Origin of the sequence: Congzhengia sp., from assembly GCF_037235575.1 — a bacterium.
In the GTDB taxonomy this organism is placed as follows: Bacteria; Bacillota; Clostridia; order UBA1381; family UBA9506; genus Congzhengia; species Congzhengia minquanensis.
On record NZ_JAXUNN010000009.1, the window covers coordinates 1 to 49,642 of the forward strand.

47 protein-coding genes and 1 pseudogene are annotated in these 49,642 nt (G+C 43.1%); 25 read left to right on the plus strand and 23 right to left on the minus strand.

The window, feature by feature from the left end; genetic code table 11:
* The 6 genes from WIG73_RS01155 to WIG73_RS01180 all read left to right on the plus strand — a co-directional run.
* Positions 1-1,090, plus strand: a 1,090-nt coding sequence (locus WIG73_RS01155) for an ACT domain-containing protein (RefSeq protein ID WP_337398948.1), incomplete at its 5' end; no start/stop codon positions are given.
* Between the two features lie 19 nt (positions 1,091-1,109).
* The gene (locus WIG73_RS01160) at positions 1,110-1,730 is read left to right on the plus strand and encodes an MBL fold metallo-hydrolase (RefSeq protein WP_337398950.1); all 621 of its coding nucleotides are present in this window, start codon (positions 1,110-1,112) and stop codon (positions 1,728-1,730) included.
* A 15-nt stretch (positions 1,731-1,745) separates the two neighbouring features.
* A complete protein-coding gene (hemZ, locus tag WIG73_RS01165) occupies positions 1,746-2,933 on the plus strand; it encodes a coproporphyrinogen dehydrogenase HemZ (protein ID WP_337398952.1) in 1,188 nt (395 codons plus the stop codon).
* A 2-nt stretch (positions 2,934-2,935) separates the two neighbouring features.
* Positions 2,936-3,388, plus strand: coding sequence for a transcriptional regulator NrdR (nrdR, locus tag WIG73_RS01170; RefSeq protein WP_249311533.1), 453 nt, complete (start codon positions 2,936-2,938; stop codon positions 3,386-3,388).
* A 3-nt stretch (positions 3,389-3,391) separates the two neighbouring features.
* Positions 3,392-4,063: a uracil-DNA glycosylase gene (gene ung / locus WIG73_RS01175; RefSeq protein WP_337398954.1), complete on the plus strand. Its 672-nt coding sequence runs from the start codon at positions 3,392-3,394 to the stop codon at positions 4,061-4,063.
* A 28-nt stretch (positions 4,064-4,091) separates the two neighbouring features.
* Positions 4,092-4,952: a 3'-5' exonuclease gene (locus WIG73_RS01180; RefSeq protein WP_337398955.1), complete on the plus strand. Its 861-nt coding sequence runs from the start codon at positions 4,092-4,094 to the stop codon at positions 4,950-4,952.
* 63 nt (positions 4,953-5,015) lie between these two features.
* Here WIG73_RS01180 and WIG73_RS01185 read toward each other — a convergent pair whose 3' ends face one another.
* Positions 5,016-6,659, minus strand: a complete 1,644-nt coding sequence (locus WIG73_RS01185; RefSeq protein ID WP_337398956.1) for a 2-isopropylmalate synthase — start codon at positions 6,657-6,659, stop codon at positions 5,016-5,018.
* Between the two features lie 137 nt (positions 6,660-6,796).
* Here WIG73_RS01185 and WIG73_RS01190 point away from each other — a divergent pair, with 137 nt between their 5' ends.
* The 10 genes from WIG73_RS01190 (at position 6,797) to WIG73_RS01235 (ending at position 16,926) form a co-directional block, all read left to right on the plus strand.
* The gene (locus tag WIG73_RS01190; protein WP_249311541.1) at positions 6,797-7,567 is read left to right on the plus strand and encodes an ABC transporter ATP-binding protein; all 771 of its coding nucleotides are present in this window, start codon (positions 6,797-6,799) and stop codon (positions 7,565-7,567) included.
* Complete coding sequence (locus tag WIG73_RS01195; RefSeq protein WP_249311543.1) at positions 7,557-8,360, plus strand: ABC transporter permease; 804 nt, start codon at positions 7,557-7,559, stop codon at positions 8,358-8,360. The genes WIG73_RS01190 and WIG73_RS01195 overlap by 11 nt, the downstream gene beginning before the upstream one ends.
* A gap of 2 nt (positions 8,361-8,362) precedes the next feature.
* Entirely contained in the window at positions 8,363-9,379 is a 1,017-nt protein-coding gene (locus WIG73_RS01200) for an ABC transporter substrate-binding protein (RefSeq protein ID WP_337398957.1), read from the plus strand.
* 134 nt (positions 9,380-9,513) lie between these two features.
* Entirely contained in the window at positions 9,514-10,965 is a 1,452-nt protein-coding gene (gltX, locus tag WIG73_RS01205) for a glutamate--tRNA ligase (protein ID WP_337398958.1), read from the plus strand.
* A 122-nt stretch (positions 10,966-11,087) separates the two neighbouring features.
* The gene (locus tag WIG73_RS01210; protein WP_249311549.1) at positions 11,088-11,702 is read left to right on the plus strand and encodes a DUF421 domain-containing protein; all 615 of its coding nucleotides are present in this window, start codon (positions 11,088-11,090) and stop codon (positions 11,700-11,702) included.
* On the plus strand, positions 11,699-12,109 hold the full coding sequence (locus WIG73_RS01215) for a DUF4363 family protein (RefSeq protein WP_249311551.1): 411 nt from the start codon (positions 11,699-11,701) through the stop codon (positions 12,107-12,109). Before WIG73_RS01210 ends, WIG73_RS01215 begins: the two co-directional genes overlap by 4 nt.
* 192 nt (positions 12,110-12,301) lie before the next feature.
* A complete protein-coding gene (locus WIG73_RS01220; RefSeq protein WP_249311552.1) occupies positions 12,302-13,327 on the plus strand; it encodes a LacI family DNA-binding transcriptional regulator in 1,026 nt (341 codons plus the stop codon).
* Between the two features lie 74 nt (positions 13,328-13,401).
* Positions 13,402-15,606 carry a family 78 glycoside hydrolase catalytic domain gene (locus tag WIG73_RS01225; RefSeq protein ID WP_249311554.1) on the plus strand — a complete coding sequence of 735 codons (2,205 nt, stop codon included), beginning with the start codon at positions 13,402-13,404 and terminating at the stop codon, positions 15,604-15,606.
* Positions 15,603-16,325, plus strand: coding sequence for a GDSL-type esterase/lipase family protein (locus tag WIG73_RS01230; RefSeq protein ID WP_249311556.1), 723 nt, complete (start codon positions 15,603-15,605; stop codon positions 16,323-16,325). The genes WIG73_RS01225 and WIG73_RS01230 overlap by 4 nt, the downstream gene beginning before the upstream one ends.
* A gap of 28 nt (positions 16,326-16,353) precedes the next feature.
* The gene (locus tag WIG73_RS01235; protein ID WP_249311558.1) at positions 16,354-16,926 is read left to right on the plus strand and encodes an RpiB/LacA/LacB family sugar-phosphate isomerase; all 573 of its coding nucleotides are present in this window, start codon (positions 16,354-16,356) and stop codon (positions 16,924-16,926) included.
* A 55-nt stretch (positions 16,927-16,981) separates the two neighbouring features.
* Here the strand turns inward: WIG73_RS01235 and rpsU are convergent, their stop codons facing one another.
* A complete protein-coding gene (rpsU, locus tag WIG73_RS01240) occupies positions 16,982-17,158 on the minus strand; it encodes a 30S ribosomal protein S21 (RefSeq protein ID WP_177677686.1) in 177 nt (58 codons plus the stop codon).
* A gap of 261 nt (positions 17,159-17,419) precedes the next feature.
* On the opposite strand from rpsU, the gene rpsT reads away from it, so the two are divergent.
* The 5 genes from rpsT (at position 17,420) to WIG73_RS01265 (ending at position 21,426) form a co-directional block, all read left to right on the plus strand.
* Positions 17,420-17,686: a 30S ribosomal protein S20 gene (rpsT, locus tag WIG73_RS01245; RefSeq protein WP_177677684.1), complete on the plus strand. Its 267-nt coding sequence runs from the start codon at positions 17,420-17,422 to the stop codon at positions 17,684-17,686.
* 81 nt (positions 17,687-17,767) lie between these two features.
* A complete protein-coding gene (locus WIG73_RS01250) occupies positions 17,768-18,412 on the plus strand; it encodes a histidine phosphatase family protein (RefSeq protein WP_249311560.1) in 645 nt (214 codons plus the stop codon).
* 110 nt (positions 18,413-18,522) lie between these two features.
* Complete coding sequence (locus tag WIG73_RS01255; protein ID WP_249311562.1) at positions 18,523-19,503, plus strand: tyrosine recombinase XerC; 981 nt, start codon at positions 18,523-18,525, stop codon at positions 19,501-19,503.
* Positions 19,504-19,634: 131 nt separating this feature from the next.
* Positions 19,635-20,108, plus strand: coding sequence for a helix-turn-helix domain-containing protein (locus WIG73_RS01260; protein WP_249311563.1), 474 nt, complete (start codon positions 19,635-19,637; stop codon positions 20,106-20,108).
* Entirely contained in the window at positions 20,095-21,426 is a 1,332-nt protein-coding gene (locus WIG73_RS01265; protein WP_249311566.1) for an MATE family efflux transporter, read from the plus strand. The genes WIG73_RS01260 and WIG73_RS01265 overlap by 14 nt, the downstream gene beginning before the upstream one ends.
* Before the next feature lie 52 nt (positions 21,427-21,478).
* On the opposite strand, the gene lonB is transcribed toward WIG73_RS01265, so the two are convergent.
* Positions 21,479-23,176, minus strand: coding sequence for an ATP-dependent protease LonB (gene lonB, locus WIG73_RS01270; protein ID WP_337398960.1), 1,698 nt, complete (start codon positions 23,174-23,176; stop codon positions 21,479-21,481).
* A 144-nt stretch (positions 23,177-23,320) separates the two neighbouring features.
* Here lonB and WIG73_RS01275 point away from each other — a divergent pair, with 144 nt between their 5' ends.
* From WIG73_RS01275 to WIG73_RS01285, 3 genes are read left to right on the plus strand one after another with little or no spacing between them, the layout of a single operon-like run.
* Complete coding sequence (locus WIG73_RS01275) at positions 23,321-24,292, plus strand: DUF1385 domain-containing protein (RefSeq protein WP_249311570.1); 972 nt, start codon at positions 23,321-23,323, stop codon at positions 24,290-24,292.
* Positions 24,276-25,205, plus strand: coding sequence for a peptide chain release factor N(5)-glutamine methyltransferase (gene prmC / locus WIG73_RS01280; protein ID WP_249311572.1), 930 nt, complete (start codon positions 24,276-24,278; stop codon positions 25,203-25,205). The genes WIG73_RS01275 and prmC overlap by 17 nt, the downstream gene beginning before the upstream one ends.
* Positions 25,156-26,376 (plus strand): CapA family protein, encoded by a 1,221-nt coding sequence (locus WIG73_RS01285; RefSeq protein WP_249311574.1) that lies wholly within the window; start codon positions 25,156-25,158, stop codon positions 26,374-26,376. Before prmC ends, WIG73_RS01285 begins: the two co-directional genes overlap by 50 nt.
* A gap of 55 nt (positions 26,377-26,431) precedes the next feature.
* Here WIG73_RS01285 and WIG73_RS01290 read toward each other — a convergent pair whose 3' ends face one another.
* Entirely contained in the window at positions 26,432-26,674 is a 243-nt protein-coding gene (locus WIG73_RS01290; RefSeq protein ID WP_249311576.1) for a helix-turn-helix transcriptional regulator, read from the minus strand.
* A 249-nt stretch (positions 26,675-26,923) separates the two neighbouring features.
* Here WIG73_RS01290 and WIG73_RS01295 point away from each other — a divergent pair, with 249 nt between their 5' ends.
* A complete protein-coding gene (locus tag WIG73_RS01295) occupies positions 26,924-30,049 on the plus strand; it encodes a metallophosphoesterase (RefSeq protein WP_249311577.1) in 3,126 nt (1,041 codons plus the stop codon).
* Between the two features lie 43 nt (positions 30,050-30,092).
* Here the strand turns inward: WIG73_RS01295 and lgt are convergent, their stop codons facing one another.
* From lgt to WIG73_RS01390, 19 genes and pseudogenes are all read right to left on the minus strand, one after another.
* Positions 30,093-30,881 carry a prolipoprotein diacylglyceryl transferase gene (gene lgt, locus WIG73_RS01300; RefSeq protein ID WP_249311579.1) on the minus strand — a complete coding sequence of 263 codons (789 nt, stop codon included), beginning with the start codon at positions 30,879-30,881 and terminating at the stop codon, positions 30,093-30,095.
* Between the two features lie 13 nt (positions 30,882-30,894).
* On the minus strand, positions 30,895-32,190 hold the full coding sequence (locus WIG73_RS01305; protein ID WP_249311580.1) for a pitrilysin family protein: 1,296 nt from the start codon (positions 32,188-32,190) through the stop codon (positions 30,895-30,897).
* Between the two features lie 2 nt (positions 32,191-32,192).
* Positions 32,193-33,476, minus strand: a complete 1,284-nt coding sequence (locus WIG73_RS01310) for a pitrilysin family protein (protein WP_249311582.1) — start codon at positions 33,474-33,476, stop codon at positions 32,193-32,195.
* 11 nt (positions 33,477-33,487) lie between these two features.
* Positions 33,488-34,327: a 16S rRNA (cytidine(1402)-2'-O)-methyltransferase gene (rsmI, locus tag WIG73_RS01315; RefSeq protein WP_249311584.1), complete on the minus strand. Its 840-nt coding sequence runs from the start codon at positions 34,325-34,327 to the stop codon at positions 33,488-33,490.
* Positions 34,328-34,339: 12 nt separating this feature from the next.
* Entirely contained in the window at positions 34,340-35,023 is a 684-nt protein-coding gene (locus WIG73_RS01320) for a methyltransferase domain-containing protein (RefSeq protein ID WP_249311586.1), read from the minus strand.
* Between the two features lie 20 nt (positions 35,024-35,043).
* Positions 35,044-35,637, minus strand: coding sequence for a recombination mediator RecR (gene recR, locus WIG73_RS01325; protein ID WP_249311588.1), 594 nt, complete (start codon positions 35,635-35,637; stop codon positions 35,044-35,046).
* Complete coding sequence (locus WIG73_RS01330; RefSeq protein ID WP_337398961.1) at positions 35,638-36,726, minus strand: homocysteine S-methyltransferase family protein; 1,089 nt, start codon at positions 36,724-36,726, stop codon at positions 35,638-35,640. It abuts the gene before it with no gap.
* A gap of 11 nt (positions 36,727-36,737) precedes the next feature.
* Positions 36,738-38,117 (minus strand): DUF4340 domain-containing protein, encoded by a 1,380-nt coding sequence (locus tag WIG73_RS01335; protein WP_337398962.1) that lies wholly within the window; start codon positions 38,115-38,117, stop codon positions 36,738-36,740.
* Between the two features lie 130 nt (positions 38,118-38,247).
* On the minus strand, positions 38,248-39,540 hold the full coding sequence (locus tag WIG73_RS01340) for an FAD-dependent oxidoreductase (protein ID WP_337398963.1): 1,293 nt from the start codon (positions 39,538-39,540) through the stop codon (positions 38,248-38,250).
* Positions 39,541-39,553: 13 nt separating this feature from the next.
* A complete protein-coding gene (locus WIG73_RS01345; protein ID WP_177679933.1) occupies positions 39,554-40,012 on the minus strand; it encodes an acyl-CoA thioesterase in 459 nt (152 codons plus the stop codon).
* Between the two features lie 7 nt (positions 40,013-40,019).
* Positions 40,020-41,030 (minus strand): alpha/beta hydrolase family protein, encoded by a 1,011-nt coding sequence (locus WIG73_RS01350; RefSeq protein ID WP_337398964.1) that lies wholly within the window; start codon positions 41,028-41,030, stop codon positions 40,020-40,022.
* Positions 41,031-41,094: 64 nt separating this feature from the next.
* A complete protein-coding gene (locus WIG73_RS01355) occupies positions 41,095-41,901 on the minus strand; it encodes a GNAT family N-acetyltransferase (protein ID WP_337398965.1) in 807 nt (268 codons plus the stop codon).
* Between the two features lie 55 nt (positions 41,902-41,956).
* The gene (locus WIG73_RS01360; RefSeq protein ID WP_337398966.1) at positions 41,957-43,336 is read right to left on the minus strand and encodes an aminopeptidase; all 1,380 of its coding nucleotides are present in this window, start codon (positions 43,334-43,336) and stop codon (positions 41,957-41,959) included.
* Positions 43,337-43,432: 96 nt separating this feature from the next.
* Positions 43,433-44,554: a molecular chaperone DnaJ gene (dnaJ, locus tag WIG73_RS01365; protein ID WP_337398967.1), complete on the minus strand. Its 1,122-nt coding sequence runs from the start codon at positions 44,552-44,554 to the stop codon at positions 43,433-43,435.
* A gap of 85 nt (positions 44,555-44,639) precedes the next feature.
* Positions 44,640-46,478: a molecular chaperone DnaK gene (gene dnaK, locus WIG73_RS01370; protein ID WP_337398968.1), complete on the minus strand. Its 1,839-nt coding sequence runs from the start codon at positions 46,476-46,478 to the stop codon at positions 44,640-44,642.
* A gap of 45 nt (positions 46,479-46,523) precedes the next feature.
* Positions 46,524-47,090, minus strand: coding sequence for a nucleotide exchange factor GrpE (gene grpE / locus WIG73_RS01375; RefSeq protein ID WP_337398970.1), 567 nt, complete (start codon positions 47,088-47,090; stop codon positions 46,524-46,526).
* A 5-nt stretch (positions 47,091-47,095) separates the two neighbouring features.
* On the minus strand, positions 47,096-48,148 hold the full coding sequence (gene hrcA, locus WIG73_RS01380; protein WP_337398972.1) for a heat-inducible transcriptional repressor HrcA: 1,053 nt from the start codon (positions 48,146-48,148) through the stop codon (positions 47,096-47,098).
* A 117-nt stretch (positions 48,149-48,265) separates the two neighbouring features.
* On the minus strand, positions 48,266-49,282 hold the full coding sequence (holA, locus tag WIG73_RS01385) for a DNA polymerase III subunit delta (protein ID WP_337398974.1): 1,017 nt from the start codon (positions 49,280-49,282) through the stop codon (positions 48,266-48,268).
* Positions 49,269-49,642 (minus strand): annotated as a pseudogene (locus tag WIG73_RS01390) (hypothetical protein); the annotation flags it as partial. The pseudogene WIG73_RS01390 and the gene holA, both read right to left, overlap by 14 nt.

Sequence of the window (49,642 nt, forward strand, 5' to 3'; positions counted from 1 at the left end):
TATGCGGACGTTAAAAATTGACCTGTTTACTGACGAGGTGTTTGTGTTTACTCCCAAAGGGGACATTATTAACTTGCCGGCTGGCTCCACGCCCATTGATTTTGCGTTTTCCATTCACAGCGCAGTTGGCTGCAAAATGGCCGGTGTAAAAGTAAACGGCAAAATTACCACGCTGGACTATATTTTGCAAAACGGCGACATTGTAGACATTATGACGTCGTCGGCTGTCCGCGGGCCAAGCCGCGACTGGCTGAAGCTGTGTAAAACCTCCGGCGCACGCTCAAAAATCAACCAGTGGCTCAAGCGCGAGTGCCGTGAAGAAAATATTCAGCACGGAAAAGAACTGATTGACAGAGAGCTACGGCGTGTGAACCTTTCTCATAGTCAACTGTTTCGCACGGAATGGGTTGACATGCTTTGCAAAAAATATTCTTTTTCATCACTGGACGATATTTATGCCGCGGTGGGATACGGCGGCCTTACAGTGAACAAGGTAGTTGGAAAACTGCGGGAAGAATACCGACAGGCCATGAAAAAAGAAAAGCCTGAAACGGAGATTGTGCAAAGCGAACAAACGCCTCAAAAAAAGAAAAAAACAGCCAGCAACGGTGTTATTGTTGAAGGCATTGAAGGGTGCTTGGTGCGGTTTTCCCGCTGCTGCAATCCTGTGCCTGGTGATGAAATTATCGGGTATATCACCAGGGGCCGCGGCGTAAGCGTGCACCGGAAAGACTGTACGAATATTGTTTCCAGCGAAAAGCATGGTGACACAGAACGGTTGATTAACGTTTATTGGGAAAAAGAGCAGGATAAAAACACTTCTTATCTTTCTGAAATACAAATTATGGCAAACGACAGAAAAGGTCTTCTGGCGGAAATTGCCAGCACTATTTCTGAGCTTAAAATATTGATTACCGGAATGAACTTAAAAACTACCAAAAACCAAACGGCGGTTGTAAACATCGTTATAGAAATTAATTCCACTGACGAGCTGAACCAGGTTGTGAAAAAAATCAGAAATATTTCCGGCGTTTACGATGTTCAGCGCAAAGCGGACGGGACGAAAAGCAAAACTGCCGAACAGTCTTGAAAGGAAATGACACAAAATTATGATATTAAAAAAAATCAATGTTGGGGTAATGGGAGTGAACTGCTACATTACAGGCGACAAAGACGAAGTTTTTGTAATTGATCCTGGAGGCAGTGCAGATGAAATCTGTGCAGTTTTAAAGAAACATGGCCTGAAAGCAAAATATATTATTTTGACTCACTGCCACTTTGACCATATTTTAGCCGCAAACGAGGTAAAAAAGCAAACAGGGGCACCGATTGTAGTTTGTTCAAAGGAAACAGAAAACCTTGCCGACAGCAACGTGAATATGACAAGCCGTTTTACCAGATCGCCTACGTCTCTTTCGGCGGACCGTTTGGTTTCTGAAAACGACACGCTTATTTCAGGAACATTTGTGTACCGCGTGATTGAAACCCCCGGCCATACCTCAGGCGGCATGTGTCTTTACTGTGAAAATGAAAGGCTGTTGTTTTCCGGCGACACATTGTTTTGTGGCAGCGTTGGCAGAAGTGATTTTCCTACCGGGGATCAGAACACGCTCCTGCACAGCATTCAAACAAAATTGTTAACGCTGCCGGACAACGTGCGTGTATATCCGGGTCATGAGGACGACACGACCATTGGCTTTGAAAAAGCAAACAATCCTTATTTACGATAGAAAGGCGAATTGAGTGTGAATGAACAAACAACAGCACCATGGGGAAATCTTGTGGGCATCAGGCCGGTAAAGCGCGTAGTAAAAATGATGAACGACGGGCTTTGCGATGAAAAAATTGAAACAGTTTTAAAACAGGACTTTGCTGTGAGCAGCGAAAAAACAGCCCTTGCCATGAAAATTGCAAAAGTTGAGCTGGAGGTTATGAAAACCATTCCGAAAAATGCTGTTTCTTTGTATATCGATATTCCGTTTTGTCCCTCAAAATGCGTTTATTGTTCCTTTGCTTCCATGCCCGTTTCGGAAATGAAGGATTTTACTGAACCCTATTTAAATGCACTTTATTTGGAGCTTGACAAAATTAAAACCATTGTGACAGACCTGAATTTAGAAATTGTGAGCATATATATCGGCGGCGGAACGCCAACGTCCATTCTTTCGTTGGAACTGGACAACCTTTTATATAAAATTACCCGAACTTTCGATTTATCCGGCCTGCGGGAATTTACAATTGAGGCCGGGAGGCCGGACACGATTACGGAGAGCAAGCTGGAAGTGATGCAAAAATATGGGGTGGACAGAATTAGCATCAACCCCCAGTCGATGAACGACAAAACACTTGAAATGATTGGACGAAAGCACACAGTAGAGCAAGTTTATAAAGCGTTTGAACTGGCGAAACAGTATAATTTTAAGTGTATTAACATGGACGTGATTGCCGGGCTGCCGAAAGAGACCGTTTCAGAATTTGCCCACACCATTGACGCGGTTACGGATTTAGGGCCTGAAAATATTACGGTGCATACCATGAGCATTAAACGGGCGGCAAAGCTTAATCAAGATCGGGACTTTGCTGGCCTGCCTGAGGATTTTGACGTAGCGGAAATGATATCTTATGCCCACGGGAAACTGCAAAACACAGGGTATGAACCCTATTACCTTTACAGACAGAAAAACATTCTGGGTGATTTAGAAAACACAGGATTCAGCCGCAGAAACACCCCGGGAATTTACAACATCTGCATGATGGAGGAAATTCGGTCTGTGCTGTCTGCCGGCGTTGGGGCCGTTACGAAGCTGGTACGCGGGGATAGAATAGAGCGGATATTCAATGTGAAGGACGTGAGGGAATATTTAAAGCGCGCCGCAGAAATGCGAGAGCGCAAAAACTATATATATGAATTTTTAAATTTGGAGGTACAATAACGATGAAATGCCCTTTTTGCGAGTTTGAAGAAAGCAAAGTAATTGATTCGCGCCCCACAGATGAGGGAGAAGCAATCCGCCGCCGCAGGGAATGTTTGAAATGCGGCAAACGGTTTACTACCTATGAAAAAATTGAAAATATTCCGCTGATGGTGATTAAAAAAGATGGTTCCAGGCAAATGTTTGACCGTCAAAAGCTGTTAAACGGTATTATGCGTGCCTGCGAAAAGCGCCCGGTGAAAACCAGCGACATGGAACACATTGTAACCGAAATTGAAGCTGCAACACAAAACCTGCTGGAGCGCGAGATTTCGTCACAAAAAATTGGAGAAATGGTGATGGAGCGCCTGCCCAAAATTGACGAGGTGGCTTATGTGCGTTTTGCCTCGGTATATAGGCAGTTTAAAGACATTAACACCTTTGTGGAAGAAGTAAATAAACTATTGAAGAGGTAAAACATGATTACAATCGGAAACGAATGGGACGACTATATCGGCGGAGAATTTGAAAAGGAATATTACATAACGCTCCGTGAAAAACTATCGGAAGAATACCGCACACGCACCGTTTATCCCGCGAAGGAAAACATTTTTAATGCGTTAAAATTTACGCCATACAGCAAGGTAAAAGTCCTGCTTTTAGGCCAGGATCCTTATCACGGGGCGGGGCAGGCCCACGGACTTGCGTTTTCCGTTCAGAAAGGCGTTGCAAAACCGCCGTCTCTTTTAAATATTTTTCAGGAACTGAATACAGACTTAGGCGTTGTGCCCCCAAGCCATGGATGCCTTACGGATTGGACAGCACAGGGTGTGATGCTGCTGAACACGGTTTTAACGGTGAGAGAGGGCGAAGCTAATTCCCACAAAAATTTGGGCTGGACAACCTTTACCGATAAGATTATTGAAACTTTAAACGCAAGGGAAGACCCGGTTATCTTTCTGCTTTGGGGCAGAAACGCCGCAGACAAGCTGCCGCTTATAACAGGCAGCCAACATTTTGTGCTGTCCGCAGCGCATCCTAGCCCGCTGTCTGCGAGCAGGGGATTTTTTGGGTGCAGGCACTTTTCTAAAGTAAACGAAATTTTAACGCGGGTTGGGAAAGAGCCGGTTAACTGGCAAATAGCAGAATAAAAAATTTACACATAAAAGAGTAGATTATATGAATTATATTGTTTTTGACCTTGAATGGAACCGGCTGGTGAAAGCTGTGAAAACGCGTTGTCCCGATGAAATTATACAAATTGGCGCTGTAAAATATAACAGCCAGATGAAGTGCACCGGAACGTTTAGCCGGTTGATAAAGCCAGTACTATATAAAAAAATTGACCCCACGGTAGGCAACCTAACCGGATTAGAAATGGCAATTTTAAAAAGCGACGGCATTCCTTTTGCAAAGGCAATTAAAGAATTTAAAAAATTCATTGGGCCTGACAGCATTTTAATGTCGTGGGGCGCGCAGGACGCCAAAATTCTGCGCAGCAACTGCCTTTATTTTAACCCAGACGTAAAGCTGACTTTTTTAAAAAGCTTTGCCGACGTCCAGCGGTATGTAACGCATGCGCTTGCCGGCGACAAAGCCAGCGGTAACCAGCTGAGCGTGAAGTTTGCGGCAGATTTAACGGGCATTCGCTATAACGAGGAACTGCTGCACGACGCGCTGGTTGACGCAACTATTTCTGGAATGGTTTTCGCAAAACTGTTTGAGCCGGACAAGTTTAAAAAATATATTGTGGACGCTTCCACAAAAAACTGCACTTTTAAAGACGTGCCGATTACCGATTTGAACAACAAACAGGTAGATAAACGTATTTTTAAAATCAGATGTCCTGAGTGCGGTAGATATACTCGCAAAAAGCATGGTTGGTATTTAAACGGCAGCAAATTTTTGTCCTCCCATGTGTGCCGGAAATGCAAACGACAGTATATATGCTCGGTTGAAATTTTAAAAACCTATGGAAATATTATCAAATATAAAAAAAGGATTAAACTGGCAAAGCCAGAAAAACAGGTAAAGATATAAATTATATATTGGCTTCAATAGAATTAAGGCGTCATTGCTGATGAAAAGCAATGACGCCTGTTTTTACATCCTGTTTAACGCGCTGACCAGCGCGTAAAGCGACGATGTATTAATGTTAGGGTGCACGCCTGCGCCCCAGGTAACGGTTCCGTCGTTATCGCTTAGGGCAATATACGTTACAGCGCGGGACGACGATTTCCCGTCTAACGCATGCTCGCTGTATGTGGCAATTTCAAACTTATGGTTTATTTCTGGCCGAATGGCTAAACAAAGCGCATCTAAAGGACCGTTACCAACCGCTTTTAATTCTTTTGTCTCGCCGTAAATTTTCATTTTTGCCGTAATTTCAGACTCGCTGCCAATTGCATGAATATGATATTCCAAAAGTTCAATGTTGTCGCTCCGGTTGATATATTCCTGCCGAAAGGCTTCATAAATTTCATCCGGCTCTAAAACCGCATGCTTTCTGTCGGAAAGCGACTTTATTGCAGAGGTAAAATCCTGAAGCAGAGCTTTTGGCAGCATGTAGCCAAACTTAGTTTCTAAAACATATCCAATTCCGCCCTTGCCCGACTGGCTGTTTATCATAATCGGCTCATAGGTGCGGTTAATATCCTTCGGGTCAATGGTAATATAAGGATTTTCCCAAAATTCCGCATTTGTACGCTGGGCATAGTCCATACTTTTTCGGATTGCGTCCTGATGGGAACCAGAAAACGCGGTGTAGGCAAATTCACCTACATAAGGATGCCTGGGGTGAATGGGAAGCTTGTTAAATTTTTTGTAAATGTGAATTAACCGGTCAATGTCAGAAAGCTCTAGCTTAGGGTCAATTCCCACAGACATTAAATTTAAAGCAATAACAACAAGGTCTGCATTGCCTGTCCGCTCCCCGTTACCGAAAAGCGTGCCTTCCACCCTCTGTGCACCGGCTAAAAGCGCAAGCTCCGACGAGGCAACACCCGTCCCCCTGTCGTTGTGGGCGTGTACGCTTAAAATAATACTGCTCCGTCGGTTGAGTCTTTCGCTCACGTATTCGATCTGGTCTGCATATATATTAGGTGTTGACACTTCAATAGTGGAGGGCAGGTTAATTATCAGCTTGTGATTTGAATCCGGCTTCAGTTCGTCTATAACGGCATTGCAAATTTCAATTGCGAAATCCATTTCCGTGCAGGTAAAGCTCTCGGGGGAATATTCGTAGCGGATATGGTTTGGATTATCTTTTAAAAGCTCTTTTAATTGCTGAAAGCCTTCCAGCGCCAGCTGAATAGTCTCCTGCCGGGTGTTTCCGAAAACAACTTCCCGCTGTAAAAACGACGTGGAATTATATAAATGAACAATGACATTTTTAGCGCCTGCAACGGCTTCTACAGTCTTTTTAATAATATGCGGCCTGGACTGGGTTAACACCTGAATAGAAACATCATCAGGAATTAAATCATTATCAATTAAATAGCGCACAAAGCTATATTCCGTGTCTGACGCGGCAGGAAAACCAACTTCAATTTCTTTAAATCCCACGTCAACCAGACATTTAAAAAACTCCACTTTTTCCGCCAGAGTCATGGGGGAGAGCAGCGCCTGGTTCCCGTCGCGAAGGTCCACGCTCACCCAAACAGGGGCGTGGGTTATCTCTTTTTCAGGCCAAGTCCGTTTAAAATTGGGAATATGAAAATAGCTTTTTTTATAATGTTGATAATTCATTAAAATTCCTCCGTTGTTCACCGAAACAAATTACTTGTATTATAATACATTTTACATTTTTAGTCAATCGTTTCGGTGAAATAATTGTAGCAACTTCCCGATGTTCTCAATATACTGGTTATAAAGGAGAGATGTTTATGGATGTACTCGCACTCAAGAACATTACAATGAACTACCAGGATTTAAACAACGAGGTAACTGCAATAGATCATATAAGCTTCAATGTTTCAGAAGGAGAATTTGTTGTTATCATAGGCCCCAGCGGATGCGGTAAATCAACTTTGCTTTCCATAATCAGCGGAATCCTTCCGGCAAGCGGCGGAGATGTTTTCATCGACGGCGAAAAAAGCACCGGAATTACCCCGAAAATCGGTTATATGCTGCAAAACGACAACCTGCTGGAATGGAGAACGATTTACAAGAATATCCTTTTGGGGTTGGAAATACAAAAGCAGCTGACTGATGAAAACATTGCTTATGCAAACAGTCTTTTAAAAACATATGGGCTGTATGATTTTAAAGACAGTTACCCCTCCCAGCTGTCCGGCGGCATGCGCCAGCGGGCGGCACTCATCAGAACCCTTGTGACAAAACCGGAGGTTTTGCTGCTGGACGAGGCGTTTTCCGCTCTGGATTATCAGACGCGTCTGGCAGTGACCGATGATGTGTATGGAATTATTCGAAAAGAAAAAAAGACAATCGTTATGGTTACCCACGACATTCCGGAAGGCATTTCAATGGCAGACAGAGTGATTGTGTTGTCAAACCGTCCGGCTAAAATACAAAGTATTCATAAAATTGAATTTGAACAACTAAAAGATCGGACTCCGCTGAAATGCCGGAAAGACCCGAAATTCAGCCATTATTTCGACACGTTGTGGAAGGAGCTCGATATGCATGAAAAGTAACGCGGTATTAAGCGAAAGAGAAGTGTATTTAAAGAAGCTCCAGAGAAAAAAAAGGTTCATATTAACAGCACAGGTCGGCCTTTTGGTGGTGCTTGTTGCCCTTTGGGAAATTATGGCGCAATTGGGTGTGATTGACAGCTTTATCACCAGCCAGCCGTCCAGAGTCGTGAAGACCATTATTAATTTATCTTCGAATGATTTGTTAATGCACTTGGGAGTAACGTGCACTGAAACCATTATCGGGTTTGTTTCAGGTGTGTTATTGGGGCTTGTTATAGCATCGGTACTTTGGTGGTTTAAGACGTTTTCGCAGATTTTTGAACCCTATCTGGTCATTTTAAACAGCCTTCCGAAAATTGCCCTGGGCCCAATTATCATTATCTGGGTGGGCGCCGGCATGAAAGCCATTATTGTAATGGCCCTCGCCATATCGTTGGTTGTGACCGTTATGGAGCTGTTAAACGGCTTCAACAATACGGATAAAGATAAAATAAAGATGGCAAGAACCTTTGGCGCAACAAAAGCGCAAATCTTTACAAAAATTGTTCTTCCGTCAAACGTAACAACACTGGTCAACTCGCTGAAAATAAACCTCGGTTTATCGCTGGTAGGAGTTATCGCCGGTGAGTTTTTGGTTTCCAAAGCCGGCCTGGGATATTTAATCGTCTACGGCGGCCAGGTGTTTAAACTGGATTTAGTAATGGCGAGCGTCATTATATTAGCTGTTTTTGCAGCTATTATATATAAATTAGTGCTGATCTTTGAAAAGATCGTACTGAAAAACAGGAGGTAATCATGAAAAAATTAGGAATCATGCTTATGTGTGCGCTGATGATGGTGTCATTCACCGCCTGCGGCGGCAGTGCAACAAGCGACACAAAGGAAGCGGAAAAGAAGCTCGATAAAGTACGTTTGGGAGAAGTGACACATTCTGTGTTCTATGCACCGCAGTATGCCGCAATCAGCTTAGGATTTTTTGCCGATGAGGGTATTGAAATTGAGCTCTCCAACTTGGGCGGGGCAGATAAGGTTATGTCCGCACTGCTTTCGAACCAGATTGACATTGGTTTCTGCGGCCCCGAAGCTTCTATCTATGTTTACAACGAGGGCAGGGAAGACTATCCTGAGGTGTTTGCCCAGATGACCAAACGCGACGGTTCTTTCCTGGTGGGCAAAGAAAAACCCGATACTTTCGACTGGAACCAGCTCAAAGGCAAAACCGTTATTCCCGGAAGAAAGGGCGGCGTTCCCTATATGACCTTTGAGTATTTGCTCAAGGAAAAGGGATTAGATCCGGCAAACGATTTGAAATTAGATGATAGCATTCAGTTCTCGCTGATGGCAGGCGCGTTTTCAGGAAGCGATGCGGAATATGTTACACTTTTTGAGCCCACCGCATCAATGATTGAGCAGGAAAACAAGGGCTATATTTTAGCCTCTATTGGGCAGGAATCAGGTGAAATTCCCTACACAGCATACTGTGCGAAAAAGAGCTACATAGGGAAAAATGAGGATTTGGTGCAGAGATTTACCAATGCAATTTATAAAGGTTTAAAATGGGTGAATGAAAATTCCGCAGAAGAGGTGGCAAAGGTCATTGCAGACTCTTTCCCAGACAGTGATGTAACGCTTTTAACAACCGTTGTTCAGCGTTACAAAGACATTGACAGCTGGAAAGTTGAGCCGGTTTTAGAGCAGACCGCCTTTGATAAATTGCAGACCGTTATGGAAAGCGCCGGTGAACTCAGCACAAAAGCACCCTACGACAAGGTAGTGAACAATAAATTTGCAAATGCCGTTTTAGGCAAATAGATTTTATTTGCGGATATTTTGCGTAAAATATGCAAAATATCCGCATTTTTTTGCACAGAGGCTTGATTTTAATTTTCATATGGGGTAAAATAAATAATACATGACTATTTAAAAGATGATAGGAGCAACCAAAGATGACAAAGGTAAGGACAAGATTTGCCCCAAGTCCAACGGGGTATATGCACATCGGCAATTTGAGAACAGCGCTTTATGCATATTTGCTGGCAAAAGCCAATGGCGGTGATTTTGTTTTAAGAATTGAAGACACCGACCAGGAACGGTATGTAGACGGCGCAGTGGACCTTATTTTTAAAACAATGAAAGAAACCGGCCTGATTCACGATGAAGGGCCGGATATCGGCGGACCTTACGGACCGTATATCCAAAGTGAACGAAGAAATATTTATAAAGAATATGCCCAAAAGCTGGTAGAGCTTGGCGGCGCTTATTATTGTTTTTGCGACAAAGAGCGTTTAGACGCACTTCGTGCCCAGCAGGAGGCGGCAAAGGTAATGCCGAAGTATGACGGGCACTGCGCGCGCCTTTCCAAAGAAGAAATTGAAGAAAAGCTGGCCTCCGGTGTTCCTTATGTAATCCGGCAGAAAATTCCCCGTCGCGGCACGACCACGTTCTACGATGAGATTTTCGGAAAAATCACGGTGGACAACGCCACGTTAGACGATAATGTATTGCTTAAGTCCGACGGGCTTCCTACCTATAATTTTGCAAACGTAATCGACGACCATTTAATGAACATTACCCACATCATCCGCGGCAGCGAATATTTGTCATCAACACCGAAATATAATTTGCTGTATGAGACCTTTGGCTGGGAAATCCCCACCTATATTCACGTTTCGCCGGTAATGAAAGACGCGCACAAAAAACTCAGCAAGCGAGAAGGCGACGCTTCTTACGAAGACTTTATCAACAAAGGTTATTTAAAAGACGCCATTATCAACTACATTGCGCTTTTGGGGTGGAGCCCCGGCGGCGAGCAGGAAATTTTTACGATGGATGAGCTGATAAAAGCGTTCAATTTAGAGGGCATCAGCAAATCTCCCGCGATATTTGATATACAAAAATTAAACTGGCTCAATGGGGAATATATCAGAAAACTGTCCCCCGATGAATTTCACGAGCTGGCGCTGCCTTACATTCGGCAGGCTGTAAAAACCGACACAATTGACACACATAAAATCAGCGATTTGCTTCATCAAAGATGTGAAAAGCTTTCAGACATCCCGGAACAGATTGACTTTTTCGATACGTTGCCAGAATATTCACCGGAACTTTACTGTCACAAAAAAATGAAGACAAATGAAGAAAATTCACTGTCGTCGTTACAGGCAGTTCTCCCTGTGTTGGAGAATTTAAGCGATTGGACCTTTGACGCGATTCACACAGCTCTGTTTGATTTAATTGCTAAACTGGAAGTGAAAAACGGCATTATCCTCTGGCCGCTTCGCGTTGCGGTTTCCGGCAAATCCTTTACGCCAGGCGGCGGGGTAGAGCTGGCCGACATTTTGGGAAAAGAAGAAACCTTAAACCGCATTCGCAAAGGAATTGAAATTTTAAGCAAATAAAAACATAAAACAAAAAAATACGTGAATAATAAGCATATCAAACTGTTAAGGTGAATGGTATGCTTATTTCTTTTATACGCACAATTATATTATATCTGCTTATTGTCGTTGCGCTTAGGATTATGGGAAAGCGTCAGGTTGGGCAGTTAGAACCGACAGAACTGGTGGTAACGCTAATGATATCTGACCTTGCATCAATTCCCATGGGGCATGTATCCATTCCGCTGATGCATGGTGTGATTCCCATTTTAACGCTGATTATTGCTGAAGCAACGCTGTCGTTTATCAACCTTAAAAGCCGAAGATTTCGAAAAATCATGTCGGGTACACCGGTTGTTCTCATTCGAAACGGAAAAGTGTTTGAGGAGGAATTGGAGCGTCTGCGTTTAAACGTAGACGATTTAATGGAGGAACTTCGCTCAAACGGCAATCCGGATATCAATGAAATTGAGTATGCAATTTTTGAAACGAACGGAAGCTTGAGCATTATCCCCAAAGCGTCCAGCAGGCCGGCCACCCCCAGTGATTTTGATATGAACATAACGTATAAAGGGCTGCCGTTTATGCTGGTTTGCGATGGAAAAGTAAATGACAACGCATTAAGGGCGTTTGAAAAAGATGAAAAGTGGCTCGAAAAACAATTGAAAGCAAAAGGCGCAGACAAGTTGGAAGAGGTGCTGTTTGCAAGCGTTGATGAGTCGGGTCAGTTTTACATGCAAAAGAGGGGAGAAAAATGAAGACATTTATTGCTTCAATTCTTGTAATGGTTCTCATGCTTACAGGATTTGGTGTATATATTTACTATCTGACCGACACTACCGGGGAGCTGGTTTCTCTGATTAATACCGTTTCTGATTTAGCCAAGGAGGAAAACTGGGAGGAGTGTAACGACAAGGTTGACAATTTAATGGAGTTGTGGGACCGCCACGAAAAGGTGCTATGTTCTTTTACCGACCACGGTGACCTGGATGAAGTGAAACGTTCTATGAATGAACTAAAAGAAAGCGCCCGCTACAACGATCCTCAGGACACCGTGATGTATTCTTCCGTTTTGTTAGTACTGATTGACAGGCTTACCGAAAACGAGCTTCCAACACTGGAAAATATCCTAAAGACAAACACGCAATTTGCTCGGCAGGCATAGTATGTTATAACCGGCTGCTTTTTAAAAAAGCGGTCGTTTATATAGATTTAGCGCGGGAAAGAATGATTCTTTCCCGCGCGTTGATTTTTCCCGCGGTCTTGAATTGGTTAAAAATAAATTTTATATTGACAATTCAAAGTAATGTGATATACTAAAATTAATTAAAACGTTTTAAGGGAGAAAATCCAAGATATGAAAAAAAAGAGCAACCGTGTTACAATAACACAAGTGGCAGAGAAGTCTAAAGTAACAATTGGTACAGTATCGCATGTAATCAACGGTACTGCTCCCATTTCTCCTGAAGTAACCGCAAGAGTTCAAAAGGTTATTGAAGAGTTGAACTATATTCCAAATATGACGGCAAGATCGTTACGAAGCAAAAAAAGCAAGCAAGTTGGTTTTTTAGTTCCCAATTTAAACAACAGCTTTTATCCGCGGATTTTGAGTACATTTATAAATCACGCCTTTGAGCATGAATTTATTGTTCAAATATTTGGTTATGAATATTCCGTAGAGAAAGAACTTCAAGTAATGAATAACCTTTCCAGCAACAGTGTAGATATCGTGATTATCATCAATGGCATGGGAGATGAGGCCGGCATAAACCGATTGCTTGATATGCACAAAAAAGTGATATTAGCGGACCGATTTTCAGATATGAAAGGTGTAAACTGCATTTTTTTTGACAATAATCAAGCAATATTGGAAGCTGTAGCTTTAATGAAATCAAAAGGATACCGTAAAATTGGTTTTATATCAGAACCCTTGACGTTTACAAACATTCAAGAACGTTTTGCTGGCTTTCAAGCCGCCTTGTCGGCCTGCGGTTACGCTTTTGCGGAAGATGATGTATTTATTTGCGGCGGCTTTCAATTGGATGCACTTGTAAATGGCTACCATTATATGAGCAACATCTTAGAAAAGCGAGATAAAAAGCACCTTCCCGACGCATTTATCGCCACATCGGATTTGTTGGCAATCGGTACGATAAGAGCTTTAAGGGAGCACGGCTATCAGGTGCCGGGAGATTTCGGAATTATTAGTTTCGACAATATTGAAATTTCTTCTTTTGTAAATCCAAGACTTACGACAATTGAACAAAATCAGACAGATATGGGCACAGAACTCTTTCATTTGGTGCAAGCTATCAGTGAAAATAAAAATGTGAGCGATAAAATCATCCTTCCGCAGAAATTGATTATTCGAGATTCTTGTTGAGAAGTGTTATTGTTTTTCTTTTTATATATTAAAACGTTTTAATAAATTATTTAATGAATATGGAGGAAAGTGTAATGTTTGAAAATGTTTCTTTTATCAAGTCCGCAGCAGACGCTCCTGCATCATTTACCAACCGAAATTTTGCTCCGCAGTTTCGAAAGCGTTTTACACTAAAATCCTTTCAGAATGCAAAATTATTCGTTTGCGGGTTAGGATATGGCTATTATTACTTAAACGGGAAATCGGTAAGCGACGATTTATTTACAGCGCCAGTCAGCAACTACCAGCACACTCTTTGGTATAATGTATATGATGTTACGCAATTGTTGAACCGGGGAGAAAATGTTATTGCTGCTTGGTGTGGAAACGGGTGGTATAATGAAGATTTTAAAACAAGTTGGGATTTCGACCGTGCTGAATGGCGAGATGTTCCGAAAGTTATTATACAGCTTGAGGTTGACGGAGAACCAGTGCTTTCCACCGACGCTACCTGGAAGTGCAGCGTAAAGAATGCTGTTTGGTTTAATGCGCTTCGAAGCGGCGAATATTTTGACGCGCGGATCTATGATGATAACTGGAACACTTTAGAATATGACGACAGCGGCTGGGAAACAGCTGTAATTGATACGAATCAGCCTAGGGGCGCATTTCGCCAGTGCTTATGCGAACCAATTCGAGAAATAGAGTTGCTTTCGGTAAAAAACGTTCAAAAGACCGGAGATAAAAAATATGTATTTGATTTCGGACAAAATATCTCTGGTTATGTTAGGCTAAAGGCCGCCGGAGTTTCCGGACAGCTACTTACCATTCGTTATGCAGAACAATTGAAAGATGACGGCAGCCGCGAATTAAACGATATGCCAAAGCACTATCCAGAAAGTGAATTTCAAACAGATCGGTTTATCTGCTCCGGAACACCTGTGAGGTGGTCTCCAAAGTTTACATACCACGGTTTTCGTTTTATTGAAGTGTCTGGATTGAATTGTCCGGATGATATTACAATTCAGGCCGTGTTTGTGCATCAGTCGGTAGGCAGACGCACAACCTTTGAATGTTCTGATCCCTTTTTAAATCAGCTTTTTCACGCGGGAATTTACGCAACATGGTCCAATATGTTTTACCTAATTTCAGATTGCCCAACGCGGGAAAAGCTTGGCTGGGCGAACGATGCCCAAGCCTCCGCTGAACAAATTTTAACTAATTTTCATGCAGAAAATCTGCTTGAAAAATGGCTTCAGGATATTTATGACGCAATGAGGCCGAATGGAGCATTACCTGGATACATTCCCACCGCAGGCAAAGGATATAGCTGGGGGAACGGACCGGTATCCGACGGTGTTTTGTTCGAAATTCCCTACCGTATTTATCTGCATACCGCAAACGCAGAACCCCTAAAAAAATCGATACCATACTTTACACGCTACTTAGAATATTTGAACAGTATGTCAGACCAGGACGGTTTTCCTCGGTTTGGGCTAGATGATTGGGCAAGACCGCATAAATATAATGAAGAAACAGACGTTCCCGTCGAATTCATTAATGCGCTGTTAACATACCATTTTTATCAAATTCTTATCGTTTCGAAGCAGCTGTCTGGAGAATTGTCCGATGATGCAGAGCGTCAGTGTGAAAGATTGAAAAACAAAATAATTCAGCGTTATATATGCGCAGATGGCAGGTGCAAAATTAATAAACAGACTGCTGTTGCAATGATGATCTATTATGATGTGTATGTCGATCTTCTCCCTTTAAAGAAACAATTGAAGCGACTTGTAGAAGAGCATGATTTTCACCATGACTGCGGCATGGTTGGTTTGCGGCGTTTGTATTTAGCACTCAATAAATGCGGATTGGAGGAGTATGCTTATAAAATTGTAACAGCGGCCGGCTATCCTTCGTACAGGGCATGGTTTGAGCAGGAGGCGACAACGCTTTGGGAGTATTGGAATTGTGAGGATCACATAGATTCTAAAAATCATCAAATGTATTCCGATGTTTTATCTTGGATGCTAAAGACAATTATGGGAATTTCTCAAAAAGAGGGTAGTGTCGGTATGAAAATAGTATGCGTAAATCCATATTATTTTGAACAGTTAGACTATGCTATGTGTACGTATGACACCGCCAGCGGCAAGCTGTCTGTCTCCTGGCAAAAAAGCGGCAAAGACGTTAATGTATCAATTGCAGTGCCTGATGGCATGACAGTATTGTTCCATGATGAAGTGCTTACCAGCGGCAATTATCAATTTCGTGATATTGTAAAGGAGAGCTGCAAATGAAAATTATGAATCGCATTCACGAAAAGGCAAACGACAATGCAAACAAACCTGGAGTTACAATCGCATTTTTAGGCGACAGTGTGACCCAAGGCTGTTTTGAGCTATACAAAAAAAGCGACGGAAGTATTGAAACGGTTTTTGATAAAACCAATGCATATCACACGTACCTAAATCGGATTTTATCGTTACTATATCCATCCGTGCCAGTCAATATCATCAATGCCGGAATCAGCGGCGACAATGCGACTCATGGATTTGAGCGACTGGAGCGCGACGTTTTGCGGTACAGTCCGGATCTGGTAGTGGTTTGCTTTGGATTAAATGATGCAATGGCCGGATTAAGCGGCATTTCTCAATATAAAGCAGCACTAAAGAATATTTTCCTTACGTTGCAAAAGGAAACAATTGAAACTATTTTTATGACGCCAAATATGATGAATACATATGTCAGCAGTTGCATTACGGATGCTGACTGCCGGGCCATTGCAGAGGCATCACAAAGTGTGCAAAACAGTGCTGTTTTAGAAAAGTATTTAAGCGAGGCACATTCGCTGTGTATCGAATATAATATTCCGGTTTGCGATTGCTACTTTAAATGGAAGCAATTATACGAAAACGGTGTTGATACAACGATGCTTTTGGCAAACAGAATAAATCATCCTGTCAGGGAAATGAATTGGTTGTTTGCCGTTTCATTGGTTGAAACCATGATGAATTAATAATCCACAATACAGAAGGGAGAAAAAAATGAAAAAAATATGCAATAAGGAAATTTTGGTTGGTGCCGATTTTGCCGGTTTTCCGTTAAAAGAGGTTGTTGTAAAGCACCTTGAGAAAAAAGGCTGGAAAGTGACGGACATTGGAGTAAAAGCGGACTCCGATCCTAACAATACAGACCTGATGTTTCACCGGGTGGGCCTGCACGCCGGCGCATTAATTTCTGAGGGTGAATTTGAACGTGCATTGTTGTTTTGTGGAACGGGCATGGGAATTCATATTGCGGCAAGCAAATGCCCTCATGTTCACGCTGGCGTTGTTGAAAGTGTTCCTGCCGCGCTTCGTGCGGTTACAGGAAATGGTGTAAATGCATTGGCAATGGGCGCCTTTTACGTTGCACCGCAAATGGGCTGCGAAATTGCAGATGCATATCTTAATGCAGAGCTCGGCAGTGGATATGAATGGTGGACGAATTTCTATGAATTTCATAAGCTTGCAATTGACGAATTGGAGGCTTTTGACTATGATTCCTTTGTAAAAAATGGTTTTAAAGTGCAAAAGCTGGGAGATTATCCACTAAAGATGGAAACAAAATCAGAATAATGCGTAAACACATAAAAAAGCAACTGCTTTTGCAGTTGCTTTTTTATTATTTAAATTATTTAAACTTTCTTTTTCTTGCCGCTTCCGATTTCTTTTTTCTTTTAACGCTCGGTTTTTCGTAGTGTTCACGTTTTCTGATTTCAGATAAAACACCATCTTTTGCGCAAGAACGCTTAAAACGTCTTAATGCGCTATCTAAAGACTCATGATCTTTTATTCTTATTTCTGACATTACTGATTCCCTCCCTCCGCTCAAACGAGTTCGGAATTGATAAATTGAACAATTCCTCTTTGTCGCGGATTTAACTCTGCTACAAAATCACAAGAAACATTATAACCTATTTATGTATAAAATGTCAATACCAACTTAAAATATTTTTAGTTTGTTAAAATTTATGAAAAAAATCAGAAAAAATAAAAAAAACAGTTGCATTTCAAATGGAATTGTGGTAAAATACATAAAGTCAAATAAGTTTGGGTGGAGGTGAAAAATTTGCCAAACATTAAATCAGCTAAAAAAAGAGTTAAGGTTATTGAAACCAAAACCTTGAGAAACCAGATGGTTAAATCCGCATTAAGAACATATATCAAAAAATTCGAAGCACTTGCTGAGAATGGCAATAAAGCGGAAGCAGAGGCTGCTTTTAAGATTGCTGTTAAGAAAATTGACCAGGCAGTTGCCAAGGGTATTGTGAAGAAAAACACAGCTTCCAGAAAGAAGTCGCAGCTTGCACTCAAACTCAATAAAATTGGTGCATAAAAAAGAATGTTAGAGCTGAACAGTTAATTCTGTTCGGCTCTTATTTCGTTATTTTAAGCTTAAAAGGGGAGTGATCATACAATGTCTACTATATTGATTTTTGTGCGGCACGGTGAAAGCGAGGGCAATCGGTCCGACTCTTTTAACGGCCACGTTAATGTGCCGCTGACGGATTTGGGCAAACGCCAAGCTCAAAAAACAGCTGAATTTTTAGACCGTTATAAAATAGACGCAGTGTATTCCAGCGATTTAGCTAGGGCTTATGAAACAGCTAAATTTACGGCAGACAGGCAGGGGCTTACAGTTGTAATCTCAAAAAATCTGCGGGAAATTAACGGCGGAGATTTTGAGGGTGTGAAATACAGCGAAATTGAAGCACGGTTTCCAAACGAATATCATGACTGGCGAAACGACATGGGAAACTGCCGATGTCCTAACGGTGAAAGCGTGCGGGAACTTGCCACGCGTGTAAATCAAGAGGTTATTGCAATTGCCGAAAAACACAAAGGACAAACTGTTTTGATCGCGACACACGGCACGCCTATGCGAGCCATGTCAACCGTTTGGTTTAAAAAGGACATTACAGACATCAGAGATTACGACTGGGTGAAAAATGCGTCCGTCACTGTGGTAAACTATGACGACCTAAAAAATCCCAAAGTGGAATTGTACGACGAGCACGACCACTTAAATGGCCTTTTAACAGAGCTTCCTGCTTACATATAACGGTTTTGGCTTGACAAATCGAAACGGAGAAGCTATAATAAAGTTATACCCAATTATACAAAATAAGAATTTTGTATAATTGGGAGAAGACAAAAACAGGAAGTGGTATTATGCAAAGCAAACAGATGCTCGACGAGGCGCCATATTACTTAAAGGATTTTATTATGTACATGGAAACCATTAAAGGCAAATCGGAAAAAACGGTTGATGAATACTTTTTCGATTTAAGAACTTTTTTAAGGTACATGAAGGTTTTAAAAGGTCAAGCTCAAATTGATGATTTCGACAACATTTCCATTCGTGATATCCCCATTGAGTTTATCCGTGAAATTACTTTGCATGATTTATATGAATACCTTTCCTATACGCTTCGGGAACGTTTAAACAACGCAAACTCCCGGGCACGCAAAGTTTCATCTTTAAAATCATTTTTTAAATATTTGCTCAATAAGGCAAAACTTATTGCGTTTAATCCCGCTGCTGAGCTTGACGCGCCAAAAAAACCGAAAACTTTGCCAAAATATCTTTCTTTAGACGAGAGCAAAAAACTTTTGGAAAGCATTGACGGCACGTATAAATATCGGGATTATGCAATTATTACCATTTTTTTGAACTGTGGTCTGCGGCTTTCTGAAATGGCCGGGATTAATTTAAAAGACATTCACGAGGACAAACTTACAGTTTTTGGTAAAGGCGCCAAAGAACGCACCGTCTATTTAAATGCAGCCTGTGTAAATGCAATTTCAGATTATGTGAAAAACGAACGCCCCAAGGATGGCATTAAATCACCTCACAAAGATGCTTTGTTTTTGAGCAGGCTGAACCAAAGAATCAGCGTAAAAACCATTCAGCATATTGTAAAAAAGCATTTGGAGGCAGCCGGGCTGGACACCGCAAAATATTCCGTTCACAAACTGCGCCACACCGCTGCAACGTTAATGTACCGATACGGTCATGTCGATGTGCGTGTGCTTCAGGAAATACTTGGCCACACGGATTTATCGACCACTCAAATTTATACGCATTTAGATGATGAACAGCTTCGCAGTGCGTCTATGGCAAACCCACTATCTGAAATCAACAAAAAATAAAGAAGATATAAAAAGCAGACGGCATTAAAACCGTTCTGCTTTTATATTTTTTGTTAAAAACTTATTGACATTAATACGATTTCGTATTATAATATATATTCAGTACGATTTCGTATTATAAGGAGGACACGATGGATCAAAAATATGAAATAGTTAGGCGCATTATGCTTGCAACCAATAAAATAGATGGTGTGTATTACCTTTTTGGAAAAAAGTGCGGCATTAACGAAAACACCCTTGCATTTTTTTATGCGCTCGCTGACGGAAAGCCACATTCACAAAAAGAAATTAGTGATGAATGGATAATCCCCCGCACAACGATTAACTCTATCGTTAAAACTATGCTTGCCAGGGGATCTATTCAATTCTGTTCGGAGCATCACACAAAGGAAAAAGCCATTGTTTTGACGGAAACTGGCAAAGAATATGCAGATAAATATTTGACTGATATTTATTTGGCAGAAGAAAAAGCCATATCCAGGACCTTACAGAAATTCAAACCCGAATTTGTTGCAGCATTAGAAGAGTTCAGCGATTGTTTGCACGAAGAATTCCAGGAAATTTTTCAGTACGAAAAGGAGCAGATAAAGCATGAACAGTTCTGATTTATACGCAAAGGTTTCGCCATTAAAATTATTTTTTATGATCGCCATTCCCGGTGCAATAAGTATGATTGCTTCGTCATTGTGGGGATTATTTGATGGTATTTTTGTTGGCAATTTCTTGGGTGAAACCGCTTTTGCCGCTCTCAATTTAGCGTTTCCATTTGTGCTGATTAATTTTTCATTGGCAGACTTAATCGGTGTCGGTTCCTCGGTTAATATATCAATATTTCTTGGCAAAAAACAAAACGAGGAGGCAAACAATTATTTTACTTGCGCTTGTTTGATGATTTTTGCAACGGGAATTGTTGTAGGCGCTGTTCTGTTTTTCTCCGCACCGCTTCTTATGCAACTTATGGGGGCTGATGACGATTTGGCAGCTATGGCAATTCAATATATACGGGTATATGCACTCGCATCGCCATTTACAACAATGACTTTTGCTGTTGATAACTTTTTACGTATCTGCGGAAAAATCAAGAGCAGTATGGCGCTTAATATCATTATGTCAGTTTTGATTTTGGGATTGGAGTATCTTTGCCTTTCCGTGCTTAAAATGGGTATCAGCGGCTCTGCCGCTGCAGTTAGCGGCGGAATGTTCATCTGCACTATAATTGCACTATATCCGTTTGTGAGAAAAAAGCTGACTTTGCGTTTTTGCAAACCGCACTTTGCCTTACAAATGGTACGCCAAGTTATAGCAGGCGGCAGCCCGAATTTTTTGAGTAACGTTGCCGGACGTTTGACCTCTATCCTGATGAATATTGTTCTTCTTAAAATTGGCGGTACAATGGCAGTGAGCGTATATGGCGTTTTGGTTTATGTTGGAGATACGCTCCAACAGCTCTTATATGGAACTTGCGACGGCATGCAGCCGGCCATTGGATATAATTGGGGCGCTAAAAATATTGGAAGAGTTAAAAGCCTTATTCAATGCTGTGTTGCAGCCTGTGCGGTTATCTCTATCGGCGGAACAGTGCTTATGCTCGTTTTCCCGGAAAAGATTGTATCATTGTTTATGCAAAAAAATGAAACTGAGCTGCTTAAAATGTGCGCATATGCTTTGCCGTTATACAGTTTTACATTTTTAACAAGGTGGTTTGGGTTTGCCGTTCAGAACTTTTTGGTTGCGTTGGAAGTGCCGCTCCCCGCAACGATACTTTCCGTTTCTAATGCCCTTATTATCCCAATTGTATTGCTGCCGGTTTTGTGGCCGCTGAAATTAGATGGAATATGGCTAAACACACCGATTACATCTTTGCTTGTTTCTGTACTTGCACTGATCTTTTTTATCCGTCTGCGAAAAAAGATGATAGAATAGAGTGAAAAAAGCGGGAAAAGTCATTAAACCTTTTCCCGCTTTTCATATATATTTAACTTAAAACGTTATTGCCCGAAACGCTCTCAGCAGTTAAGACCTGTTCACCAGTTACGGCATAGTGGTTATTCTCCGCTGTGTCAAGACTGTCTTTAAATACCGCTGCCATAATTTCGTCAATGTTTTTAACAGGTATCACCGCAATACCCTGGGCGTGCAGAAAGCTTCTGTCGTTATCCTGCGGAATATAAACCCGTTGCGCACCTGCCTCTTTCGCCGCGGCGACCTTTTCCGTAACGCCGCCAACCGGCATTACATTGCCAAATATTGAAATTTCACCTGTAAAAGCAATGTCGTTCCGCACTGGAATATGGTGAATTGCCGAAAACAGTGAAACAAGGATTGCCGTTCCGGCGGAAGGACCGTCTACTGGCATACCACCGGGAAAATTCAGATGAATGTTGTAATCCTTTGTGTTCGTGTGCAGCTTTTCAGCCAAAACGGTAATTGCATTTTCAATGGAAGCTTTCACGGTGCTTTCCCGTTTTAAAGACTGTCCCCTTCTCTCGATGGTTTCACTCTCCACCACGCCCGTTATTTTAATGGCGCCCTTGCTGGGCTCACAGGGATTTGCCTCGGCCTCAATGGTCATCACAGTTCCCATGTTGGCTCCATACACCGCCAGGCCGTTAACGCGCCCAATCAGTTCGTCTTTTGTCACCTTAATTTCTGCCCTCGGTGTGCATCTTGTGGACTCTGCCACCCATTCTACGTCCTCTAAAGTGATTCTTGTCCTGTTTTCAAGAGAAGCACAGGAGCCGGCCGTCTGAACAATGTTCACTGCGTCGCGGCCGTTGTCGGCATATTCGGAAAGCCGGCTAACCGCTTCGCGGCTGATTGAAAACCCGCCTTTTATTGCTGCATTCTCGCTGATTTTCATGATTTCTTTTTTTGTCAGCGGTCTAAAATAAATTTCTGTGCATCTGGAGCGCAGCGCAGGAGGAATTTCTTCCGGAGAGCTGGTGGTTGCAGCTACCAGCCTAAAGTCGGCAGGCATTCCCTTTTGAAAAATTTCGTGAATATACATTGGAATCTCACGATTATTCTTTGCATAGTAAGCTGACTCGAAATAAACCTTTCTGTCTTCTAAAACCTTTAAAAGCTTGTTCATCTGCACGGGATGCAGTTCACCAATTTCGTCGATAAACAAAATGCCGCCGTGCGCTTTTGTAACTGCACCGGCTTTGGGCTGAGGAATTCCCGCAGGCCCATATGCCCCGGCACCCTGATAAATTGGGTCGTGCACAGAGCCCATTAAAGGGTCTGCAATGCCCCGTTCGTCAAACCGCATGGTGGTGGCGTCCATTTCCACAAATTGTGCATGGCTTCCAAAGGGAGACACTGAATTGGCAACCGCTTCTTTCAGCACCGTTCTTGCCGCGGCGGTCTTCCCCACTCCCGGCGGTCCATAAATAATGACGTGCTGAGGATTTTTTCCGCACAGCGCCGCTTTTAAAGCCTTTAAACCGTCTTCCTGACCCACAATTTCCTCCAGCGAGGAGGGGCGTGTTTTTTCAGACAACGGTTCGGTTAATGATGTTTTTTGCATTCTGCGCAGCTTTTCAAGCTCGCCGTTTGCATCTCTATGAATACTGCTCTTTGTGCTTTTCTGCGATTTCAGCATGGTATAAAAATAAATTCCCATAACGCATAAAAGCCAAAGCTGCACAGCTGTCATAATAACATTTAGCATAATAAATTCCTCCCATCTACAAAATTTAGTATTGACAGATAAAGTTCTTTTATTTCAAAAGTTAATAAATTTTTCATTGTTTTTTCCTTCTATATATGGTAAAATAAGATGATAAAATTATTTTAGAAAGCGCAGGTAAAATGCATGAGCCGAAACGAATCGAAATCCTGTCACATCACCAGCATTGGCGGACAGGCTGTTATAGAAGGCGTTATGATGCGCGGCCCGAAAGAGACCGCCATTGCAGTCCGCAAGCCGGACGGAGAAATTATTGTTGAGAAAAAACCTATCAATTCATTTGTTCAGAAATTTAAAATTAATAAAATTCCCATTGTTCGCGGTGTCTTTTCTTTCTTTGAGTCACTGATTGTGGGCACGAAAGCGCTGATGTTTTCTGCTGAATTTTATGATGTGGAAGACGAGGACGATAAAAAGAAAAAAGAAACCATGACCGCTGAGGAACTGGAAGCTTATAACAAAAAAAACGACAAGATGATGACCGGAGCGATTTTCGTATCTGTAGCGGTTGCACTGATTTTCGGCATCGGCGTGTTTATGCTTCTGCCAACCTTTTTGGTGGGCCTGCTGCGGGACTATGCACATTTAACCAACAACATCGCGGCAACGCTTTTAGAGGGCGTGGTGCGCATTGTTATTTTCGTCATTTATATTTTGCTGGTTTCAAAAATGAAAGACATTCACCGTGTTTTTCAATATCACGGCGCCGAGCACAAAACCATTTTCTGTTATGAAAACGGCGATGATTTAACTGTTGAAAACGTGAAAAAGCAAGGAAGACTGCACCCGCGGTGCGGAACCAGCTTTTTAATTTTGGTTATGATTATCAGTATTATTGTGTTTTCATTTGTGTCTTGGGAAAATCCCATTCAGCGTGTAATAATCCGCTTGCTTCTGCTTCCGTTGGTAGCAGGCCTATCCTATGAACTGATTAAATTTGCCGGCAGGCACAGCGGCGCGATTGTGGATATTATCAGTGCGCCGGGAATGTGGCTGCAAAAAATCACTACCGCAGAACCGGACGAAAGCCAGATTGAAGTTGCGATTGCATCTTTAAAAAGCGTGTTAACAGGGAATAAAAATGACGATAAGTGGTAATGGAACCATTGGGGAGAGCTTAGCTCAGGCTACAAAATTGCTGCTTGCGGAAAATGGATTTACATCGCCGCGTTTAGACTGCGAGGTTCTGCTGGGTCACGTGCTTCACTGCTCCCGAATTGATCTGGTTTTAAATCGTGAGAAACGGTTAAGCAACGAGGAACAAAACACTTTTGCTGCCATGGTAAAGCGGCGGCTGAACCATGAGCCCGTGAGCTATATTACCCAGTCAAAGGAATTTATGTCGCTGGACTTTTTTGTTGAACAAGGTGTTCTAATTCCCCGGCCGGAAACGGAGATGTTGGTGGAATTTATCATAAAAACGTATGAAACGGCAGACAATGTTTCCATCCTTGATTTATGTACCGGAAGCGGCGCGATTGCCGTAAGTCTTGCTTATTATTTAAAAAATGCCCGGTTAACCGCGGTGGATAAATTCGACGTCTGCATCAATGCCGCATTAAAAAATGCGGCCCGCTACGCGCTGTCAGAGCGCATCTCCGTGATTCAGACAGATATTTTAAATGGGCTTCATGCTGATCAAAAACATCACTGTATTGTGTCAAACCCGCCATACATAAAAAATGCCGACCTCTCTTCCCTACCGATCGATGTCAAAAACTTTGAACCCGAATATGCCTTAAACGGCGGCGGAGACGGGCTGGAGTTTTATCGGATTATTACGGCGTTTGCGGCAGAAAACCTTTTTTCGAATGGAAAACTGGTGTTTGAAATAGGTTTTGACCAGGGCGGTGCTGTAAAAAAAATAATTGAAGAAAACAGCGCATTTCACTCTATCACCATTACAAAAGACTTTGCGGGGCTGGACAGAATGGTTACCGCAGTGAAAGGGAACGAAGCATATGGAAAGAAACTCTGCCCGAGCGGAATTAAAACGGCAAAACACTATTAAGCGCATTGTTTTAGCATGTTCTGTGGTTATCGTTGTGGTGCTGGCCGGAATTGGCACAACCAAGCTGACACACCATTTTGACAATGGCAGCGCCCAGGTTTCGCAAACGGTTAAAACCAACAAGAAAAAGCAGCAAACAAACGAACTTTCGTTGGTGATGGTTGGCGATAACCTCATACATATGCCGTTAATCAGCGATGCGCAGGAGGAAAACGGAAGTTTAAATTTTGGCGGTCTTTATGCAGAGATGGCGTCCTATTTTCAGGCGGCCGATCTATCGGTGATTGTGCAGGAAACAATTTTGGGCGGAAAATCGCTTGGCTACTCTGGCTATCCTTTGTTTAACTCCCCTCAGGAGGTTGGCGACGCAGTTGCAAATGCCGGATTTGACATTGTGCTTTCTGCCACGAACCACGCGTTGGACAAAGGAGAAAAAGGGATTGTAAACACGTTGGAATTTTGGAAAAAGCATCCTGGTGTTACCGTGCTTGGCTTAAACCAATCACAGGAAGATTATGACGCCGTAAAGTATATTGAGAAAAACGGCATTAAACTGGCCGTGCTGAATTACACTGACAGTACCAACGGAATATCTCCGCCGAAATCGAAAGAGTATTTAGTGAACAAAGTAAACCGTGATAAAATTGAAAAGGATTTACATACAGCCGAAGAAAATGCGGATTTTACCGTTGTGTTTATGCATTGGGGCACGGAATATAGGTTTTCCGCCGATGATGGACAAAAGGACCTGGCACACTTTATGACGGAGCGCGGGGCCGATTTGATTATGGGCTCGCACCCCCATGTGGTGGAGCCGGCGGAATGGATTGAAACCGAAAACGGCGGCAAAGCGTTGGTGTTCTATTCCTTAGGAAATTATGTGTCCCGTCAAAAAGAGGCGGCAAACCTGGTTGGCGCAATGGGAAAGGTAAAAATATGCTCCAATGAGGAACGCGGAACTTACATTGATTCTGCGTCTGTTATGCCTACCGTAACGCATTATAATGCAAACTCAAGGGAGTTTCGTGTATATCCGTTGAAAGATTATACCGACGAACTGGCCGAAAAACACGGTGTGGCACAATACGACGGCAAAGTGAGCGTTGACAGATTTAAAAAGGTCTTTGATGATGTGTTTGGCGACTGCACCGCTGTTACGGTCGAAAATTAAATCTATTTGCAAAAAAGCACCGACACATAAAATAAATATGTCGGTGTTTTTATTTTTATTTTATTTCTTGTTCCAGCTCTCTGAAAATTTCTGTTTCAAAAAAATCAATTAATGTAATACCCAACCCGTCACATATCATTTTCAGCGTAACAATACCCGGATTTTGACTTTTACCATATAAAATATTTTTGATTGTTGATGGTGCAATGCCAGATTCGGTCGCTAATTTATGAATTGTAAAGTGCTTTTCCGTACATAACGACAATATTCTATTTTTCACTGCTTCATACGTATTCATATATATCACCTCATTTAAGTTATAGGCTAATTATAGACTTTTATACTTGACAAGGTAGGCTATATATGATACAATATTGGCTATAAATAGTCTTTGCTTTGCATTATAATTTCTGTTTTATAATTTGATATGCGACTTTTTTATAAATTATTAGTAATATTTTATATTGATTATTTTTGAAGAACAAGTTAAAATAAAATTACCGGGAATAATTTATCATACATCCACAAAAAGAAAGGGGAACAAGAGATGAAAAAATTTTTAACCGCGTTACTCACGGTGGCAATGCTTTTTGGAACGCTGCTGCCGGTAACGTTTGCCGCTGACAGTTGGGTGGAAAACCCAGACATTAGCGGTGCAGATTTGAAGTTCGGCATGATAGGCGACTCACATGTAACATCAGACAGTTCAATTTTAAGCTGGTTTCAAGAATCGCTCACTGCCCAGAAAACCATTGGCGGCGGAACGCTGGACGCTCTTGCATTAACTGGCGACGTGATTTATCAGAATAAATCTGATGAAGTTATTACGGACCGTTACGATTCCGTTATGACGTCGTTAGACAATGCCGGATACGGCTCAGACGAGGGAGAAGTTCCTTTTGTATTTGCAATGGGAAATCATGAATTTCCGCAGAACGGCAGTTTATCTGCAGAAAAGGTTCAGGAGTCAAAAGACTTGTTTGTAACAAAAACAGGTCAATCATTGAACTATCAAACCACAATTAAAGGCTATCATTTCATTGCTGCCGCGCCGGAAAATTATAACCTTGCTTACAGCAGTGAAACTGAAACCTGGCTGAAGGAGAAAATTGACGCTGCCATTTCAGAAGACAGCAAGAAACCAGTGTTTGTGCTTCTGCACGGTCCGATTCAGGGAACCGTTTTCAACAATCACATCAAAAGCTATTCAGATGAGTTCTTAGCATATTTAAAAACAAAACCACAGGTTGTGAACTTAACTGCCCACTGGCACGTTCCGGCTCAGCTGCCGCAGACCATTTGGCAGGATGGCTTCACAGTCTTTCAAACCCCGCTTACAGGCGGCGGCTATTTAGAAGAATTAAACTGTACGTCAACCGGAAACATCAGCAGCGTACACCAGTCCTCGATGATTGCCGTGAAAGACAATGTGGTTAAAATTTATAAGCTTGACTTAGTTACAAAAGAGCTTATCGGCGAACCCTGGGTTATTGATATTCCGTCGATCGTGTCGGATATGACAGACGAAGACTCAACCAATGACACAGAGCATTACCTTTATTCTGCTGACAAGCGTCAAAACTCCGCGGTACCCGAATTTCCTGCCGGTGCTGAAATCACTGCTACGCCTGTTGGGAATGGCATTACCGTTACCTACCCAAACAATGCAACAAATTTGGAGTCAGGCAGTCAACAGGACGGATTTGTGAGAGCTTACAAGGTAGAAGTCACAAATGAAAGCGGTTCGGTTCTTTCCTCTCAAACATATCAGGCAGATTTTTACTTGCCGGAGAGCAGCAGGGCAACGAGTTGCACAAGAACCATCGGCGGACTGGGTTACGGAGCAACTTTCAATGTTAACGTTTATCCCATGAGCCCGCTGGGAGTTTTTGGCACTCCTCTTTCAGCTACCTGTACCACTGAGGATAATTCAATTCCTGCAAATGCAATTAGATATGAGTTTGAGGATTATTACCCCATAACGAGTATTATAAAAACCAGCACTCTTGCAAGTAACGGAAAATTAGTATCATCTAGTCAGGGAGGTACCGTTAGTACTGGTCACGTTGCAAGAACTATAGACGCATCGTGTACCTTTGAAATTAATCTACCTGTAGGCGGAGAATATAACTTGGAATATACCCTCGGCGACCAATGCAGCAATGATTATGTCAGCGTCGTTACGCTGCTCATTGACAATGAAACAATCGGTAAAAACGACAGTTCCTATGCTGAAGACATTTCTGCTGGTAAATCGTATCCGTGGCAATATATTCCGATGCGAATTTACCGGAAAAGTGTTACGTTAAGCAAGGGAACACACACGGTGAAACTTCAGGTAGACGCACCTATTGCTACCTCACAGCCTAATCTGTTCTGCGCAGACTACTTGCAGTTCACCCCAAAAACGGCCTCAATTTCTCAGAACAAAGTGACCACGCTTGAATTTGAAGACTATGCAGACGATTTTGTAGACGTAACACCCAACGTAAAAACAGGAACCAGCCAAACAAGCGGCAGCGGATATATTCACTTTGATACGGCGATCAGAACAGAACCCGTTACGCTTGACATCCCGGTTTCTGTAGACGCGGAAGGTAGTTATAACTTTAAATATGTTGCATCTGGTAATAGTTTTAGCGTCACAGAGTTATATTTAGATGATGCTGAAACACCGTTTTGGACGAAAGAGGGCAATAATGGTGTCGCTTTGGAATCCGAAAAGATTGACAACAAATGGACATACTTCGACCAAACATGGCACCAGGCTTATCAGTATGATTTTTCAGCCACTCTGCCCTCCGGCGAACACACCATTCATTTAAAACTGCTGACAAGGCCGGCTGAGAACAGTCAACGAGACGTCTGCATTTGCATGGATTATCTTAAAATTATCCCGCCCGAAATGCTTGCCATCAAAAAAGATGCCGCAACCAGGATTGAATTTGAGGATTACCAAAAGAATTTTTCCATTCTTCAGAACGATGGCTCAACTCATACGCCGAATATTTCATCTACTACACGCTGCAGCAACGGGAAGTATTTGGGGATTGATAGCACTGATAACCTTGCGGCGAATGACTACGAAACTTTTATAATTCCGATTACCGTAGAGCAAGCAGACAATTATGATATAGAATATGTGATTAATGATAACTTCAGTAGCTATGATATCTTTTTAAACAGCATCAACGGCCTTTGTCTGAGCAACAATGTGACGACATATGCGGACACTGAAAAAGATAGTGACGGCAAATATACTTACTTTAATAGCAAATGGGCTCCGGCCACTTTTCATAACGGCACAGTATTTCTTCCAGCCGGAGACCACAATCTTATTTTCCGGATTGAAAAGCGCAGCTCTAGTGCCGACTATGCACTCTATTTAGACTATTTAGAGTTCAGCCCTGCTGATAGCTTTGCTATAACAGACGGCACAGCAACCGCAAAGGCAACAATGGCTGAAGCTGTAACAGGCAAGGCAATTTTAGCACTTTACAACGACAAAGAGCTTGTTTCCACTGGATTTACCGATGTAGCAGACGCAGCCGTTGTAACGGCATACGCGTCCGTGCCTGCTTCTGCAACCATTACACACGCAAAGCTGTTTGTGTGGAGCGACTTAGAAAACTGCATTCCGCAGACAGCAGCAAAATCATTTACAGTTAAGTAAAAGTATAAAAGAAAGCCCCGCTCTCATGCGGGGCTTTCTTCTTCTATATCAGCGTTTTCTGCTTTCGCTTATTTACAATGATTAAAACAATTCCAGAAATAACACAGGCGACTGCAACGATTTGTGAAATACGGAAAGGCCCTAAAAATAAACTGTCTGTTCTGAGGCCCTCAATCCAAAACCGCCCCAATCCGTAAAGCGTAATATAGCTTAAAAACGCTTCTCCGCTGAACGACATCTTTTTGCGTCGTAAGACCATGATAAGAAACACGCCCATATTCCAGAGGGACTCATATAGAAATGTGGGATGAACCGCAATTCCTAAATCTAAAAGCTCCATGCGCCACGGAAGGTCTGTAATGGCACCGTATGCCTCCGCGTTTACAAAATTGCCCCAGCGGCCAAATATCTGGCCGATTAAAAGACCGAATGCACCAATGTCAAAGGCCTTTAAAACACTAATTTTTTTCACTCGGCAATAGATATATGTAGAGAGGCAGGCGCCGATCACAGCGCCGTAAATTGCAATTCCGCCTTCCCAAATTTTAAATATATCCATCAAATTATCCTTGTAGCTGTTCCACTCAAAAATTACGTAATAAAGCCGCGCACAAATGACGGATGACGGCAAGCCAAAAATTAAAATATCTAAAAGATTGTCTTTGGAAATCCCATAGTCCTTTGCAATGTGCGTACAATAAAGATATGCCATCAAAATTCCGGCGGCAATGATAACGCCATACCAGTGAATGGTTAACCCAAACAGCTGAAAAGATTCTCTCACCATAAACGGCCCAAGCCGAAGCCCCGGGAAAGCAATTGCATTTACCACGATCATCCCCTCCTTATTTTTTCACCGGTTCAATAATCGAAAGTACAGCCAGGTCTTTTAAAAATCCATGGTTAAGCCGCCTGTTAATATCGTCTAACGTTACCGTTTCGATTACGTCGATATAATCGAACAGCCCAACGTTATTAAAGGTGTTTGCCAAAAATCCGTGTGCAATGGCGTTAATATTATCAAACTGCTTTACAAACCGGCCAAAAAATGCTTTTTTGAGCCGCTCAAAGTCAGCTGCTTGAATTCCCTCTTCTTTCAGCTTTTCAAGGCCCTCAAATACCACCTCGCGCACCTGTTCAGGGTTGTTGCTTTCCCCAGAAACAGATGTAAAGCTATAGTCCTTTTCACATTCGGTTTCATAATCTAAAAAGCCCATGATAAGCCCCTCGTTATATAGCTTATTATAAATATAGCTGGTTTTGCCAAAGGCGACCTCCATGATAAAAGAAAACTCAATGTTTTTCTTTAAAAGCGCCGGTCCGTTATATCCTGTGTCGGTATCTTTAAAACCCAGCATAAATGTGGGAACAGACACGTCTAAAGATTGCTTCACCGTGTTTTGCACCACTTTTTTCGGTTCATTTCCATAATCTCTCACAGGTTTTCCCGGCAGGATTTCATAGTCAGTAATAACTTCATCCACACAGGCACCCACCTGGTCAGGCGTAGCCTCGCCGATTACAAACAGCACCATGTTAGACATGTTATAAAAATTACGGTAGCACTTATACAGCAGATCTTTGTCAATTTTACTGATGGATTCCACAGAGCCTGCAATGTCGTTTTTCACCGGATGCTGTTCATACATGGCGCTGAGAAAATTAATCATGCATCTCCAGTCTGCATCGTCGTCATACATCTTAATTTCCTGACCGATAATCCCCTGCTCTTTTGCCACGTTTTCATCTGTAAAATAGGGCTTGCACACAAAATCCAGCAAAATTTTTAAGTTTTCAATGACGTTCGCAGTACACTCAAACAGATATCCCGTCATGTTAAAGCTTGTAAAGGCATTGGCATTTGCACCAAATTTTGCATACTCCGCAAACACATTTCCGCCGTCGGGCTGTTCAAACAGTTTGTGCTCTAAAAAGTGCGCCACGCCGTCGGGCAGCACCGTAGGCGTTGTTTCTCCCGGCGCAGTAAATTTATTGTCCACAGAGCCAAAATGCGTGCCAAAAACCGCATAACTTTTGCTGTAGCCGGATTTTGGCATGACATAAACCTTTAAACCGCTTTTATGGTTACCGCTGTAGAGCGTTTCGTTCAGCTGTTTAGAAAAATGTTTTACAAATTCCATTTTTATTTTTCCTCACTTTCTTTTCCCGTCAGAAAATAAACCATTTCAAGTGAAACATTTTGGGCAACTGCAACCACGTCTTCCGGAGTAACTTTTTCAATTTCTGCAATATACTCCTCTAGGCTGATTTGCGTGTTTGTAATGGTCTGCCCGAGGTAATAGTCGCAAAGATATGCGATGCTGTCGCCAATTGTCCGCAATGAATTCACAATACTTTTCACCGCAGCATCGAATTCTGTTTCAGTAAATTTGCCCTGCTTCATCAAATCAACCTGGGCAAAAATTTCGTCTAACGCCTGTTGTTTGTTGCCGCTTTCAATTCCTGCCGATAGAATCATCAGCCCTTTAAACCGTTCCAGCCTGGAACCGGCATAATATGCCAGGCTCAGCTTCTCTCTCACCTCGTTAAACAGCTTGCAGTGGGCTCCGCCTCCCAAAATTCCATTGTAAACCATCAGCTTGTAATAGTCCTTGCTGGTGGGAGAAACCGATGTTTTATACCCCAGGCAAAGTTTTGCCTGCGTCACGTCGAACCGTTCCGTCACCTCTTTGCCGCCTAAGTTTTTATGATACAAATCAGGAACCGGATAGGTAAAATTTGCAAATTGAATTGCTTCAAACCGCTTTTGTGCATAGGCACAAATTTTGCTCACGTCTGCGTTTCCTGTTACAAAAATATCAATCGGCCCGGTCTTAAGCAAATTCTGATAGAAGGCATATAATTCTTCTGCATCAATGTTCTCCACTTTCTCTGCGCTTCCCAGCTCATGAACAGAATATACGTCGCCCTCACACATGTTTTCAATTAACCGCCAAACGGAATAGGCCCGTTTTTCGTTTACCAGCGCGTTGATGTCGTTCATTAAATTTGCCTTTTCCTGACTGACATAGGTTGGGCAAAATGCACCGTTTTCTAAATATGGGTCTAACAGCATGTCGAACAAAAATTCCAACACCTTGTCGAAGCAAGCTTCCCCCTCCGGCAAATATGCGTCGTCTACAGCAGTAACTGCAAACGTTAAAATCTGGTCAATGCCCTTTCGTTTAATATCCGTTGAAAAAGACGCTCCAAAAAGACCCTGAAGATAAGCCGACATGGAAGGCTCATCCGGAAACTTCCTGCTTCCACGGCGCATAACATCTGCTAAAAGCGCACACTTTGAAGCAGTTTCCTCCTTCAGCTCGTTATGGATATTAATACTCACATAGGTTGTTTTAAATTTATTTACCGGGATATAATATAAATTTAGTCCCTGTTTCAAATTAAAGCATTTCACACTGTCCATATCCAATCTCCTCAATTCTTTATTGTTTCCGCATAAATTTCCCGCTTGGAAACACCGCGGTCCTGCGCAACCTTTTTCATTGCCTCTTTTTTATCCAAGCCCGCCCGCATATAATAATTAATATGCTCCAAAACGGACATATTATCAAAAACTGTTGTCTCTTTTGCATCTTTCGCCCCTTCCACCACAAGCACAAATTCACCTTTGGGCGGCACATCTTCAAAATGGCTGATTGCACCGCTGATGGTAGTATATAAAAATTCTTCATATTTTTTTGTAAGTTCGCGGGCAACAGTAATCTTTCGGTCACCAAAATATTCCAGCATGTCGCGCAGAGTGTTTAAAAGCTTGTGGGGCGCTTCATAAAAAATGAGCGTATATTTGCTAAATTTCACAGAAGATAAATGGTCAATCCTGCTCTTTTTATTCACGCTTAAAAAGCCTTCAAAGGAAAAGCGCGATGTGGGAAGCGAGGAGCAAATCAGCGCATTAATTGCCGCAACTGCACCGGGAATGGGAACAACACGAATGTGCTCGTCCACACAGAGCCTTACAATGTCCTCACCGGGGTCAGAGATGGCCGGCGTGCCGGCATCTGTAACCAGGGCGGCGTTTTGCCCGTCTTTTAACCTTTTTATAATTTGTTCGCCGCGCTCTCTGATGTTGTGCTCATAATAGCTGATCATGGGTTTGCTGATTTCAAAATGGTTTAACAGCTTAAGGGAATGCCGCGTGTCCTCCGCCGCAATGAAATCCACTTCCTTTAAAATTCTCAGCGCCCTGTATGTAATATCCTCTAAATTGCCAACCGGCGTTGCAACCAAATATAATACGCCTGCTTGTTCGCTCATAAACGTCCTCCGCTAAAAATTGACATACAGCGGTTTTGTTACAACAATTCCGCTGTTCCTGTCCTTTTGTCCTTCAACCAAAACCAATGACGGCGCGCTGTTCGGCCCAGCGCACACCCAGGTCATTTTCTTCGGTTCAATCTTATAGTTTCTCATCAGCACAAAAATATCCACAAGCCGTTCCGCCCTGTGCACCATATAAAACCGCCCGCCGCTTTTAAGCAGAAAGGCGCTGGAGCGCACAACGTCCTCTAAGGTGCAAAAAATTTCGTGCCGCGCAATCTGCACGCTAAACGAGCCGTTCATTTTGCCGGTACCCTTTACCATATATGGCGGATTGCAGCTCACGACATCGAAACTGCCGCTGGCAAACATCATTTTTACGTCTTTTAAATCGCCGCAAATTACTTTAATTTTATCCTCCAGGCCATTTAGCGCAACCGACCTGTTTGCAATTGCGCACATCTCTTCCTGAAGCTCTAAGGCGGTAAAATCAGCGCATTTTGTATATTTGCAGAGCAAAATCGGAACAATTGCCGTTCCGCTGCACAGGTCTATCACCTTTTCCTTTGGCTTTGCCGCAATAAATTTCGCCAAAACCGCGGCGTCTGTTCCGTAACAGAATTTCGTTTTGTCCTGAATGATTTGAAATCCGCCGCCCAAATCCTCAATCCGTTCATTTTCGTTCAGCACCATAAAAAGCCTAAGCCTTTCTGTTAAATTTCATGCCGGCCTTCCAGCGCCCGGGTAATCGTAATTTCGTCCGCATACTCAAGCTCGCCGCCAACGGGCAGGCCGTGGGCAATTCTGGTAACCTTAATGCCAAAAGGCTTAAACAGCTTAGAAATATACATTGCCGTCGCCTCGCCCTCAATGGTTGGGTTCGTGGCCATAATAATTTCGCGGACCGGTTCTTTTTCCGTCCGCACCAACAGTTCTTTTATTTTAATATCATTTGGACCAATTCCGTCCATCGGGGAAATCACGCCATGAAGCACATGATAGACACCGGAAAATTCTTTTGTTTTTTCCATAGCCAAAATGTCTTTCGGATTTTCCACCACGCAAATCACACCGTGGTCCCGCTTGGTATTTGCGCAAATCGCACAAGGAACGCTGTCTGTCAGAGACTGACAAACCGGACAAAAGGTTATTTTCTCTTTTGCCGCCAAAAGTGATTTCGCAAACCTCTCCACCTGGTCCTTCGGCTGTTTTAAAATATGGAAAGCAAGCCGTTCTGCCGACCGTTTTCCAATTCCGGGAAGCTTGGCAAATTCCTCAATCAGTTGTGCAATTGGAAGTGCATACATTTAAAAATCTCCTTCTTGTCCGCTTAAAATCAATGCGCCATACTCTTTTGCAGTTATCTCGCCATATTCGTCAGACTTCACCGCTGCCCTGCCCGGATAGGCAAAAACTGCCCGTTCTAAAATATCAATTTCCTTAGACAGAAAGCAAACAGGCGGAAGTCCTGCCTGAATCAATTTTTCAATGACAAAATCCACTTCTGAAAGCTTGGATACCTTTTCTAAATCAATTTCAATCAGTTTGGTGTTTTTTCCTATCGTTCGGTTTTCAAAGTCAAAAAAACAAATCTGGTTTTTGCCGCAAACCGCATTCACCGTTGGAAAATCGGGCATAAACGGCTCAAGCTGCCACAGTTCTTTGGCAATCTGCGCTGTAAAACGCGCGTCGGCTCCTTTGCCAGCGCCAAACATGACACACTTGTTATTCACAAAATCCTGCGCATACTGGGCATATTCCGTGGGATTGATGAAACCGCCTGCGCCGGGAAATACAAAAAGCGGAACCGAGGCAAACTCTTTCATTTCTAAAAGTATGTCTAATGCGAGGTCACAGTCTTCTGCCATAACTCCCAATGCGCTGATGCCAAGGCTTTGAAGCGTTATCACAGACGATGCAATATTGAATCCGTCGGCAAGATGCAGATTGTTTTGAAAATCCAGCAAAACACAAATCGGCAGGTCGCACACTTCTTTTACGGCATACACTGCATATTTTGCCTCTGCAAGGGTTTGAAATCCAAACAAAAACATCACGGCGCCAGGGGCATTTTCATAAAGAAATGCGGCCTCATTTTTTATAATTTTGCAGAAACCGTCAACACTGAGCGTACCGCCGGAAAAAACGGTTCGCTCCTTTGGCGGTGCGACGGCGCTGCACACAAAAGCATGCTCTTTGGCGGCGTTCTCCGTTTGGCGAAACGCCTCAAGCTTTTCCGCTTCTTTAGAATAGAGATAGGTTGGCGCAATGAAAAAGTTTGCGCCGCTGTCTAAAAACGCGCCAAATGTTTGATATATGTGCTCTGTTCTTTCAAAAAATGCAGCAGGCAGAAGCACGTTAGACTTTGTAATCTGTTTAAACTGTTCTTTTGTCATGTTGCCCCCTGTTAGTTTGCGCCTTTTACCGTTTCTTCAAGTTTCGAAAGCACGCCTTCAAAATTCTTTTTGTTCGTTATGCTGCTGCCTTTTCCGTCAACGGTAACGCGGTAATTCCGCTCGTCAACCGGCAGAAATTCAACCAGAGTAGTACTGCCGTCTTTCTTCGTATATTTAATGCAGGCCGCAGGGGTTACAGTTGGCTCTTTGGTTAAATCAAGGCTGTCCAAGCTGATGCCGATTACCGCCTGATAAGCCTTTGAAAAAGTTTCTTTTTGAATTTTAACACCATTGATGTAATATTCCTCCGCGCCTTTTTCGCCCTTGATTTCCATATCATATTTCGTGTTGCCTGAAACCACTTCCACCTTATCAACGTTGCTGATATATTCCACGTGAATTAAATTGCTCATCAAATCCACATAGGCTACGTCTAAAAACGTCAAACTGGATTTCGGCACCGCATAAACGGTGTCGTAACCCTCCTCCATTAAAAACCTGTAGGTTTCGGTTTCCCCGCCGACTTTCATGTTAAGTGTTTTATCCGCCGTACCTACAGAAAACTCGGCATAGGGGGCGTCAAGACCATATATGCTTAAATTATCCGGATGGTCCTCCACCACCGCCGCTGCCTGAAACGCTTCAAAACAGCTAATAATTTTGTCTGTAAACACCTGTCCGTTCATTTCAGCAAAAACGGGTTCCAGCATCCTCCACTGATAGTTTGGATTTTCGCTGGTTCCAATGTTTGTGTTTTCAAGCTTAACCGCCGTGTTGCCCTGTTTTGACATATAAACATGTTTTAAGGTGCTCAGGTCGGACGAGTCTACCGAAATCAGCGATAAGTCGCGCAGAGACTGGCTTGATGGAATTAAACTTTCTGAGCCATAGGTGTTTTTCAGATAAATCTTCTCATCATCTGACACCATAATATAATAGTCCTGCCCGTCCAGAGTTTTGTTGCCTACCGTAATTCTTTTTGTCGTGCCATCGTTGAAGAAAAGCTCGGCATAGCCTGTGGGAGCTGAAAATCCGAAGTCAGCTGCTTTCTCCGAAGTTTCCGAAACCGTTTTTTTCACCGACACAGACGTGCAGGTGTAAAGAAGCGATTTTACATTGGTCTGTTTGAGGCGGATTGTGCTGTCGCCATTCATCACCCAAGTTTCACCGCTTAAAGACACCGCATATTCCTCATCAGCATTTTTAATTTGAATTTTCGATACGTTTTCACTGTTCCCTTTATATATGCTGAACATATCGTCTTCAGCGGGCTGCTGCGTGACGTTCGCGCTGTTATCGTTTTCCGGCAGATATTTTGAAACGAAATACATCGCGCCGCCCAAAACGGCAACCACTATGGCGATAATTATAATATTCCGGTATAATTTCATAAGTTTTCCTCCGTGTCATACAAGATTAACATTATTATTTTACTACAACCGGCCGTTTATTTCAAGCGTAACATGTGATAATTACAAAAAGTTTAAAAAAAGGCGGAAAGCGTAAGCTTTCCGCCAAAACTTATACTTCGTTGTTAGGAAGATATGCGCCGATCGTTTGAAGGCTTTTAAAAAGCTCCGGCAGTTTCACGTTTCTTACGTCTTCTGCCTCACATGCCAAAGCCGCGGCGGCGCCTGCCGCCTGGCCCGTGATAAAGCACCCCGGCATGACGCGGACAGAAGCCTGCATCTGCCTGTCAGTTCCAATACACCGCCCCGCCACTAATACGTTTGAAAATGATTTTGGAATTAACGACCGGAATGGAATGCCATAAGACTCTCCTTTTTTAAACCGCAAGGTTTCATATTCCTTTTCAAAGCGTTCATATTCCTTTTTGTCCGTGTTCATTACGTGAATGTCAACCGGATAGCAATAGCGGCCGATTTCATCTTCAAACACAGCACGCGAAATAAAATCGTTAACGTTCAATGTGTAATCGCAGGTAATTCTGCGGGACTCCCGCACGCCTAAAATTGCAGCAGTGCCGCAAAGGGACATGCGCTCATAACCTTTTAAATAGGTTTTATAATATGTTTCATATTCCATCATGGATTTTCTGCCCCACATCATTCCTTTGGACAGAGAAACCTCATCTGTTGGGTTCACGCCAAAGGTGTGTCCGATATTGCCGCCGCCTATGCCGTCTTCCCGGTGAAAAAATCCGGGCAGGTGGCGGTCTTCAAAACTGAGCACACCGTCTTGAAAGGCCTGTTCTATATACTTGTTTTCAGGCTCGCAGATTTTTTCACGGTCTATATTTGCCCATAAACTGCAAAGGGTTTGGGGCATCACAGTTCCGTTTTCGTCGCCCATTTCAAACTCACCGCCGCCAAAGGCGCACAAATCACCGTCGCCTGTGCAGTCAATGTAAATTTTAGCTTTCACGGTAAACAGTCCGCTTTTTGAACCCAAAATCACCGATTCAATCCGTCCGTGGCGGGCAATGACGTCATAAACGGTAGTGAAAAAGGAAAATTGAATTCCCGCCTGCGTAATAATCCTGTCGTATTCCCGTTTTAATTCTTCTGTGTCAATGGGCGTCCAATATGTATTAAGCGGCACGTGCTTCGATACGTTTTTTCGAATTTCAAGCCCAATGCCGGAAGCAACCATATTCACTCCGTCGTCAAAGGGCGCAAAGGCCGGCACCATGCCGGACGTGCCAAGCCCGCCAAATGCGCCGCAGGACTCGGCAAGAAAGACTGATTTTCCTTTTTTTGCAGCAGCAACCGCCGCCGCTACACCTGCTGCACCGCCGCCTGCCACAAACACATCGGTTTCATACTTTTGAAACAACTCTTTCTGATATAACATTTTTTTCCTCCAATCAGCCTTTATACTCCATTCTCCGCGCTTTTCTTAATTTTGCATTTTCATATTCCGTCCGTTCTTCCTCAGTTTCTAAAATCAATCCCGGTACCTCTGTTGGCCGCTCATTTTCGTCCAGTGCAACCATAACCACATAGGCGGTGTTAATCAACTTTCGCTCGCCGCTTAATTCCTCCACATAAACCGTAACTTTAATTTCCATGGAGGTTCGTCCGGCATAGGTTATTTTTCCTAAAATCAACACGGTGTCGTTAGCATATGCCGGCGCCTGAAACTGAAGCATATCCACCACGGCTGTTGTAACATTTCGTCCAGAATGTCTGCGGGCAACTACGGCTGCAACTACGTCAATCCAGCCCATAAGCTGGCCGCCGAACAAACGGCTGTATCCGTTTAAATTTCCCTGTGATAAAATGTGAACCTGTTCCGTAAAGGAATCTGAAACTTTTTTCTTCATGTTTACCTCAATTTTCTAAATGTTTTATAATTTCGGGCCATGCGTCTTCCGGATAGAATCTATGCGCGCCCTCGCCGATGACCAGCGTGCAATTTTTAGCAGCACCAGCCACTTGAAACAGTTTTAAAATTATATCATAGCTTTTCGCCACGCCCTTTAAAGGGAAAATTGGATCCTGGTTGCCGCACACAACAATCAGCTTTCTCGGCGCGATAAGTCCAGCTAAGTCACCCATATCAAAAAACAGCCTGATGTTGGGAATAAAGTTACAAATGCAGTGATCCATTGCCATGATAGAATCGTCGAAAGAGCACACCGCGCAGGAAGGAACCGCAATGGAAATCCGCTTGTCCAGGCAGGCGGCATAAAAGCAAGTTGTTCCGCCGCCAGAATTTCCTATACAAACAATTTTAGTCCTGTCAGCCTGGGGAAAATGCTTTTCTAAAACGTCAATGGCCCTGCTCACATCCCAAACCCGCTCACCTACAGCCGTTCGGCCAATTAGAAGCGCCGCAGTGGACGATAGGTGGCAGTTTGGCCCGCTTTTTGTCCCACCGCATTCACCAAAATTTCTCTGTTCAATGGTCAGGGCACAAAGTCCGTGTTCAACAGCCTGAATCGCAAACATGCGGCTTCCGTCCTCAATTAAGCGCGCGTCCCGTTCAAATTTAGCCCGTCCAAGAGAAATATGCATGCCGGTTGAATGTCCCTGCAAACACAAAACTACCGGAGCCGGGCCTTTTAATCCTTCCGGGATTAAAAAGTGGCATGGGACAAAATAGCCTTCCTCACTTTGAAAATTGAACCGTATTTCACGAAACTTATCTCGCTCAACGTCATATTCGATTTCTAAGCAATCTTCGCATTGTTTAAATTTATCCATACCCAATAGTGCTTTTAGCTTAGTTTTTGCCATTATCTGCCATTCAGTAAAGCTTAAACTCCCGTCATAGCGCAGCTGCGGCATAATTCTTTCTGCTAGTTCCTGGGTGTGAACAATTGGCTGAAAGTTTTTCATGTGGCAACCTTCTTTATATATAAATTTTGATAATATCATAACACTGCAGAAATACAAAGTCAAGTCAATCCAGGAATAAATTCATATATATGCCGTGTCTGCCGCTGTCAAATCCTAAAATTGTGGTGTCCGTTTTTCCCTTTAATGCAGAAATCTCCGGCAAAGTATAAATTATTTTCTCCGCATGAAAATATTGTTTTAAAAATTGGCTCCCAGTTTTAATTTCTTCATCCGACATGGTGGTTTCTTTCACAAAAACCGTTTTGTCAAACACTCTGCCCAGCAAAATCCGTTCGCGGCCGTCAATTAAAATTTTCTTTGCAAATCCCCCTGTGGACCTTGCTTCTGTTATCATATATGCAAGCATCTTTTCATCCCAGGAAACAAGAGGTGCAAACGCCTGCTCGCGCAGGTGAAAATAGTCGTGTGCAGAAATGTCTGACATGTTAAAAGACGCACAGCCATTAAAATGACTTGCATCTATCGTTTTTAAACAGTACATTTCCTCAAGGCCAATTCGTTTATAAAAGGAAAACAGTTTGTCGTTTGCCGGGTGAAGGCCAAATAAAATGTTTTTTTGCTTTGCTTCTTCGCGTATGAACTCCAACATTTTTTTGCACACCGAATTTCCCCTGAATTCCGGCAAAACCCCAATGGCATATCCATACAGGAAATCTCTGTGAAGCAGCGACGCCTTCAGCAGGTAAACAACGCCAATTGCTGTTTCACCGCTGCACGCAACCACCGTTTGGCCGGGTGTGTAAAGATGTTGAAAAAACATGTTAATATAATCGTCACTGTCGCCAAAACACACTTTCCAGATGTGCTTTAGCTGCGGAACGTCTGTCTTATCTGAAAATCGTATATTCAAATATCTTTTCCCCTTTCTGCAAAAAGAGGAGGGATATCTTCCCTCCTCTTGTAAGTTACAATGTAATAAATGCCTTATACGCTCTATAGGTCATGTAAATATCCAGTTTTGATGCAATTTCAAACGGTGCATGCATGGACAAAAGAGCAGTTCCGCAGTCGACTACTTCAATATCTAAGTTAGCCGCAAACTGCGCAATGGTTCCGCCGCCGCCAATGTCAACCCGTCCCAGCTCACCGGTCTGCCAAATAACATTGTTTTGATCCAATACACCGCGTACCACCGACATAAACTCGGCATTCGCATCAGACGTTCCGGATTTTCCCCTGGAACCGGTAAATTTGGTCAGCGTGGGGCCGTGGCCCAGATAGGCTGCATTGTTCTTTTCATTTACGTCGGGATAATTGGGGTCAAACGCCGCATTTACGTCTGCCGACATGCACTTGGAGTTGCGGAATGTTTCAAGCTTTAATAGCTCGCTGTAGTCGCCTTTTGTTTTTGAAATTAACTGGGCGGTGCCATATTCAAAGGCGGCGCTGAGCATTCCTGTGTTGCCCATAGAACCAATTTCTTCTTTGTCAACCAAAACGCACGCAACCGTTTTTTTCTGGTTTTCCGACTCGCAAACAGCGCGAAGTGCAGTGTAGGCGCACACTCTGTCGTCCTGTCCATAACCGCCGACCATGCTTCTGTCAAGACCTAAATCGCAGGCCTTGAACGCGGGCACAGCCTCAATTTCGGCTGTCACAAAATCATCTTCTGTGATACCGTATTTCTCATTCAATAGTTTCATCACAGACGTTTTAAACTTGTCTTTTTCACAGTCATCCGGCATGCTTCCGATAATCAGGTTCAGGCTCTCCCCTTCAATGAGTTCGCCGCCCTTTTTCTGCATTTGTTTTGACGCCAAATGCGGAAGTAGGTCGCTGACACAGAAAATTGGGTCACCAGCTTCTTCGCCGATTGTAAAATCAACCTTTGTGCCGTCTTTTTTATACACAACGCCGATCAGAGACATGGGCATTGCTGTCCACTGATATTTTTTAATTCCGCCGTAATAATGGGTTTTAAACAGCGCCATATCCGCGTCTTCATAAAGCGGGTTTGCTTTTAAGTCCAAACGCGGCGAGTCAATGTGGGCCACAACAAAATTAATGCCTGACGTAATATCCTCGCTTCCTATGTTTGCAAGGTATAGGCCCTTGCCGCGGTTATTGAAATAAACCTTGTCACCGGGTTTTAGGCTTTCTTTCGTGCTAATATCGCAAAAGCCGCTGCGCTCTGCAATTTTTATTGCCTCTTGTACGGCCAGGCGCTCGGTTTTTGAAGAATTTAAAAACTGGATATAGTCGCCGCAAAACTGAAAAACGTCTTGTTTTTCCGCTTCTTTTAAGGACTCCCAGCCGTTTTTATTGTCGCGTAAAAGTTCTGACATTTTCTATTCATTGCCTTTCTGCCCACAAGATGAATTTGCGTAAATGGTTTATGTGGGCCATAAACCATTTTACTATAATAATGCCCTTTAGAATCGTTATTTATCAAAAAATCCCTTCGATTTTGGCTTTGCCATTCCTGCAAATTCACGGAGCAGGTCCTTTTGTTTCTTTGAAAGGTGTTTCGGCACTTCAATGTTCACCCTGACATACTGGTCGCCGCGTCCTGAGCGTTTCAGATATGGAATTCCCTTGCCCTTAAACCGAAAAACCGTTCCCGGCTGTGTTCCCTCCGGTATGTCATACTTCACCTTGCCGTCTAACGTGGGCACTTCCACAGTTGCACCCAAGGCCGCTTCTGCAAAGCTGATGGTCATGTCGTAGGACACGTCAAAACCGCTACGTTTAAAATCGTTGCTGGGGCGAACATTCACAGCAACATACAGGTCACCGTTAGGCGCGCCGCTTTCGCCCACATTGCCCTGGCCGCTTAACGAAATTGTCTGACCGTCGTCAATTCCGGATGGAATTTTCACTTTAATTTTTCTTCCCTTTTTAATTTTGCCCTTGCCGGCGCATTTCGGGCATGGATCTTTCACTACCGTACCCTTGCCGCCGCAGGCCGAACAGGTCGTTACTGTCTGCATGTTTCCTAAAATAGTTCGCTGTGTGGACCGAACCTGGCCAGTGCCGCCGCACACGGTACAGGTTGCGGTTTCAGTACCGGGTTTTGCTCCCGTTCCGTCGCAGTCGGGACAATTTTCAATCCGGTAAATATTAATTTCTTTTTCACAGCCAAACGCCGCCTCTTCAAAGCTAATAGTTACCTGTGCAGACACATTGCTTCCGCGCTGCGGGCCGCGTCTGGATGTACCGCGGGAGGAAAAACCGCCGCCAAAAATATCGCCGAATATGTCGCCCATGTCAAAGCCGCCGAACCCGCCAAATCCTCCAAAGCCGCCGCCAGTGCCTCCTCCGGCGCCAAAGTTGGGGTCTACCCCTGCGTGGCCGAACTGGTCGTAGCGGGAACGCTTTTCTTTGTCCGACAGAATTTCATACGCTTCGCTGACCTCTTTAAATTTTTGCTCGGCCTGTTTATCCCCGGGGTTTAAATCCGGATGATATTGTTTTGCAAGTTTTCTATAGGCTTTTTTAATTTCATCATCGGTTGCAGATTTTGATACACCCAAAACCTCATAAAAATCTCGCTTATCTGCCATAAAATTCACCCTTTACCAAAACATTCCGCAAACCCACAGCAGATATTACGCTGTGGGTTTGTTTCTGAAACAGTTTCATTTTTAATTAGTCTACTTCTTCAAAATCAGAATCAACAACATTATCACCATTGTTTCCGCCTGGAGCATTTCCATCCCCGGGGGTCGGGCCGTCCTGCGGAGGCTGCTGCCCCTGTGTTGACTGATATACTTTTGAGCTGACCTCATAGAACTTTTTGGAAAGCTCCTCAGTCGCTGCTTTAATTGCCGCAGAATCGGTGCCCTTTAAGGCCTCTTTCACTTTGGCAATCAAGCCTTCAACTGCCGTTTTATCAGCAGCATCAACCTTGTCGCCCAAATCTGCCAGAGATTTTTCGCTCTGATAAACCAACGTGTCTGCGTTATTCCGAATTTCAATTTCTTCTTTCTTTTTCTTGTCTTCCTGTGCAAATTTTTCTGCTTCTTTTACAGCCTTGTCAATTTCATCGTCTGAAAGATTTGTATTGGCTGTAATCGTGATATTCTGTTCGTGCCCGGAGCCCATGTCCTTGGCAGATACATGAACAATGCCGTTCGCATCGATATCAAACGTAACCTCAATTTGCGGAACGCCTCTGGGCGCCGACGGAATTCCGTCCAAATGAAACTTACCCAATGTTTTATTATCTGCCGCCATTTCCCTTTCACCCTGCAGAACATGAATTTCAACGCTTGTCTGTCCGTCTGCTGCAGTAGAGAATATCTGCGATTTTTTCGCAGGAATGGTGGTGTTTCTGTCAATCAATTTTGTAAACACACCGCCTAAGGTCTCAATACCAAGTGAAAGCGGTGTTACGTCTAACAGCACAACGCCGCTGACGTCGCCGGAAAGCACGCCGCCCTGAATTGCAGCGCCAACTGCAACACATTCGTCCGGGTTAATGCCCTTGTGGGGTTCTTTGCCTGTCAGATTTTTCACTGCTTCCTGCACAGCCGGAATTCTGGAAGATCCGCCGACTAACAACACCTTGTCAATGTTGCTTGCAGATAAGCCAGCATCGGCCAGCGCCTTTTTCGAGGGTTCCATGGTTGCCTCAACCAGGTCGTGTGTCAGTTCGTCAAATTTTGCACGGGTCAAGGTAACGTCTAAATGCTTCGGTCCTGTTGCATCTGCTGTAATAAACGGCAGATTGATATTGGTGGTCGTCACGCCAGAAAGCTCAATTTTTGCTTTTTCAGCAGCTTCCTTTAATCTCTGGAGTGCCATTTTATCGTTTTTCAAATCAATTCCGTTTTCCTTCTGGAATTCAGATGCCAAATAGTCGATAACCCTCTGGTCAAAGTCGTCGCCGCCCAGGCGATTGTTACCGTTTGTTGCAAGCACCTCAAAAATGCCGTCGCCAAGCTCTAAAATAGAAACGTCGAACGTTCCGCCGCCTAAGTCGTAAACCATTATTTTCTGGTCACCGTCTTTGTCCATGCCATAAGCAAGGGCTGCCGCCGTAGGCTCGTTGATAATTCTCTGAACTTCCAGTCCCGCAATTTTGCCTGCGTCTTTTGTCGCCTGTCTCTGAGCGTCGTTAAAATAAGCCGGAACGGTGATAACCGCATGTGTTACAGGCTCGCCCAAATAGCTTTCGGCATCGGCTTTCAGTTTTTGCAGAATCATTGCCGAAATTTCCTGGGGAGAATAGCTTTTTCCGTCTATGTCTGTTTTCTGCGAGCTTCCCATTTCTCTTTTAATAGAGATAATTGTTCTTTCAGGGTTTGTAATTGCCTGTCTTTTTGCAACCTGCCCAACCAGTCTTTCGCCGTTTTTAGAAAATGCAACCACAGAAGGGGTTGTTCTTCCGCCTTCGGCGTTTGGAATAACGGTAGGCTCCCCGCCTTCCATAACTGCTACACATGAATTCGTTGTACCAAGGTCAATACCAATGATTTTTGCCATAAGTCATTCCTCCTAATATATAAACAAATAAATTTTTAACAATGATTAATTTGCAACCTTTACCATAGAATGCCGAATCACTTTTTCTTTATATTTATAGCCTTTCATAAACTGCTCTACCACAACGTTGGCGTCATACTCGTCGTCGTCAACATGCATCACCGCATTGTGGATGTTGGGGTCGAACTGTGTGCCCAGTGCCTCAATTTCAACCACACCCATTTTCGCCAAAATTTCAAAAAATTGTTTCGAAACCATTTTCACGCCTTCTGAAAATTCAGAGTGTTCCGTTTCGTCCAGCGCTGAAATTGCCCGGTCGAGATTGTCCGCCACCGGAAGCAGCTTTTCTAAAGTTTCGGCTACCGCCAGGCTATACATTTCGTCCTTTTCTTTCTGCGTGCGCTTTTTATAATTGTCATACTCCGCCAAAACCCTTAAATATTTGTCATAAACCTCATCATATTTTTCTTTTTCAACGGTTTTGGGTTCCTCTGGTGTTTCTTCCGCCAATTCGCCGGATTCAACAGTGACAGGCTCCTTTTCTTCCTGAACAGCATCCTCCACGCGTTCTTTTTCTTTCACTTCGTTTTCCTTTGTTGGCTTTTTGGCCATTTTCATCACTCTCCATTGTCATCAATATACAGTTCTTTTAAAAGCCTGTCAAGGTAATTGGATATTTGATTAATATTTGCAATAACCTTAGAATAGTTCATTCGAGTCGGTCCGATAATACCAAGCCGGCCCGCCGCTCTCCCCCCCAAGTGGTAGTTCGTGGTGACAAGGCTCAAATTCTGCATAATATCCAGCCCGTTTTCGCTGCCGATTCGGACATGAATTGCATGCTCGTCGTTTTCTTCTGCGTCCGACAACACCTTGGCAACGGACTGTTTGTCGTCTAAAAACTCGATAAACTCTTTGGCGCGCGTAACGTCTCTGTATTCGGGAAAATTAAAAATATTCGTAACGCCGCTTAAGTAGATTTCCGTTTCCTTTTGAATGTCGTCAATAATATCTGAAATAAAATCCAGCACCGGAAACAGCATTTCATAATTTGACCCCAGTGCTTTTTTAATTTCATTGATTTTTTTCATATCAATTTCATTTAAAAGCAGGCCGGAAAGCTTTTCCTTCATCAGTGCTGAAACCTGAGGGATGATTTTGTGGTCTACATTTTTTGGGATGTAAACCCGCTTGTTTTTCATAATGCCCTCGTTTGTTACCAAAATGATCAGCATGGAAGATGCGTCAACAGGAACAAGTTCAATGGTTTTGATCGCACCGTGTTTCATTTCAGGTGTCATTAATACAGCGGTGTAATTTGTAAGCTGTGAAAGCACCACAGACGCCTGCCGGATAACCTTGTCAAACTGGTTCAGCTTCATTTCCATAGCAACGGCAAGAAGATCTATGTCCCGTTGGCTCACTTCATAGCCGTTCATCAGTTCGTTAACATAAAACCGATACCCTTTGTCCGACGGAACCCTGCCCGCCGACGTGTGAGGCTGTTCTAAATAGCCCATTTCCTCTAAATCGGCCATCTCGTTTCGGATGGTCGCGCTGGAAAGCCCCAAATCAAGGTTTTTTGCGATATGCCGTGAACCGACAGGTTCCGCATTCGTCACATATTCATTTATTATGGTATGAAGTATTTTTCGCTTTCTTTCATTCATTTCCATAACCCTTCACCTCGTTGTTAGCACTCTACCTTATCGAGTGCTAACATTAAAATATCACTTTTTTACAGAATTGTCAAGCGATAAATTATGAATTTTTTATGAAATTCATAATTATCCGGCAAAATCAGCAATCAGCCTTTGCAAAAGCACGGTTTTGTCACCCTGGCTCAGTTTAAAATTCCGATCGGTATCAACACACATTGTCAGCAGCCGTTCTAAGTTTTCCCTCGTATATTTTGCACTCAATGTGATATATTTACTCACAAGAAACGGCGGTATTTTGCTTTTGGACGCAATTTGAGTCCTGTCCAGCCTACTTTCCGTCATCAGCTTCACAGTTAAAATTTTATCCACGCTGGAGCTGATTGCACCGAGAATTCTTGTTTCATCCTCTTTTAACGAGCATAAGTCGTTTAGTTTTGAAAGTGCGGCATAGGCATTCTGAGAAAGCATTGCGTCCACCATGTCGAACACTTTGTTTTCAATTACAGGAACTACTACGGCGTCGATGTCCGCCCGGGTGATTTGAATTTCACCCTGGGTGAAAGCGGCCACTTTTTCTGCCTCATGCTTTACCGCCATCATGCCTTCGCCCGTAATTTCAATTAAATATTTCGCGTCGTGAGGGCTGATGACCTTTCCCAGTGTTTTAAACAGACCAATGGTCCAGTTAATCATTTTATTTTCAGATAAATAAGAAAACTCTGCAAACGCATTTTGTTTTTGAAATTTTTTATAAAGCCCGCTGCGCTTATCCACCTTTTCCTCGTCAAAAACCAAAAACACATCTTCGGGAATGTCTGAAAGCCGTTTCTCCCAAAACTCCTTATACTCTTTTGTGGCCGTATCTTTGCCGGATATTGTAAAAATCATAGAGTTGCGAAACGTTAAAAGTTTTGAGTCAGACATAACAGGCAGCGCCTCAATAGCTTCGTCCACTGCTTTTAAATCATACTTCCTGCCATCAAACTCAAACACGTTAAACTCCGGCATTTGAGCCGGGGTGATTTTTTTCAGCAGCTCCGCTTTGCTGTGCGCTTTTAAAAATACCTCCTCGCCATACAGCAAGAGAACGTTTTTTTCCATTTTATCCTGTTTTAAATATTTTACAAATTCATCGTAGTTCATATAGCCCTCCCGCAGCCGAATTTTCATCAAATCGAATTCCTTTTATTTCTTTATTGTCAAAATAAAAGGTCACATCTTTGTTTTTATCTGCTCTATAAAATTCTATATTTCGTAACGTTAATCTTTGCAAAACCTCCTGTTTCGGATGTCCGTAGCTGTTTTTCCCCACCGGGATAAACGCAAATTCAGGTCCTACAGCATCTAAAAACTTTTCGCTGTTAGAGGCATCTGAGCCATGATGTGCAACTTTTAAAACATTTGCCGGCACCAACTCAGGATAAAGCGCCGCTGCATAATTTTCACCCTCCTGTGATAAATCGCCGGTATATAAAAACGATATATCCCCATATTCCAGCTTTA

What these genes read in the sequence shown, in the direction of transcription:
- WIG73_RS01160 (WP_337398950.1), top strand. Translation starts at nt 1,110, where the DNA reads ATGATATTAAAAAAAATCAATGTTGGGGTAATGGGAGTGAACTGCTAC.
- nrdR (WP_249311533.1), top strand. Translation starts at nt 2,936, where the DNA reads ATGAAATGCCCTTTTTGCGAGTTTGAAGAAAGCAAAGTAATTGATTCG.
- ung (WP_337398954.1), top strand. Translation starts at nt 3,392, where the DNA reads ATGATTACAATCGGAAACGAATGGGACGACTATATCGGCGGAGAATTT.
- WIG73_RS01180 (WP_337398955.1), top strand. Translation starts at nt 4,092, where the DNA reads ATGAATTATATTGTTTTTGACCTTGAATGGAACCGGCTGGTGAAAGCT.
- WIG73_RS01185 (WP_337398956.1), bottom strand. Translation starts at nt 6,659, where the DNA reads ATGAATTATCAACATTATAAAAAAAGCTATTTTCATATTCCCAATTTT.
- WIG73_RS01190 (WP_249311541.1), top strand. Translation starts at nt 6,797, where the DNA reads ATGGATGTACTCGCACTCAAGAACATTACAATGAACTACCAGGATTTA.
- WIG73_RS01195 (WP_249311543.1), top strand. Translation starts at nt 7,557, where the DNA reads ATGAAAAGTAACGCGGTATTAAGCGAAAGAGAAGTGTATTTAAAGAAG.
- WIG73_RS01200 (WP_337398957.1), top strand. Translation starts at nt 8,363, where the DNA reads ATGAAAAAATTAGGAATCATGCTTATGTGTGCGCTGATGATGGTGTCA.
- gltX (WP_337398958.1), top strand. Translation starts at nt 9,514, where the DNA reads ATGACAAAGGTAAGGACAAGATTTGCCCCAAGTCCAACGGGGTATATG.
- WIG73_RS01210 (WP_249311549.1), top strand. Translation starts at nt 11,088, where the DNA reads ATGGGAAAGCGTCAGGTTGGGCAGTTAGAACCGACAGAACTGGTGGTA.
- WIG73_RS01215 (WP_249311551.1), top strand. Translation starts at nt 11,699, where the DNA reads ATGAAGACATTTATTGCTTCAATTCTTGTAATGGTTCTCATGCTTACA.
- WIG73_RS01220 (WP_249311552.1), top strand. Translation starts at nt 12,302, where the DNA reads ATGAAAAAAAAGAGCAACCGTGTTACAATAACACAAGTGGCAGAGAAG.
- WIG73_RS01225 (WP_249311554.1), top strand. Translation starts at nt 13,402, where the DNA reads ATGTTTGAAAATGTTTCTTTTATCAAGTCCGCAGCAGACGCTCCTGCA.
- WIG73_RS01230 (WP_249311556.1), top strand. Translation starts at nt 15,603, where the DNA reads ATGAAAATTATGAATCGCATTCACGAAAAGGCAAACGACAATGCAAAC.
- WIG73_RS01235 (WP_249311558.1), top strand. Translation starts at nt 16,354, where the DNA reads ATGAAAAAAATATGCAATAAGGAAATTTTGGTTGGTGCCGATTTTGCC.
- rpsU (WP_177677686.1), bottom strand. Translation starts at nt 17,158, where the DNA reads ATGTCAGAAATAAGAATAAAAGATCATGAGTCTTTAGATAGCGCATTA.
- WIG73_RS01250 (WP_249311560.1), top strand. Translation starts at nt 17,768, where the DNA reads ATGTCTACTATATTGATTTTTGTGCGGCACGGTGAAAGCGAGGGCAAT.
- WIG73_RS01255 (WP_249311562.1), top strand. Translation starts at nt 18,523, where the DNA reads ATGCAAAGCAAACAGATGCTCGACGAGGCGCCATATTACTTAAAGGAT.
- WIG73_RS01260 (WP_249311563.1), top strand. Translation starts at nt 19,635, where the DNA reads ATGGATCAAAAATATGAAATAGTTAGGCGCATTATGCTTGCAACCAAT.
- WIG73_RS01265 (WP_249311566.1), top strand. Translation starts at nt 20,095, where the DNA reads ATGAACAGTTCTGATTTATACGCAAAGGTTTCGCCATTAAAATTATTT.
- lonB (WP_337398960.1), bottom strand. Translation starts at nt 23,176, where the DNA reads ATGCTAAATGTTATTATGACAGCTGTGCAGCTTTGGCTTTTATGCGTT.
- WIG73_RS01275 (WP_249311570.1), top strand. Translation starts at nt 23,321, where the DNA reads ATGAGCCGAAACGAATCGAAATCCTGTCACATCACCAGCATTGGCGGA.
- prmC (WP_249311572.1), top strand. Translation starts at nt 24,276, where the DNA reads ATGACGATAAGTGGTAATGGAACCATTGGGGAGAGCTTAGCTCAGGCT.
- WIG73_RS01285 (WP_249311574.1), top strand. Translation starts at nt 25,156, where the DNA reads ATGGAAAGAAACTCTGCCCGAGCGGAATTAAAACGGCAAAACACTATT.
- WIG73_RS01290 (WP_249311576.1), bottom strand. Translation starts at nt 26,674, where the DNA reads ATGAATACGTATGAAGCAGTGAAAAATAGAATATTGTCGTTATGTACG.
- WIG73_RS01295 (WP_249311577.1), top strand. Translation starts at nt 26,924, where the DNA reads ATGAAAAAATTTTTAACCGCGTTACTCACGGTGGCAATGCTTTTTGGA.
- WIG73_RS01305 (WP_249311580.1), bottom strand. Translation starts at nt 32,190, where the DNA reads ATGGAATTTGTAAAACATTTTTCTAAACAGCTGAACGAAACGCTCTAC.
- WIG73_RS01310 (WP_249311582.1), bottom strand. Translation starts at nt 33,476, where the DNA reads ATGGACAGTGTGAAATGCTTTAATTTGAAACAGGGACTAAATTTATAT.
- rsmI (WP_249311584.1), bottom strand. Translation starts at nt 34,327, where the DNA reads ATGAGCGAACAAGCAGGCGTATTATATTTGGTTGCAACGCCGGTTGGC.
- WIG73_RS01320 (WP_249311586.1), bottom strand. Translation starts at nt 35,023, where the DNA reads ATGGTGCTGAACGAAAATGAACGGATTGAGGATTTGGGCGGCGGATTT.
- recR (WP_249311588.1), bottom strand. Translation starts at nt 35,637, where the DNA reads ATGTATGCACTTCCAATTGCACAACTGATTGAGGAATTTGCCAAGCTT.
- WIG73_RS01330 (WP_337398961.1), bottom strand. Translation starts at nt 36,726, where the DNA reads ATGACAAAAGAACAGTTTAAACAGATTACAAAGTCTAACGTGCTTCTG.
- WIG73_RS01335 (WP_337398962.1), bottom strand. Translation starts at nt 38,117, where the DNA reads ATGAAATTATACCGGAATATTATAATTATCGCCATAGTGGTTGCCGTT.
- WIG73_RS01340 (WP_337398963.1), bottom strand. Translation starts at nt 39,540, where the DNA reads ATGTTATATCAGAAAGAGTTGTTTCAAAAGTATGAAACCGATGTGTTT.
- WIG73_RS01345 (WP_177679933.1), bottom strand. Translation starts at nt 40,012, where the DNA reads ATGAAGAAAAAAGTTTCAGATTCCTTTACGGAACAGGTTCACATTTTA.
- WIG73_RS01350 (WP_337398964.1), bottom strand. Translation starts at nt 41,030, where the DNA reads ATGAAAAACTTTCAGCCAATTGTTCACACCCAGGAACTAGCAGAAAGA.
- WIG73_RS01360 (WP_337398966.1), bottom strand. Translation starts at nt 43,336, where the DNA reads ATGTCAGAACTTTTACGCGACAATAAAAACGGCTGGGAGTCCTTAAAA.
- dnaJ (WP_337398967.1), bottom strand. Translation starts at nt 44,554, where the DNA reads ATGGCAGATAAGCGAGATTTTTATGAGGTTTTGGGTGTATCAAAATCT.
- dnaK (WP_337398968.1), bottom strand. Translation starts at nt 46,478, where the DNA reads ATGGCAAAAATCATTGGTATTGACCTTGGTACAACGAATTCATGTGTA.
- grpE (WP_337398970.1), bottom strand. Translation starts at nt 47,090, where the DNA reads ATGGCCAAAAAGCCAACAAAGGAAAACGAAGTGAAAGAAAAAGAACGC.
- hrcA (WP_337398972.1), bottom strand. Translation starts at nt 48,148, where the DNA reads ATGAATGAAAGAAAGCGAAAAATACTTCATACCATAATAAATGAATAT.
- holA (WP_337398974.1), bottom strand. Translation starts at nt 49,282, where the DNA reads ATGAACTACGATGAATTTGTAAAATATTTAAAACAGGATAAAATGGAA.